Below are 56,800 nucleotides of genomic sequence, written 5' to 3' on the forward strand. Positions count from 1 at the left end.
TATTGGCCGACCAGAACATCGACCAATGGCAGGGCAGTTACCCTGGGACATCGGTTCTTGTTGACGATATTCACCAAGGATTCACGGTTGTCTTAGAAGAAGACAACGAAATCTTAGGAACCGCTGCGGTGATTCCGGGCGAAGACGTGAGTTACAAACAGATCGATGGTCAGTGGTTAACCAAAGATGCCCCTTATCTGGCGATTCATCGGGTGGCCGTGTCTAGTCACCATCACGGTCGTGGCTTAGCCGGCGAATTATTCCAGCGCGTCTTCGAGCAGATTGATCGGACCCAGGATATCGAGGCCATTCGGATCGATACGCATCCGGACAACCAGGCTATGCAACACATTATCAAAAAGAACGGTTTCACCGAGACCGGCATGGTTAAGTTGTTAGGGATGGATTTGGACAACGTCAGGGATTTTGCCTACGAACGTTTGACCGCCAACATTAAGGCCGAACACAAGGTTCAGATCGAAGCTATTCAATAGTAGAAAACGTCATTTCGGGAACGATAACGACGGGTTCAATTAAGCCAAACCAATAGAAATAAAAATTCGACAATACTGCATGGCTCCTAGGGAAGGTTAACCCTTCCAATTTTGAGGAGGCACAACAGTATTGTTTTTTTGTTGTAAAAACGTTAAGATGAAAAAAAGCGAGTGATTTACTAGCTATAAAGGATGGTGTTAGATATGCGGTTACGTAAAGCTACTATGGAAGACTTACCACACATTGAATCATTGATTGCTGATGGTCGTGATCATTTAGCGGCTCAAGGAATCGATCAGTGGCAGAAGACTTATCCTCATCAAGATGACCTGATCAAAGATATCAAGAATGGTTGGACCGTCGTCAACGTTGACGAAGAAACGGGTGAACTGCTGGGGACGTGTGCGGTTATTCCTGGACCTGACGCGACGTATGCAGAAATTGATGGACAATGGTTGACTAAGGATGCGACCTATGTGGCCGTACACCGGGTTTCCGTATCTAGAGCACATCGTGGCAAGGGCTTGACCAGCAAACTCTTCCAAGAAATTTTCGATCGGGTTGACACAATGCCGACGATTGAAAGTATTCGGATCGATACTAATGAGAAGAATACAGCTATGCAGCACATTATCATGAAAAATGGGTTCACCGCTACTGGTAAGGTAACCTTGAAGCGGGCCGATGTTTATGGCGTGAAGAATTTCGCTTACGAAAAGCTCACGGCTAACATCAAGCCAGAACACATTGTTCAAACCGAGGCTGCTCAATAAAACTAACCAGCGACATTTAAACTCATGCGATCGGTTCCCAGTGGGAGCCGATTTTTTTGTCGTTTGCGCCAATGGGGGCCGGGTTACCATAACTGACTAACGAAACTTCTAACCAACCCTAAAACAGTCTTTTCATTCACCCTAAACTCTGCCATAATGAACTTGAATTGATAGGGGGCGTGGACGGTGCAAGATCGTTTAACGGGGAGTCGGTTTTTCTTAGTAACGATTTTGAACGTGGTGATTACGGTATTTGAGTTAGTCGGCGGGTTACTGTCCGGTAGTCTGTCATTACTCTCAGATGCCTTTCATAATTTAGGGGATGCCTGTTCGGTGGTTCTGAGCTTTGTTGCCAATCGGATTGGTTGTCGCCAACAGACGGCTTCTAAGACTTACGGCTATCGACGGATCGAAATCTTAACCGCCTTATTGAACGCGGGCGTGTTGATTGTTATCTCACTGGCCCTGGTCGTTGAAGCCATTTGGCGGCTACTGCATCCGGAGCCCATCAAAGGTGACATCATGTTGGTGGTGGCCGTGGTCAGTTTTGCGGCCAACTTGGTTTCGACTTTGTTGTTGAATCATGGGGCCCAACACAATTTAAATATTCGGGCCACCTATCTCCACCTTATGAGTGATGCTTTGGCCTCGCTAGGGGTTATCCTGGGGGCCGTCTTGATTACGATTTGGCAGATTGGCTGGGTGGACCCGTTGATTACGATTCTGGTGGCGATCTACATCAGTTATGAATCGTTACCGATCGTTCGGCAAACATTTTCTATTCTGATGGAGGCGGCTCCCAAACTTGATTACGATGGGATTGTTCGTGACCTTTGCCAGATTCCTGGGGTTGATGGCGTCCATCACCTACATGCTTGGTTAATCGACGAACATAACCTGGTATTTTCGGTGCATGTGAATATGGACGATCGGCGTTTGAGTGAGATTGAACCAATCTATCGGCAAATTGAACAGGTTTTAAGTGAGAAGTATGGGGTTTGTCACGTGACGATTCAGGCAGAGTGTCATCGTGGTGAAAACGAAGATTTATTTTATCAACAAAACGATTGGCACTAGAACAATTTGGTCGTATCATTGGACCAGTGAATTTATAATGAGGTGAATGCGTCATGACTCCGATGAAGGAGGATTATTTAAAAATTATTTTTGAGCTGGGTGGCAAACAAAAGAAAGTCTCTAACAAACAGATTGCCATCAGTTTGAATATTGCCGCGGGTTCGGTGACCGAAATGGTAAATAAGATGGCCACGGAGGGCTTGGTTGAACACACCCCCTATGCCGGCATTTCGCTAACGAACAAGGGGATTCGTCTCGCCGAGGATCTAGTTCGTAAGCACCGGATCTGGGAGGATTTTCTAGTGGAAAAGTTGGGTTATGATTTACCCGACGTTCACGATGAGGCCGAGGTCCTCGAACATGTGACGAGTCCGCGGTTGATTGATTCCCTGGATGATATGCTGGGCAATCCCACACACTGTCCCCACGGCGGAGTGATTCCGGACCGTTTGGGCCACTATCATGAAGACAGCCATACGGTGTTAAATGAAGCCAAGGATGGCACGGTGGTCACGGTGGACCGGTTCATCGATAATCATGATCTCCTAACTTATCTGGGGGATTTACAATTGGATATTGGCGACCAACTGAAGGTCTTGAAGCACGATCCGTTTGAAGGCCCCGTGACCGTCAAGAACTTAACGGACGATGCCGAGTTAATTGTGAGTTATAAGGCGGCACACTACATCTTTGTTAAATAGTTTCGTTTGCCACGACCGTTGATCGTCGTGGTTACTTTTTGAAAGATTGAGGGATAACGGGATGAATCGAGAGGAACATGATCAACTAATCTTACACACGGCGCTGACGGCTGGTCGGATTATGCTGGAAAATGGCTCGGAAATCGAACGGGTGGAGGATACCATGATTCGAATCGCCAAGAATGCCGGTGTCGAAGGTAGCCAGGTGTTTGTCACGATCACCGGGATTTTAATGGCCCTTAATGGTGAGTTGGGGGCACAGATCGAGCCCATCAAAAAACGTATTTTTGACCTGGAGAAGGTCTCCGTGGTTAACGACCTGTCTCGGCAGTTTGCGGTGAAGAAGATTAGCCTACAGCAGTTTGCCAATCGGTTAGACCATTTGGACAGTGAGACCAAATACTTTCCATTTTGGCTGCAGCTATTTGCCGCTGCGCTGGTCAGTGGGCCGTTGGAAGTCGTTTTTCGTCATAACCTGCCCGACTTCTGGATTACTTGTGTGATTGGGATGCTGGGTTGGTGGGTGTACTATGTTCTGAACAAATTTATTCAGATTCGTTTCTTATCCGAATTCGCTGCGTCCGCCACGATTGGCATTCTAGCGTTGGTCGGGGTGCACTACGGTTTGGGGAATAGTGTCGATGATATTATCATTGGTGGCGTGATGCCGCTGGTTCCCGGGGTGCCATTAACCAACTCGGTTCGCGATGTGTTGGCCGGAAACCTGGTGAGTGGACCGGCCCGGGGAATTGAAGCGTTGGTGAGTGCTGCGGCTATCGGTTTCGGGATCGCCATGGTCCTACAATTCTTGTGAGAGGGGCTTAATAATGACGATTACGGAATTTTTAATTGAGTCCATTGGGACTTATACCGCGACAGTTGCCTTTGGGATCCTGGTCAACATTCCCCGCAAGGCTTTAAATACCGGTGGCCTGATTGGGTTACTGGGTTACTTGATCTATCGCTTTACGGTTCTTGGCGGTGGTGGTTATGTCGTTGGCAATCTGTTGGGAGCCATGGCCATTGGTGTGGCCTCCCTGCAGTTTGCCCGCATGAAACGAATGCCGATGATTCTGTTTAACATTCCAGCACTGGTGCCGTTAGTACCCGGGGGTCAAGCGTATCAAATGATTAAGAACTTTGCCCTGGGTCAAAACACGGTGGCCTTTACCTATCTGATTCAGGTCATTATGATTGCTGGCTCGATTGCTTTTGGCTTTTTGCTGTCTGAATTGGTTAATCGAGTCCAACAACGTTTCTGGCAGCAACGGCGTTAGCGTTTATGAAATTCTTAATACTGCCTGGAATTCTAGAAATATTTAGGCAGGATGGTATACTCGTTTTTAGGGGTTTCCCAGAATCGGGTATGACGAAAGGAAAATAGAAGATAATGATGTTATTTAATCGGGATCGGGACCGGCCTTGGAAGTTTGGTCTGACAACCATTCTTTTCTTGATCGTAGCTTTTTACATAAAGACGTCGAACGCCTTCGCGGAGTTCATTGATTCGTCAATCGTTGATGTGATTCAGAAGAACCAGCCAGGTTGGAAGACCTTGCTTTACCGCGGGGTGACCATCTTAGCGGAGCCTAAGTTAGCCATTATCTGGGTGCTCGTGCTGGGGTTCTTGTTGTGGGGCTTCAAGTTTAAGATTCCCGCGCTGTGGTGCTTAGCAACCTTGGGTGGCGGGGATGTACTGGCCACCTTGGTTAAACACGTGGTCAAGCGTGCGCGACCATCGAGTCATTTGGCAATCGATGACGGCTATAGCTTTCCAAGTGGCCACGTCTTCGGTACCTTCTTACTGGTGGCGATGATCTGGTTAATCTTGGTTCCGATGTTGATGCATACCTGGCAAGCCTGGTTACTCCGGCTTATCCTGTTGTTCTGGATGGCCCTGGTGATGATTTCGCGGGTTTACCTGAACGCTCACTTCCCAACGGATACCTTGGGGGCTGTGATGCTAGGCTACTTGTGGTTGCAGTTTACTGAGGGCCTTTACATCCGATTGGCACCGGCGATGCAACACTGGCCGTTACTCAAACATTCTGAAATTTAACGCAAACACGCCTGACCACGACGATTAGTGGTCAGGCGTGTTTTTATTTTCGTTGGTTATGCTTCGGGCAATTCTTTCAGCCATTCGTGAGCGAGACTGAGCCAATGAGCGACGTGGGGTAAGGCCGTGCCAGTTTTCCAGGCGGTCACGTCATTGGCCAATGCCAGGCCGTGGGGGCCATGATGGAATAAATGCAGGTCCGTATCGACCTGATGGGCCAAAGAGGCTTGTGCGTAAGCTAAGGCATTCTGAACGGGTACCAGCGGATCGGCACTGGTGCCCCAAATGAAGGTTGGGACGTTGTCGTCGGTCACCAACTGATCGGCGGCAATGGTCGCGGGATCATTGGTCCAGTCGGCTAGGACCTGCAGGTCGTTAGGAAACCCGGCGGCCGGGGTGATGACGGGGTAACCTAGAATAACTGCCTGGGGCTTAATCTGATCCGGGGTGGTTCCGGCCGATTGGTTGAATGCCGGTTGGGCCCAACGGTCGTTGAAGAGGGCAGCGATATGGCCGCCCACCGAAAAACCAGCAACGGCAATCTGCCGGTCGTTGAGCTGCCAGTCGGCGGCATTGGCTTTCAGCAACGCCATACTCTTAGCTAATTCAATCATGGGTGTCGGTAGTAACGGGGTCACTTCGCCGACAAAGCTGTAGCGTAGATAGAAGGCTTGGTACCCTTGGGAAAACCAGGCCATGGCGAGGTCCTCGGCCTGTTGTTCGGGAATGTGAGTATAGGAGCCTCCCGGCACAATGATGATGGCCGGGTAGGCCTTATGCGTCTCGTTGGCCCGTAGATAGCCCTTGAGGTAGGCGGACGAGTCTGCGGCTAGTTTTTTTGTGATTATTTCCAATTGCGAAACCTCCCAAAATAAGTCATGATGAACCTATAAAGTATTGTACCGCAGATAAGACTGCGGCGGGAAAGGGATGACTGGGCATGAATGTTGTCATTGAAACTGAACGGTTGGTCTTGCGGCCGTTAACAGTGGGAGACTTGAGCGTATATCAGCGGTTGGTGGCTGATCCAACGGTGGCCGTACCGGCTGGATTACCACTGCAAGCATCCGCGGCTCGGACGACCGATTGGTTTAAGGCCGACCGGGAAAACCGCTTTGCCTTTGGTTTGGTTGCCAAGCAGACCAATCAACTAGTGGGAACTTTAATTTTCTATGAACATTTTGATCCCGAGAATATCGATACCGCCTCGTATGACCTCGGATTTTTATTGGATCCGGCGTATTGGGGTCAAGGACTGATGCCGGAAGCGATTGCGGGCTGTCTGCAACGGGTGGCGAATGATGGTGATCAAGCGACGACGACCTTCTGGGCCACCTGCCGAGTTGACAACGATCGGTCACGCCGAGTATTAGAAAAATTAGCTTTCCAAACGATCAACGAACATTTACTGCCAATGAACGAAGCGAGTTCTGGACTGGTACAACAGGCTTTGTTGCGACTAGACCTGACCAAGCAGCAAAAAAATTAACTCTAATCGCAATTTAATGTTGCAATGTTTCGGGTGGATGGTATACTACTAGGTATCGAATAGAAGAGGTGCGGTCAACATCAGTCGCTTTCCCAAGGTGGGTATCACCGAGGCGGGAAAGTAAAAGGGGCGATCGCCGAAACTTGGAAGTGACTACCTAACTTCCAGGTTGGGCCCTGGTTCAACAGATCAGGGACTGTCGCAGCCAAATAGGTTGCGGGGCGCTTTCAACGATATTGACTTGGAATAATGAATTTTCCAATCTCTTTCGCAAAGCAATTTGTGGAGGAGATTTTTTAGTTCTTCGGGTCGTTTCGAGAAGGTCCTTCTAAATAAGAAGGAGGAAACATTTTATGGAACAAAGCATGTCAAACGCAACAACCAGCGAGGCCTCAGATCAGGTTAAGCGGGGACTCAAGACGCGACACGTATCGATGATTGCGTTAGGTGGCTGTATCGGGACTGGATTATTCGTTGCTAGTGGGTCGGCTATTTCAAGCGCCGGGCCTGGTGGGGCACTCGTTGCTTACATCGGCATGGGGCTCATGGTTTACTTCCTGATGACTAGTCTGGGTGAAATGGCTACCAACATGCCGATTTCAGGTTCTTTCGCTGCATACTCAGCCAAGTACGTTGATCCGGCTTTAGGGTTTGCAATGGGATGGAACTATTGGTTTAACTGGGCCATTACGGTGGCTGTTGATATTTCAACCGCTGCATTGGTTATGAAGTTCTGGTTACCTGGCGTTCCCGGTTGGATTTGGAGCTTGATTGCGCTGGTTGTGGTCTTCACAATTAACGCACTCTCCGTTCAAGCCTTTGGGGAGACCGAGTTCTGGATGTCACTGATCAAGGTTGTCACTATCTTTGTCTTCTTGGCGGTTGGATTGATGACCATTCTGGGGATCATGGGTGGTCATGCCACCGGGTTAGAGAACTTCACGTACAAGAAGGCCCCATTCGTTGGCGGATTCCCCGCGATCTTAAGTGTCTTCGTGGTGGCTGGGTTCTCGTTCCAAGGGACTGAATTAGTCGGGATCACTGCCGGTGAGTCTCAAGACCCACAACACAGTGTGCCCAAGGCCATTAACCAAGTCTTCTGGCGGATTATTTTATTTTACATTTTAGCTATCTTTGTGATTGCCGCCGTATTACCTTACACGAGTCCTGACTTATTAGGTTCTTCTGCCAGCGACGTTGCCATTAGTCCATTTACGTTAGTCTTCAGACGGGCCGGGTTAGCCGCTGCCGCTAGTGTCATGAACGCCGTTATCTTGACGTCGGTTATCTCAGCGGCCAATTCAGGGATGTACGCTTCCACCCGGATGCTGTACTCCTTATCAAAGGAAGGTTATGCACCTAAGTTCTTTGAACGGACAGGGCATAACGGGATTCCATATCCAGCATTGTTTGCAACGACCATCGTGGCGGCCTTGACCTTCGTCAGCAGTATTGCCGGTCCTAAGATTTACATGTGGCTAGTGGCTGCTAGTGGCTTAACGGGGTTCATTGCTTGGTTCGGGATTGCCTTGTCACATTTCCGGTTCCGTCGGGCATTCATCAAGCAAGGACATAAATTATCTGAATTGGCTTATCACGCAAAGTGGTTCCCAATTGGACCAATCTTGGCCTTAGTTCTCTGTATCGCTGTGATCGTTGGGCAAGACCCACAATCATTCTTCACCGGTCAATGGGAGCAGGTCTTGGTTACCTACATCAGTGTGCCATTAGTTTTGGTGCTCTATATCGGGTACAAGATTAAGAAGCATACCAAGTTGATACCCTTAGATGAAGTTGATGTTTCGCCCGTTCATAAAGACGGAACGTTAAAGGAACATGCGTCAAACGATTAAACTAAAATTGTGTGGGCGATTTTAAATAAATAATAGGGCGGCGACTGGTCGAGGAAACTTGGCTGGTCGCCGTTTGTGTGTCGAGCAATGGCCAGAAGCGACAAACTGCTGAGGAGAAATCCCCCACGACATATTGTCTTTTGCTGGTCAGGTTGGTACAATATGTGGTGTTGAAATTTTGACCGAGAAGATCTCGGTGTTTCAGTAAATAAAGGAGAGATTGCATGCTTGTACTATCCGGAACCATTGGCGCTGGCAAAACAAGTCTTACGAACTTGTTGGCCGACCACTTACACAAACCAGCCTTTTATGAATCGGTGGATGATAACAAAATCCTGCCGCTCTTCTACCAAAATCCGCAAAAGTATGCTTTCTTATTGCAGATCTACTTTTTGAACAAACGACTGGACAATATTAAGGCCGCTAACGCGGATGACGAAAGTGTCCTTGACCGTTCAATCTTCGAAGATTCGTTACTCTTCCATTTGAACGCCGACCTTGGTCGGGCAACTTCGACTGAAGTCGATATCTACGACTCTCTCCTGGCTAACATGATGCAAGAACTTCCGGATGCCGTTCATAAGAAGAATCCGGATCTCTTAATCCACATCAACATTTCTTTCGATACAATGTTAGAACGAATCAAGAAGCGCGGGCGTTCATACGAACAGGTCGATCACGACCCAAGTTTGTATGAATACTATCAAAAACTGGATCAACGCTACGTTAAGTGGTACGACGAATATGACAAGTCACCAAAGATGCAGATCGATGGGGACAAGTTAGACTTCGTTGAAGATTCCACAGCGCGTCAAGAGGTCTTACACTTAATTGATGAAAAGATTGCCACGCTTTAGTTAACGGTTGTCACAATTTGTTAACTGCGGTATGATAGGCACAATTAATAAACACGAGTGGTACCTAACTAAGTAGACGGACAGAGAAGCGGGGGAGCTGTGAACCGCGACGTCGAAAATTCCAGTACTGACAAACGTGGGTGGGTAATGCCACACGGTGCAAACCGTTATCATGTTCAAGGGTGTGACTGGGTGGTCCAGGCACGAACTTGGGTGGTACCGCGAAGGTCTTCGTCCCATGTGACGTAGGCCTTTTTTGGATCCATCCGACTAGTTGAAAGGGGAATAAACCATGTTAGATTTAAAGTTGATTCGTCAAGAACCAGATTTCATTAAGGAAAAGTTAGCGACTCGCGGGGTCGACCCACAGGATATCGATGATCTGCTGGGCTTAGATGCCAAGCGACGGGAATTAATTGTTAAGAGTGAAACCATGAAGGCTCAGCGCAACACGGTGTCGGATGAAATTTCTCAGTTGAAACGGCATAAAGAAAATGCTGACGACAAGATTACTGAAATGCGGCAGGTTAGCGCCGACATCAAGGACATTGACGCCCAGCTAGATACCTTGAAGGAGAAGGTTCACGACGCGGCGGCTCACTTGCCTAACATTCCTAATGACAACGTTCCGGTTGGCTTGACGGAAGACGGTAGTGTTGAGATTCGCCAGTGGGGCGAGAAGCCTAATTTGGACTTTACCCCTAAGGCCCACTATGAATTAGGTGAGGACCTGGGCATCTTGGATTTCGAAGCGGGTGCTAAGGTTTCTGGCAGTCGTTATCTGTACTATCTCGGGCTGGGCGCTCGCTTGGAACGGGCCGTCTACAACTTCTTCTTGGATGAAAACACCAAGGCCGGCTTCACGGAAGTCTTGCCACCATACATTGTCAACGACGACTCCATGTATGGAACCGGGCAATTTCCTAAGTTTAAGGAAGACGTTTATCAATTGAAGGATGAACCCATGACCCTGATCCCAACGGCCGAAGTGCCATTGGTGAACTACTACCGTGACGAAGTCATTCCGGAAGAAAAGTTGCCAGTCTGGTTCACCGCTTTGACGCCAGCCTTTCGTTCCGAAGCCGGAAGTGCCGGTCGGGATACTCGTGGACTGATTCGGTTACATCAATTTAACAAGGTTGAAATGGTGAAGTTCTGTAAACCAGAAAATTCATGGGATGAGTTAGAGGCCTTGACTAAGCACGCTGAGAGCTTGTTACAGAAGCTTGGGCTGGCTTACCATGTGATTACGCTGACGACCAGTGACATGAGCTTTACGGCCGCTATGACGCATGACCTCGAGGTTTGGTTCCCAGAACAAAACACGTACCGGGAGATTTCCAGTTGTTCGAACACCACCGACTTCCAAGCACGGCGGGCACATATTCAATATCGTGACGAGAACGGTAAGCTACAATACGTTCACGCGTTGAATGGGTCCGGGTTAGCCGTTGGTCGGGCTGTGGCTGCCATTCTGGAAAATTACCAAAATGCCGATGGTTCAGTCACGATTCCCGATGTCTTAGTGCCATACATGGGCGGCGTCACCAAGATTACCAAATAATTAAATGAATTTTCTAAGGAGTCTGGGCTAACCACCCAGGCTCTATTTGTATGCTCGGTTATATCGTCGAAACGGGTGTTGTCACCCAGCTGGCCCCGCATAAAACTGATCACTCAGCCGTTCCAAACCAGGATTAATCGGCTAATGCCAGCAGGCTCTCCGGTTAAGCGTCGGCCACCCCACACTTTTTTCACTGAACCGGGAATAAGGAGCCTAAAAAACTGATTTAACAAACTTTTTTTTAAAAAGGCCTAGCAATTTTGGAAAAGGTACGCTACAATATTAAATGTTGCTGAAAGAGTAGTTATTCAGTTCACGGATATTTATTCAAGATATTCAAAAAAACTAGTTGACAACTTTTTCTCAGCATGGTAAATTATAATAGTTGTTTCGAGCGGTGTTACGGCAACGCACGGAAGTTTATGGAGGATTAGCTCAGTTGGGAGAGCGTCTGCCTTACAAGCAGAGGGTCACAGGTTCGAGCCCTGTATCCTCCATTGGGACCCAGGTCCCTGGCGTTAGTTCGCCAAGTTGCAGGTGTGGCGGAACTGGCAGACGCGCTAGATTTAGGTTCTAGTGTCTTATGACGTGGGGGTTCGAGTCCCTTCACCTGCATAATCGAATATTGCAAAATATATTCAAAGTATATTTTGCCGACTTAGCTCAGTTGGCAGAGCATCTCACTAGTAATGAGGAGGTCGGAGGTTCGAATCCTCTAGTCGGCATGGTTCCAATAACCAAATAGCCAATTTGCGGAAGTAGTTCAGTGGTAGAACATCACCTTGCCATGGTGGGGGTCGCGGGTTCGAATCCCGTCTTCCGCTTTTGCCCTTTTGCCGGGGTGGCGGAATTGGCAGACGCACAGGACTTAAAATCCTGCGGTCAGTGATGACCGTACCGGTTCGATCCCGGTCCTCGGCATTTAATTTAATAATAATTATGCACCCATAGCGCAACTGGATAGAGTGTCTGACTACGAATCAGAAGGTTGTAGGTTCGACTCCTACTGGGTGCATTTTTGTTGCTTATAGTTTCTATGGGCAATTATTTCGGGAAGTAGCTCAGCTTGGTAGAGCACCTGGTTTGGGACCAGGGGGTCGCAGGTTCGAATCCTGTCTTCCCGATTACTGATCTGTCAGTGATCGGTGATTAGCTATTTCGGGAAGTAGCTCAGCTTGGTAGAGCACCACGTTCGGGACGTGGGGGTCGCAAGTTCAAATCTTGTCTTCCCGATTTTTTAATCCTTATTTGACAGACAAATTCAGATATACCGTTTCTCCTTACTTATCGTTTGGAGGACGGTATTTTTTTTGTTATGATAGTTAACCGGACCTTCTCAAGCGTTCGCAACCTAATCCGTTGCAATTTTTTGGGAAGTTCGTATAATATTAGTCAACATTAGTCAAGAAACTGGACTGAAGGGGGGACGATAATGGAAAATCAAAATATTTCGGATATTATTGAGTCTTACCTGAAGCAGATTTTGGCTGATTCTCAGCAAGTCGAAATTCGCCGGGCAGAAATTGCTAACCAGTTTAACGTCGTACCTTCACAGATTAACTATGTGATTAAGACCCGCTTTACGATTCAAGACGGTTACGTTGTGGAAAGTAAGCGTGGTGGTGGCGGATATATTAGAATCGAAAAAGTTAAACTTCTAGACAATTTAGACTTTATCGATTCACTGGTAACGGCAGTTGGTGACCAAATTACGCGTCACGATGGACTGGCGGTTATTCGAAGCTTGTTTGAAGCCGGGGCTATTAATCGCCGCGAGAGTAATATTATTCTGGCGGCCATTGATAAGACAGCCATTAATACCGGTAATGTAGAAGTTGATGAACGCTTAAGAGCGCAGATCTTGATTTCAATTTTGAATCATCTTCGTTACGAGAGCTAAGAAAGTGAGGAGTTGCAGATGGATAACTTATTTACGCCTAGCGCCAAGAATGTCCTCGAACTGGCACAGGAACAGGCAAAGTATTTCAAGCACCAAGCGGTCGGCACGGAACATTTACTGCTAGCCCTCACCATTGAAGAAAATGGCATCGCCAATAAAGTCTTGCAGCAATTTTCAGTTAGTGATGATGATGTGCGGGAGGAAATCGAACGGTTTACCGGTTACGGAACATTGACTGGAACGACCAAGGATAGTTATCTCCCTTATTCGCCTAAGGCTAAGTCCATGTTAGCCTTAGCTGGTGATGAGGCCAAAAGATTGGGTGCCACTAAGATTGGCACGGAACACCTATTGTTGGCTTTACTAAGTGATGAAACCGTACTGTCTTCACGGATTTTAAAGAACTTAAATGTTGAATTGACCGATGCTCGTAAAGTGGTTCTTCGTAAGCTGGGGATTTCCGATACACCCAAGCGCCGTAACGACCCTCGTTCACGGCGAGCTGCTGCGGGTGGTACCCCAACCCTGGATTCCTTAGCCCGTAATCTGACGGATGCCGCTAAGGAAGGTCGGATGGACCCAACGGTGGGACGTGACAAGGAAGTCAAGCGGGTCATTCAAATTCTGAGTCGGCGGACCAAGAACAATCCTGTGTTAATTGGTGAACCAGGGGTTGGGAAAACGGCCATTGCGGAAGGCTTAGCCCAACGTATTGTGAATGGTGATGTGCCGGAAGATATGCAGAACAAGCGGCTAATGATGCTCGATATGGGTTCCTTGGTTGCTGGGACGAAGTATCGTGGTGAATTCGAAGACCGGTTGAAGAAGGTTATCGAAGAAATTTACAACGATGGTCACGTCATTCTCTTCATCGATGAACTGCACACCTTAATCGGTGCCGGTGGTGCCGAAGGGGCAATTGATGCTTCGAACATCTTGAAGCCAGCCTTGGCGCGGGGAGAACTCCAAACCATTGGGGCAACGACTTTGGATGAATATCAAAAGTATATTGAATCTGACGCAGCGTTAGAACGGCGGTTTGCGACGGTCCAAGTTGATGAACCAACACCAGATGAAGCCTTGGAAATTTTGAAAGGCTTGCGGTCACGGTATGAAGACCATCATCACGTCAACATTACCGATGACGCATTGAACCAGGCCGTTAAGTTGTCCGCTCGCTACATTAGTGAACGGTATCTGCCGGACAAGGCAATTGACCTGATGGATGAAGCGTCTGCGAAGGTGCGGATTGACCAAATGGACAAGCCAACGGCGGCCTCCAAGCAAAGTGATGAGCTCGACCAATTGGCTGCGGCTAAGGAAGCGGCCATTGATTCCCAAGATTTCGAACGTGCGGCGCAATTGCGTACGGAAGAAATGAAGTTACGGGACAAGATTGAAGCACGGAAGGCTCGCCAAGCGGCTGCAGCCGAGAAGGAACCTAACCATCATTACACGATGGACGTCACGGGTGAAGATGTGGCCGAAGTTGTGGCTGAATGGACCGGTGTACCTTTAACGCAATTGAAGCAAACGGATGCGGACCGTCTGGTTAACCTGGAAAAGATTCTGCATCAACGAGTTATTGGCCAAGAAGAGGCCGTTTCCGCGGTTTCCCGAGCTATTCGTCGGGCACGGTCGGGTCTGAAGGATCCGAACCGTCCAATTGGTTCATTCATGTTCCTAGGACCGACTGGGGTTGGGAAGACCGAATTAGCTAAGGCTTTGGCCGAAGCCATGTTTGGGTCTGAAGACAACATGATCCGGGTAGACATGAGTGAATATATGGAAAAATACTCCACTAGTCGTCTGATTGGGTCCGCTCCCGGTTATGTGGGCTACGAAGAAGGGGGCCAATTGACCGAAAAGGTTCGTAACAAGCCTTACTCGGTTGTGCTCTTTGACGAAGTTGAAAAGGCCCATCCAGATGTCTTCAACATTCTGTTACAAGTCTTGGACGATGGCTACCTAACCGACTCCAAGGGTCGCAAGGTGGACTTCAGAAATACCATCCTCATCATGACATCGAACCTGGGGGCCACGAAGCTCAGAGATGAAAAGACGGTTGGGTTTGGTGCCGAAGACCTGGCTAACAGTTACCGGGCAATGGCTGCCACGATCCGAGAGACCTTGAAGCAATCCTTCCGGCCTGAATTCTTGAACCGGATTGATGAAACGGTCATCTTCCATTCCTTGAAGAAGGATGAACTTCATGAAATTGTGAAGTTAATGGCTAAGGACATTGTCACGCGAGTTGCCGACCAAGATATTCACTTGAAGATTACGCCAGCAGCCATCGATGTCGTTGCAAAGGCGGGCTTCGATCCTGAATATGGGGCACGACCAATTCGTCGGGCTTTGCAAACGCAGGTTGAAGATAAGCTGAGTGAAGAAATGCTTGGCGGACATGTTAAGGCCAATGACTTTGTCACGGTTGGGGCTTCTAAGGGTGAAATCACGATTAGTGTGAAGAACGCCAAGGAACCCGAAACGGTTGCGAGTCACTAATAATCAATAATGCAACGAGTCCGGACTAAATCGGACTCGTTTTTTGTGTTTTCAGTAAAGATCTAAGCAGTGGTCTAGCTGGCGATAAACGACTATGGTAAACTTAATTTACAAACAGTTTGAAAGGACGGCAACTATGAAGCGTGAAGAACAACTATCTCAGACTCATGCGGCCATTTTGGACGCGGCCAGTCGGCAATTCTTGGCACAAGGGTATCAAGGAACCTCGACTCGAGATATTGCCAAAGAAGTCGGCATTACTCAACCGGCTTTGTATCACCACTTCAGTGATAAAGAGATCATTTATCTTGAGGTGATTAAGCAGGTCGGGGCCACGGTTCGTGAGGGAATTAACGCGGCGGTCAAGCAAATTAAAGCTTCTGACGTGTCTGACCCGGTAGCGGCCCTGACGACGGTTACTGAGGTCCTGACGACCGCACATCCACGAGATGTTTTCACGGTAATTCATGGGAGTTTCAAGTATTTGAAGCCCGAGAATCAACATGCCTTGGGGCAGGTCTTCATGCAGGACTACTTATTACCGCTTCAAAAGGTCTTCGAGCTTCCGGTTATGTCACTGCGAGAGGGGCTGCCGGCCAAGGACGCAGCTGCCTTTTATCTGACCAGCTTGAGTCCATTGTTCAATACGTTTCACCATGTGGGACCGGCAGATGCCGATCAGCATGAACAGACGCTAGCATTGGTTCGGCTAATTTTGTTTGGCGTAGCCGTAGAAAAGTAGGTCGTCCCTATTGACTTTGGCTTGGTAATTTAGTACTATATTATTCGTATGCAACTGTGAACTGAAATTGGCCGCGACGATCTATTGTCCGCCGCAACCGTTATAAGATGCCAAAAGCAAACAACTTGTTTGTTTTTGGATTTTTTTTGCTAAAAATTCGGAATTTGTGCAATTTGTAATCGAATTGTAACATTGAGTTTTTAGCCAGTCACAGAATAAATAGGAGAGGTGAACAACTTGGCAGGACACTTAGTTAAATACGGGAAACACCGTACACGCCGGAGCTATTCGCGGATCAAGGAAGTTCTTGACTTACCTAACTTGATCGAGATTCAAACCAATTCCTACAACTGGTTCCTCGATGAAGGTTTACGCGACATGTTCGACGACATCATGCCAATCGAAGATTTTCAAGGAAACCTTTCGTTAGAATTCGTTGATTATCAACTACTAGAACCCAAATACACGGTCGATGAAGCCCGTGAGCACGATGCAAACTATTCAGCACCACTGCATGTGACTCTACGCTTGACGAACCATGAAACGGGCGAAATTAAATCGCAAGATGTTTTCTTTGGTGACTTCCCACTGATGACGGCCCAAGGGACCTTTATCATTAACGGGGCAGAACGGGTAATTGTTTCTCAATTAGTCCGGTCACCAGGGGTTTACTTTAATGAAGATACTGATAAAAACGGTCGGACGGTCTTTGGCGCAACGGTTATTCCTAACCGTGGGGCTTGGCTGGAATTCGAAACCGATGCTAAGAACGTTTCTTATGTTCGGATTGACCGGACTCGTAAGATCCCAATGACCGAATTAGTTCGGGCATTAGGGTTTGGTTCCGACGATGAAATCTTAGATATCTTAGGGGATAACGAAAGTCTTTCCCAAACCTTGGAAAAGGATATTCACAAGAATACCGATGACTCCCGGGTCGAAGAATCTTTGAAGGACATCTACGAACGCCTACGTCCAGGTGAACCTAAGACGGCCGACTCTTCACGGAGTCTGTTGACTGCTCGGTTCTTTGATCCCAAGCGCTACGACATGGCCCCAGTTGGTCGTTACAAGACTAACAAGAAGTTGAGCCTGAAGACGCGTCTGTTAGGCCTGACCTTGGCGGAAACCTTAGCTGACCCAGATACTGGTGAAGTTATTGCGCAAAAGGGAACGGTCGTTGACAAGGATGTTATGAAGACCTTGGCACCATACCTGGACCAAGAAGACTTCAAGATGGTGACTTTCCAACCTTCCGATGAAGCCGTTGTAACGGAACCCTTGAAGTTACAAATCATTAAGGTTGAATCACCTGACGATCCTGAACAAGAAGTCCCAGTGATTGGGAACGGTAATATTGATATCAAGCTGAAGCACATTCGCCCAGCCGACATCATCGCTTCCATGAACTACTTCTTTGATTTACAAATTGGCATTGGCAATACCGATGACATTGACCACTTGGGTAACCGGCGGATTCGTTCCGTGGGTGAACTTCTGCAAAACCAATTCCGGATCGGGTTATCTCGGATGGAACGGGTTGTACGTGAACGGATGTCCATTCAGGATGCTGCGACGGTAACGCCACAACAACTGATTAACATTCGACCAGTGGTTGCCTCAATCAAGGAATTCTTTGGTTCTTCACAACTGTCACAATTCATGGATCAAACCAACCCATTGGGTGAATTAACGCATAAGCGTCGGTTATCTGCCCTTGGGCCTGGTGGTTTGACTCGTGACCGGGCCGGTTATGAAGTCCGGGACGTTCACTACACCCACTACGGTCGGATGTGCCCCATTGAAACGCCTGAAGGTCCTAACATTGGTTTGATTAACAGTCTTTCCAGTTACGCCCGGGTTAACAAGTATGGTTTCATTGAAACGCCATACCGTCGTGTTTCATGGGATACCCACAAGGTTACCGACAAGATCGATTACCTGACGGCTGATGAAGAAGATAACTATGTTGTTGCTCAAGCCAACACGCCATTGAACGATGACGGTTCATTTGCAACCGACACCATCATGGCCCGTGCTGAAGCTGATAACATTGAAACCAGCGCTGACCGAATTGACTACATGGACGTTTCGCCTAAGCAAGTTGTTGCCGTGGCCACTGCATGTATTCCTTTCTTGGAAAACGACGACTCCAACCGGGCCTTGATGGGTGCGAACATGCAACGTCAAGCCGTGCCTTTGTTGGACCCACACGCCCCATTAATCGGGACTGGGATTGAATACAAGGCTGCCCATGACTCTGGGGTCGCTTTGATCAGTCAACACGAAGGTTCCGTTGAATACGTCGATGCTCGTGAAATTCGGGTTCGTCGTGAAGACGGTGCTTTAGACACTTACAAGCTGATGAAGTTCCGCCGTTCTAACGGTGGTAAGAACTACAACCAACGTCCAATCGTTAAGGTTGGCGACCACGTCGATAACGATGAGGTCTTGGCTGATGGTCCTTCAATGGAAAATGGTGAATTGGCCTTAGGTCAAAACCCATTGGTTGCCTTCATGACTTGGCAAGGTTATAACTTCGAAGATGCCATCGCCATTAACGAACGTTTGGTTCGTGACGATGTCTACACGTCCATTCATATTGAAGAATATGAATCTGAAGCACGTGACACGAAGTTAGGGCCTGAAGAAATGACGCGTGAAATCCCTAACGTTGGGGAAGACGCCTTGAAGAACTTGGACGAAGACGGAATTATCCGGATTGGTGCCGAAGTTCAAGACGGCGACATCTTAGTGGGTAAGGTAACGCCTAAGGGAGTTACGGAATTATCTGCTGAAGAACGTTTACTCCATGCTATCTTTGGTGAAAAGGCCCGTGAAGTGCGGGATACTTCCCTGAAGGTTCCACACGGTGGTGGCGGGATTATCCAGGACGTTAAGATCTTCACACGTGAAAACGGTGATGAACTTTCTCCTGGTGTTAACATGATGGTTCGAGTTTATATTGCTCAAAAGCGTAAGCTCCAAGTTGGTGACAAGATGTCCGGGCGGCATGGTAACAAGGGGACGGTTTCCGTTGTGATCCCTGAAGAAGATATGCCATACATGCCAGACGGGACGCCAATCGACATCATGCTGAGCCCAATGGGTGTGCCTTCCCGGATGAACATCGGGCAAGTGCTCGAACTCCACTTGGGGATGGCTGCACGTAAGTTAGGTATTCACATGGCAACACCAGTCTTTGATGGTGCCCAAGATACTGACATCTGGGACGCTGTTAAGGAAGCTGGGATGGCTTCAGATGCCAAGACGGTTCTTTACGATGGCCGGACTGGTGAACCATTCGACAAGCGAGTTGCGGTTGGTGTCATGAACTACTTGAAGTTGGCCCACATGGTTGACGACAAGATGCATGCCCGTTCAATTGGACCTTACTCATTGGTTACCCAACAACCCCTCGGTGGGAAAGCACAATTTGGTGGCCAACGGTTTGGTGAAATGGAAGTCTGGGCCTTGGAAGCTTACGGTGCCGCTTATACGCTACAAGAAATCTTAACGTACAAGTCTGATGACGTGGTTGGTCGGGTTAAGACCTACGAAGCCATCGTTAAGGGCGATCCAATTCCAAAGCCTGGTGTTCCAGAATCCTTCCGTGTCTTGGTTAAGGAATTACAATCCTTAGGTCTGGACATGAAGGTCTTAAATGGTAATAAAGAAGAAATCGAACTCCGCGATATGGATGACGATGATGACGATGTTGTTAACGTGGATGCTTTGAGTAAGTATGCTCAACAACAGGAAGAGCAACGTGAAGCGCAAGCTCAGACTGATGATAGCGCCGCAGCAGCAAAGCCAGTTAAAAACGAAAGTCAACCGAACACACAAGACTAATTAATAAGGGAGGTCGCTTCTTTGGTCGATGTCAATAAGTTCGAAAGCATGCAGATCGGGCTTGCTTCACCAGATAAGATCCGTAGTTGGTCTTACGGCGAAGTCAAGAAGCCCGAAACCATCAACTACCGGACGTTGAAGCCTGAAAAAGATGGGCTGTTCGACGAGCGGATCTTTGGTCCTACTAAGGACTGGGAATGTGCTTGTGGTAAGTACAAGCGGATCCGTTACAAGGGTGTCGTTTGTGACCGTTGTGGGGTTGAAGTTACCCGTTCTAAGGTTCGTCGTGAACGGATGGGCCATATCGAATTGGCTGCTCCAGTAACTCACATCTGGTACTTTAAGGGAATCCCAAGCCGGATGGGCTTGGTTCTTGATATGAGCCCACGGGCTTTGGAAGAAATCATTTACTTTGCATCCTACGTCGTCTTAGATCCTGGTAACACGCCACTCGAAAGGAAGCAATTACTTTCCGAACGTGATTACCGTGACAAGCTCGTAGAATACGGTAGTGACGCCTTCAAGGCTGAAATGGGTGCCGAAGCCATCAAGAAATTATTGATGGCCGTAGACTTAGATAAAGAGGTCACGGAATTAAAGGAAGAGTTGAAGGAAGCTACTGGTCAAAAGCGGACGCGTGCTGTTCGTCGTTTGGACATCTTGGAAGCCTTCGTTACATCTGGTAACCGTCCCGAATGGATGGTTATGGATGCTATTCCGGTTATTCCACCTGATTTACGACCAATGGTACAACTCGAAGGTGGGCGTTTTGCAACGTCTGACCTGAACGACTTGTACCGGCGGGTTATCAACCGGAACAGCCGGTTGAAGCGTTTGTTGGACTTAAATGCTCCTGGGATTATCGTTCAAAACGAAAAGCGGATGTTACAAGAAGCCGTTGACGCCTTGATCGATAACGGTCGTCGTGGCCGTCCAGTTGCTGGTCCTGGTAACCGTCCTTTGAAGTCTCTTTCACACATGTTGAAAGGGAAGCAAGGTCGGTTCCGTCAAAACTTGTTAGGAAAGCGGGTTGACTACTCTGGTCGTTCCGTTATTGACGTTGGTCCTTCCCTCAAGTTCAACCAAATGGGCTTGCCAGTTCCAATGGCTTTGGAATTATTCCGGCCATTCATCATGAAGGAATTGGTTGCTCGTGGTTTGGCTTCTAACATCAAGAATGCCAAGCGCCAGATTGACCGTGAAGATGACGATGTCTTTAACGTTTTGGAAGATGTCATCAAGGAACACCCAGTTCTGTTAAACCGGGCCCCTACGCTTCACCGTTTAGGGATTCAAGCGTTTGAACCCGTTCTGGTTAGTGGTAAAGCTATGCGTCTTCACCCATTAGCCTGTGAAGCTTACAACGCCGATTTCGATGGGGACCAAATGGCGATCCACGTTCCGTTATCTGACGAAGCCCAAGCTGAAGCCCGTCTGCTGATGCTAGCCGCTCACCATATCCTGGCGCCTGCCAGTGGTAAGCCCGTGGTTGCACCTTCTCAAGATATGGTTATCGGGAACTACTACTTGACGATGGAAGAAACTGCTCGTGAAGGGGAAGGCATGATCTTTACCGACCTCAACGAAGCGGTTCTGGCCTACCGAAATGGTTTAGTTCACTGGCACTCACGAGTTGGGGTTCAAGTATCCTCAATGCCTGACAAACCTTTCACCGATGAACAACGTGGTAAGATTATGGTCACGGCGGTTGGAAAGTTAATCTTCAACAACATTTTGCCAAAATCATTCCCATACCTGAACGAACCAACGAGTACGAACTTGAACGGTTACGTTCCGGACAAGTACTTCTTGGATGCTGGTGAAGATATCCATGATTACTTGCAAAATGCAACGTTGATTGGCCCATTCAAGAAGGGATTCTTGAGTGATATCATCGCCGCCGTTTACCAACAATACAAGGTTACGGCTACTTCAGAATTGTTGGACCGGATCAAGGACCTAGGTTACAACGAGTCAACGAAGTCTGGTTTGACGGTCGGGATTTCCGATGTGACTGACTTGAAAGAAAAGCCAGAAATCATTGACGAAGCCCACAAGCAAGTTAAGACCGTGACGAAGCAATTCCGTCGTGGACTGATTACCGACCACGAACGTTACGAACGGGTTATTGGTATCTGGAACGATGCCAAGGACGACATTCAAAACGCCTTGATTCATAGCTTCGAGCAACAGAACCCAATCTTTATGATGAGTGATTCTGGTGCCCGGGGGAACATTTCCAACTTTACGCAACTTGCCGGGATGCGTGGCTTGATGGCCGCTCCTAGTGGTGACATCATGGAGCTGCCTATCACGTCTAACTTCCGTGAGGGACTGACGGTTATGGAAATGTTCATTTCGACCCACGGTGCTCGTAAAGGGATGACCGATACGGCGCTGAAGACTGCCAACTCAGGTTACTTGACTCGGCGGTTGGTCGATGTTGCCCAAGACGTTATCATTCGTGAAAAGGATTGTGGGACTGACCGTGGTTTGACGATTCGGGCCATTACCGATGGTAACGAAATGATTGAACCACTCTACGACCGGATCTTGGGCCGTTACACGCAGAAGTCGGTGGTTGACCCACAAACTGGCGATGTGATTGTTTCTAAGAACCAAATGATTGTGGAAGACACTGCTCAACAAATTGTCGATGCTGGTGTTGAAGAAGTCACGATCCGTTCCGCCTTTACTTGCAACACGGAACACGGTGTTTGTGAGCATTGTTACGGCCGGAACATGGCTACTGGTGACGAAGTTGAAGTTGGTGAAGCCGTTGGTACGGTTGCCGCTCAATCTATCGGTGAACCAGGGACCCAATTGACCATGCGGAACTTCCATACCGGTGGTGTTGCCGGGAACGAAGATATTACCCAAGGGCTTCCTCGTGTTCAAGAATTATTTGAATCTCGGAACCCTAAAGGTAAAGCTGAAATTACTGAAGTTACTGGGACGGTTGAATCAATCGAAGAAAACCCAGCTGAACGGACGAAGGAAGTTACCATTAAGGGTGAGGCTGACACTCGGAGTTACACGTTACCAATCACGGCCCGTATGCGGGTCACTGAAGGTGACTTTATCCACCGTGGTGCTGCCTTGAACTATGGGTCTGTCGATCCTAAGGAACTTCTTCGTGTTCGCGATGTCTTGTCTACTGAAACTTACATCTTGGGTGAAGTTCAACGAGTTTACCGGATGCAAGGTGTTGCTATCAGTGATAAGCACGTTGAAATCATGGTTCGGCAAATGTTACGTAAGGTTCGGATCATGGATCCGGGCGATACGGACGTTCTGCCTGGTACCTTGATGGATATTCAAGACTTCCGTCGTGCAAACTACCAGACGTTGATCGATGGTGGCATTGCTGCTACCGCTCGTCCTGTTATCTTGGGGATTACCAAGGCTGCCTTGGAAACAAACAGTTTCTTATCAGCCGCATCCTTCCAAGAAACAACTCGTGTCTTGACCGATGCTGCTATTCGGGGCAAGAACGACCCATTGGTTGGTTTGAAGGAAAACGTTATTATTGGGAAGATCATTCCTGCCGGGACTGGGATGCCAGATTACCGTCAGATCAAGCCCAAAGAAGTTGGCGGTACGTCAACCGAAGGCGTTTACTCCATCAGCGACTTAGAGAAGCAAATGCAAGAAGATTCACAAATTTAATCGCAACCGTGGTTAAAGTTCAAAAGAACCCGCCATTTGGTGGGTTCTTTTTTGTTTGCTCATAGCCACCACATGATGGCGCTCAGGGTTAGCCAGGGAATGAAGGCCTGCCGTCGCTGGTTATTGCCATGTGTGACCAAAGCCATTAAACATGCTGAAGCAAGCCAGGGTCCAAGCATTTCAAGGCCGAAAATTAGTGTATATTGCAGAATCAGGTCGACATCGCCATCACCTAGCAGTGGGTGAGACCAGTGTTGCCAAGCAAAGTGGCCGATGGTGGTGAACAGGACTAGGGTGAGGAATAATGGTGGCCGATCACCGACGCTGAGATACAAGCCCATATAGCTAATCCAGCCAGGGAAGGTGAGGGAGACTCGGTCACACAGTGCCGCGTAACTCCACATGATCAGCCAGGTTACAACCAACAAGCTATGGCTATTCCCGATGGTGGTTGCCAGGATGCCGATGGTGACCTCCACGAACAGACTGATTGGACTTAGACGGGTCTTGCAGTAAAAGCAGCGGCCGCGAAGAGCGATAAAACTGACGATTGGCCAGAGTTGCCAGTGGGGGAGAGCTTGATGACAAATATCACAGTGAGAACGGGGCCACCAGGCAGATTCCCCCTGCGTGTAGCGAATAGCTAGGGCCATGGCGGTCGACCCCAGGCACGTTCCGTAAATAAATAAGAAAAAAGTCATCATTAGGTTCACCTCGAAGGTACCTCCGACAACGGCTCGGAATTCTTTGTGGGTAATTGCCAGAAACGGTTGTTGACAGGGCATTTCTGGCATGGTATTCTATTAAAGGTGCTTTTCGCAGACAGGTCTCGGGTATTCACTACCAGACATGCTGACTGACGGTGAGAAGGACACTTCAATTGAATCCTCTTCTGGGTGGCTTTTTTCTTTCTAGAAAAATGAACCACCTGGATGTGTGGACTTACACTCTAGAATGACTAAAGAAAGGAGGACTATTTAGATGCCTACTATCAACCAATTGGTGCGTAAAGGTCGTAAATCTAAAAGTTCTAAATCAGATGCCCCAGCTTTAAACTTCGGGTATAACAGTTTCAAGAAAGCTCAAGTTAAGAATCCAGCTCCACAAAAGCGCGGGGTTGCTACTCGTGTCGGTACCATGACGCCAAAGAAGCCTAACTCAGCTTTACGGAAATATGCACGTGTACGGTTGTCAAACTTAATTGAAGTGACTGCTTACATTCCTGGTATTGGCCACAACTTGCAAGAACATAGTGTTGTGCTTATCCGGGGCGGCCGGGTAAAGGATTTACCTGGGGTTCGTTACCACGTTATTCGTGGGGCCCTCGATACTGCCGGGGTTACTGACCGTCGTCAAGGTCGTTCCAAGTATGGGACTAAGAAGCCTAAGGGCTAGACCGAGATCGAAATTTAGGGTCGTTTGCACGGTTCCCGTCAAACGATCTGTAACAGCATTTCAAGGAGGATATTAACAATGCCTAGAAAAGGAAACGTACAAAAGCGTGAAGTCCTTCCTGATCCAATTTACAATTCAAAGTTGGTCACTCGTCTGATCAACCACACGATGATGGATGGGAAACGTGGTACTTCAACTAAAATCATTTATGGTGCATTTGACATCATTAAGAACGAAACCGGTAACGATCCAGTGGAAGTCTTCGAAGAAGCAATGAAGAACGTTATGCCAGTCTTGGAAGTTAAGGCTCGGCGTGTTGGTGGGTCAAACTACCAAGTTCCAATCGAAGTTCGTCCAGACCGTCGGACTACTTTAGGCCTTCGGTGGATGGTGCAGTATTCTCGTCTTCGTGGCGAACATACGATGGTTGAACGACTTGCTCGTGAAATCATGGATGCTGCTAACAATACGGGTGCAGCTGTTAAGAAGCGTGAAGACACTCACCGGATGGCTGATGCCAACCGTGCCTTCGCTCACTACCGTTGGTAGGAAGCACCTGTTGCACTGCGTTGCCCACAGTGTGATAAAATGTTGGAGCGGAATGTTGTTAACATTCTCGTCTCTGGCTTAAGGGAGTAATCCTTTAATCGAGAGGTGGCTACTAAATCAATATGATGATGGTAGCCACCTTTTGGCACAATCTACGATCAATTTTGAGAGGAGTTACACATTAATCATGGCTAATACTCGTGAATTTCCGCTTGAGAAGACGCGTAACATCGGTATCATGGCCCACATCGATGCCGGGAAGACGACGACTACTGAGCGTATCCTGTATTATACTGGTAAAATCCATAAGATTGGTGAAACCCACGATGGGGCTTCACAAATGGACTGGATGGCCCAAGAACAAGAACGTGGGATTACCATCACTTCTGCAGCGACTACTGCGGAATGGAAGAAGCACCGGATCAACATCATTGATACCCCAGGACACGTTGACTTTACTGTTGAAGTTGAACGTTCCCTCCGTGTCTTAGATGGTGCCGTTGCCGTATTGGATGCCCAAGCTGGTGTTGAACCTCAAACTGAAACGGTTTGGCGTCAAGCATCTGACTTCGACGTTCCACGTATTGTTTTCGTAAACAAGATGGACAAGCTGGGTGCCGACTTCGACTTCTCAGTTAACTCAATCCACGAACGTTTACAAGCTAATGCACTTGCATTGCAAATGACTATTGGTGCCGAAGACGACTTTACCGGTGTGGTTGACTTAATCGAAATGAAAGCCTACGTCTACGATAAGGATGAATTAGGTTCTTCATGGGATACGGTTGACATTCCTGATGATATGAAGGAAGAAGCCCAAAAGCGTCATGAAGCTATGATCGAAAGCGTTGCTGACGTTGACGATGAAATCATGGAAAAGTACCTCGAAGGTGAAGAAATCACCAAAGCCGAATTGAAGGCCGCTATCCGTCGGGCAACGTTGAAGCTGGAATTATTCCCAGTCTTCGCCGGTTCTGCCTTCAAGGATAAGGGTGTTCAGATGTTAATGGATGCCGTTGTGGACTACTTACCATCCCCATTGGATGTTAAGCCATACAACGCAACTGTTCCTGACACTGAAGAAGCCGTTGAATTACGTGCCGATGATGACGCGCCATTCGCTGCCTTAGCATTTAAGGTGGCAACTGACCCATTCGTTGGTCGTTTGACTTACATCCGGGTTTACTCCGGTACTCTGGAAGCTGGTTCTTACGTATTGAACGCTACGAAGGACAAGCGTGAACGGGTTGGTCGTTTGCTGCAAATGCATTCAAATCACCGTCAAGAAATTCCAGAAGTCTTCTCCGGTGATATTGCTGGGGCCATCGGTTTGAAGAACACCACTACTGGTGATTCTTTGACTGACCCAGATCACCCATTACATTTGGAATCAATGGACTTCCCTGAACCAGTTATCCAGGTTGCCATTGAACCAAAGACGAAGGCTGACCAAGCAAAGATGAACGTTGCTCTTCAGAAACTTTCTGAAGAAGACCCAACTTTGAAGGCTGAAACGAACCCTGAAACTGGTGAAACTTTACTTGCTGGGATGGGTGAACTGGCTTTGGATATCATCATCGACCGGATGAAGCGTGAATTCAAGGTTGAAGCTAACATTGGTGCCCCACAAGTTGCCTACCGTGAAGCCTTCACGAAGTCAACTAAGGTCCAAGGTAAGTTCGTTCGTCAATCTGGTGGTAAAGGTCAATATGGTGACGTTTGGATTGAATTCACCCCTAACGAACGTGGTAAGGGTTACGAATTCGAAGACGCCATCGTCGGTGGGGTTGTTCCTCGTGAATTTATCCCTTCAGTTGACCAAGGTCTGAAGGAAGCCATGGCAAACGGTGTCTTAGCCGGTTACCCATTGGTTGACGTTAAGGCCAAGTTATACGATGGTAGTTACCATGAAGTCGATTCTAGTGAAGCTGCCTTTAAGGTTGCTGCATCATTGGCTTTACGTAAGGCTGTTCAAAGTGCCGGTCCAGTTATTCTTGAACCAATCATGAAGGTTGATATCATGGTTCCTGAAGAATACATGGGTGATATCATGGGCCAAGTTACCGCACGTCGTGGTAAGGTTGATGGTATGGAAGCACGTGGTAACGCACAAATGATTCATTCATTCGTTCCGTTATCCGAAATGTTCGGTTACGCGACGACGTTACGTTCTGCATCTCAAGGTCGTGGTACCTTTACCATGACGTTTGACCACTACGAACCAACGCCTAAGAGCGTTCAAGCTGACATTATCAAGAAGAACGGTGGCACTCCAGTCGAAGACTAGTCCTGTCATTTTTCAAAAAGCATGTCTCTACTTCGGTAGGGACGTGCTTTTTTTGCTGAAAATTTTAACCACGGTCTGTGCCGCTTGTGCGGTATAATAGTGGTCAACATTGAAGTTAGAGCAGACAAAGTTATTGAGGTGGTTTGAGAATCATGGAAGAGTTATTTGAACGAGCACCAATCCCTAAAGCATATTTCAAGTTAGCGTTGCCGGTGGTTCTTGGCATGGTTGCTAGTATGGTCTATAACCTAGCAGACACTTATTTTGTCGCGCAAACGCAAAATACGGACCTCGTTGCCGGAGTGGCGTTGTGCACGCCACTATTTTCACTTCTTTTGGCCTTGGGTGATATCTTTGGCTTGGGCGGGAGCTCACTGATCTCTCGCTTATTAGGAGAGAAAGACTATGCCACAGGACGTCGGGTGAGCAGCTTTTGTTTGTATGGGGCTTTAGTTGCCGGCGTTGTGGTAACCATCTTTCTATTACTGTTTACGAAACCAATTTTAGGTTTGTTTGGTGCGACAACTGCCACGGCCCCGTATGCCAGACAGTTTTATCGAATCATGGTTTTCGGAGCGGTGCCCATCATGGTGTCGTTAGTGCCGGGTAACCTTATTCGAACTGAAGGGTTTGCAACCCAGTCGATGGTTGGCACGATGATTGGTACCGGAGTCACGATTATCCTGGACCCTATCCTAATCTTTCCGATGGGGATGGGAGCAGCTGGGGCAGCATTAGCCACAGTTATTGGGTATAGCGTTTCGGCTATCGTGCTGGTTTGGCAAACGAAACGTTACTGTCGAGTAATTTCGATTGATATCCGTCAGAGTCGAGTTAATTGGCAATTAGTTCGCCAGATTTTATTTATCGGTATTCCCGGGGCTCTCACCAATATCATGCAGGCTTTCGGAACGACCGTTTTGAACCGTTATTTGGCAAATTATGGGCCAACTCGGGTAGCCGCCATGGGGATTGTTCTTAAGGTCTATCTAATTGTGATGTTAGTCATGATCGGCTTTGCGTTTGGTGCTCAGCCCTTGGTAGGCTACACCTATGGGGCCCAGGCAATGGAACGATTTCGTCGGGTTTTACGGTTTGACCTGTTAATTGAAGTCGGCTACGCCTTAGTGGTAGCAGTGATTATGATGGTACTTGCGCCGCAAATCATTGGTCTTTTCTTGAAAGATTCGGCGGTTATTACGGCTGGTACGCTGATGCTACGGGCATTCCTGTCTACGACACCATTTGTCGGGGCAATACTGGTCTATACGACGGTCTTTCAAAGTACTGGTAAAGCTGGTGGGGCATTTATTATGTCGATTGCCCGGCAAGGGATCGTGTTTTATTTCATGATCGTTGTAGCTGCAAGGCTCTTTGGATACAACGGGATTATTTGGGCCCAGCCAGCAGCGGATGTGGTAACCTGTCTACTGGGATTGGGACTGGCTCGCACCATTTTTAAACGCCCGGCCTAATGGCCCTTAGCGCTTACGAGACAGTACTTGTTGGCGTTTGTAGATTATGATAGGGGCATAAAGCTTCTATATTAATAGGTAAAGTTAATTCCCAAGTCAAAAAAATGGACAAGAATCAAAGATGAAATTATTTATATTCGTTCGATAAAGTTATGACTGATGAAGCCGACCCTTATTTCACAAAAAGATTTGGGAAATTCCCCGAAAAGCCTTGTCATGCGGCACTTTATTTAGTATGATAGTCAAGTGCTGAATTTCTGAGGGTATTTTTGTGCCCACGGGGTAAGCTCAAAAGTTTAAGCGATGATGTGGGAGATTGCGACACACCCGGCCGCTTTGCCATGAGGGTGTGGCGGGAATTTCCACGGAGTTAGTCTTATTTTTAAAATAGACGAAGGAGGGAACACAATGGCAAAACAAAAAATTCGGATTCGGTTGAAGGCATACGAACATCGTATCCTTGACCAATCAGCGGACAAGATCGTTGAAACAGCTAAGAGAACTGGTGCCACTATTTCTGGTCCAATTCCATTACCAACTGAACGGACGATTTACACCGTATTACGTTCACCACATAAGTTTAAGGACTCACGTGAACAATTCGAAATGCGGACGCACAAGCGTTTGATTGATATCGTTAACCCAACGCCAAAGACAGTTGACTCATTAATGAAGCTCGACCTGCCTAGCGGTGTTGACATCGAAATCAAGTTATAATTTTCAAAGCAACTAATACAATATAATCGGAGGTGTACTCATGACCACAAAAGGAATCTTAGGGAAAAAGGTCGGGATGACGCAAGTCTTCACAGAAGCAGGTGAATTAATCCCAGTTACTGTCGTCGAAGCAACGCCAAACGTTGTGTTACAAGTTAAGACGATGGAAAACGACGGTTACAATGCTATCCAACTTGGTTACCAAGACAAGCGTGAAGTACTCAGCAATAAGCCCGAACAAGGTCATGTAGCAAAAGCAAACACGACTCCTAAGCGCTTCATTCGTGAATTCAAAGATGTTGAGCTGGGAGATTACAAGGTAGCAGATGAAGTTAAAGTTGATACCTTCCAAGCAGGAGACATCGTTGATGTCACCGGTATCACAAAAGGTCATGGATACCAAGGTAACATTCACAAGGACGGCCAAAGCCGTGGCCCTATGGCCCATGGTTCTCGTTACCACCGTCGTCCAGGTTCACTGGGTGCCATCATTAACCGGGTATTCCCTGGCATGAAGCTTCCAGGTCGGATGGGTAACAAGCGTGTTACTATCCAGAACCTTGTCGTTGTAAAGGCAGATGTTGATAACAACGTTCTGTTGATTAAAGGTAATGTGCCTGGTGCCAACAAGTCACTCGTTACGGTTAAGAGTGCTGTTCGCCCACCACGTCCTAAGCAATCTGAAAAATAATTAGGAAGGGAGGATAATTAAATGACAAGCGTAGCATTATACAAACAAGATGGTAGCCAAAACGGCAATGTTGATTTGAACGCCGATGTATTCGGCATCGAGCCTAACGAAAATGTCGTATTCGACACGATTTTGATGCAACGAGCTTCCATGCGCCAAGGGACTCACGCCGTAAAAAACCGGAGTGCAGTTCGTGGTGGTGGTAAGAAGCCATGGCGTCAAAAAGGTACTGGTCGGGCACGTCAAGGTTCCATTCGTTCACCACAATGGGTCGGTGGTGGTGTGGTCTTTGGACCAACCCCTCGCTCATACAGTTACCGCCTTCCTAAGAAGGTTAGCCGTTTAGCATTGAAGTCAGTTCTTTCACAAAAGGTTCTGGATGAAAGCTTCGTCGTTGTAGACGCATTAGCTTTTGACGCTCCTAAGACGAAAGAATTTGCTGCAGTGCTGGCTGGTTTGAATGTCACGACCAAGACGTTAGTTGTCCTTGAAGACGATAACGTTGTTGCTGCATTAGCAGCCCGGAACTTAGCTAACGTTAAGGTAATTCCTGCCAAAGGCTTGAATGTCCTCGATGTTGCTGATGCCGATAAGTTAGTGATTACCCAACCAGCTCTTTCTCAAGTAGAGGAGGTGCTCGCATAATGGAATCACGCGACATTATTTTACGTCCAGTTGTCACTGAAGCAACGATGGCAACCATGGATGAAAAGCGTTACACCTTTGACGTTGATTTACGAGCAACCAAGACACAAGTCAAGCATGCCATTGAAGACATCTTTGACGTTAAGGTCGTTAAGGTCAACATCATGAACTTAAAAGGTAAGAAGAAGCGTCAAGGTCGTTACGAAGGCTTCACTAAGAAGCGTCGTAAGGCTATTGTCAGCTTATCTGCCGACTCAAAAGAAATCAAGTTCTTCAACGAAGACTAAAATTTCAATTATAGGAGGGAAATAACGTGGCGATTAAGAAATACAAACCAACAAGCAATGGTCGTCGTAATATGACGGGTTTGGTTTACAAAGACGTCATCACTAAGACGACTCCTGAAAAGTCATTGCTTGATTCACAAAGTCATTCTGCCGGCCGTAACAATGCTGGGAAGATGACTGTCCGTCATCGTGGCGGTGGTAACAAGCGTCAATACCGGATCATCGACTTTAAGCGTATTAAGGATGATGTTCCAGCAACTGTTAAGGCAATCGAATACGACCCTAACCGGACCGCTAACATTGCTTTACTTGTTTACGCCGATGGTATCAAATCTTACATCATCGCACCTAAGGGCTTAAAGGTTGGCGACAAAGTTCAATCTGGTCCTGAAGCCGATATCAAGATTGGTAACACTTTGCCATTAGCTAACATTCCTTTTGGGACTGTTATTCACAACATTGAATTGAAGCCTGGCAAGGGTGGCCAATTGGTCCGTTCTGCTGGTACCTCAGCTCAATTGTTAGGTAAGGCTAACGACGACAAGTACGTGTTAGTTCGGTTATCATCTGGTGAAGTTCGGATGGTTCTGAAGGTTAACCGTGCAACTATCGGTGCCGTAGGTAACGAAGAACATGAATTAGTTAACGTTGGTAAAGCTGGCCGTACTCGTTGGGCTGGTCAACGTCCTCACGTTCGTGGGTCAGTTATGAACCCTAACGATCACCCACATGGTGGTGGTGAAGGTAAGGCTCCCGTTGGGTTACCATCTCCTCTTTCTCCATGGGGTAAGAAGACTGTTGGTAAGAAGACGCGTTCTAAGAAGAACAAGACTGAGAAGTTCATTGTTCGTCACCGTAAAGGTTCCAAGATGTAATAATCCGGTTAACCGGATGTCAAGAGACCTGGTGTTCATCGTTATAGACGATGCGCCACAAGTAGAGGAGGTTTCATAATGGGTCGTAGTTTGAAAAAAGGACCTTTCGCCGATGCGCACTTGTTAAACAAGATTAACGCACAGAAAGATTCTGACAAGAAGGCCGTCATCAAGACCTGGTCCCGTCGGTCTACTATTTTCCCTAGCTTCATTGGTTATACCATTGCTGTTTATGATGGACGGAAGCATGTACCAGTTTACGTTCAAGAAGACATGGTAGGCCACAAGCTTGGCGAATTCGTACCAACCCGGACTTTCCGTGGTCATGGTGGCGACGACAAAAAAACTCGTTGATAAGGAGGATTAACTAATGGCTGAACAAGTTACATCAGCGCAAGCGACTGCCAAGACGGTTCGGATTGCTGCTCGCAAAATCCGCCTTGTCATCGATCTTATCCGCGGCAAGAGCGTCGCAGAAGCGCTAGCTATCTTACAGTTCACACCCCGTGGAGCATCACCGGTTGTGACGAAAGTTTTAAACTCTGCAATTGCTAACGCAGAAAACAATTTTGACTTAGATCGTCAAGACTTAGTTGTTAGCGAAGCCTATGTGAACGAAGGACCAACCCTTAAGCGGTTCCGTCCTCGTGCCAAAGGCTCTGCTTCACCAATCAACAAGCGTACGAGTCACATTACGGTTGTTGTATCTGAAAAAGAGGAGGGATAACGCGTGGGTCAAAAAGTAAATCCAACTGGATTACGGGTCGGTATCATTCGCGACTGGGAAGCAAAGTGGTATGCTGAAAAGGATTTCGCTGCTTACCTGAAGGAAGACCTTCAAATCCGTAAATTCATCGAAAAGCGTCTTGAAGATGCTTCAGTATCAACTGTTGAGATTGAACGGGCTGCAAACCGCGTCAACATCTCAATTCACACTGCCAAGCCAGGTATGGTTATTGGTAAGGGTGGTTCCGAAGTTGAAAATCTCCGTAAGGAGTTAAACGACTTAACTGGCAAGCGTGTCCACATCAACATCGTGGAAATCAAGAAGCCAGATTTGGATGCCAAATTGGTCGGCGAAAACATTGCTCGTCAATTGGAAGGCCGTGTTGCTTTCCGTCGCGCTATGCGTGGGACGATGCAACGGACTATGCGTTCTGGTGCCAAGGGTATTAAGACGCAAGTTGCTGGTCGTTTGAACGGTGCTGATATGTCCCGTGTCGAAAGCTATGCTGAAGGTACAGTTCCTCTGCACACGTTACGTGCGGACATCGATTATGCATGGGTAGAAGCTCATACAACTTACGGTTCTCTGGGTGTTAAGACTTGGATCTACCGTGGTGAAATTTTACCTGAAAAGAAACAAACTAACGGACAAGGAGGGAAATAGCATGCTGGTACCTAAGCGAGTAAAGTTCCGTCGTGTCCACCGTGGTAAGCTTCGTGGCGAAGCCAAGGGTGGTAAGAGTGTTGCTTTTGGTGACTTTGGTTTACAAGCTCTTGATTCTCATTGGATCACGAACCGTCAAATCGAAGCAGCCCGTGTTGCAATCACTCGTTATATGAAGCGTGGCGGGAAGGTCTGGATTAAGATTTTCCCTCACAAATCCTACACTGAAAAAGGTGTTGGGGTCCGGATGGGTAATGGTAAAGGTACGCCTGCTGGCTGGGTAGCCCCAGTCAAGCGTGGTAAGGTTATGTTTGAAGTGGGTGGCGTTTCAGAAGAGACCGCTCGCGAAGCCTTACGTTTAGCTGCCATGAAGCTTCCCGTTCGTACCAAGGTATTAACTCGAGAGGAAGTAGGTGGCGAATCTAATGAAGACTAAAGAAATCAACGACTTAACCACTGCTGAAATGCTCGATAAAGAAAAGAGCTACAAGGACGAATTATTTAACCTACGTTTCCAATTAGCAACTGGCCAGTTGGAAAACACCGCACGGTTGAAGCAAGTTCGTAAGAACATTGCGCGGATTAAAACCGCTCTTCGCCAACAAGAACTGAACAAGTAGAATACGATAAAAAGGAGGTCACTAATACATGAGTGATGCACGTAATCACCGTAAGGTATATCGGGGTCGTGTTGTTTCCGATAAAATGGACAAAACGATCACTGTCGTCGTAGAAACGACGAAGACGGATGCAAGATATGGCAAGCGTGTCAAGTACTCCAAGAAGTACAAGGCACATGATGAAAACAATGAAGCTCACACGGGCGATGTTGTTACGATCATGGAAACGCGGCCAATGTCTGCTACCAAGCGGTTCCGCTTAGTCGACATTGTTGAAAAAGCAGTAATCATTTAGGTGTCGTTTTTATCGTATTCTGAACTAGAACTGAAGGGAGGACACTAGCTGTGATCCAACAAGAAAGTCGATTAAAGGTTGCCGACAACTCCGGCGCCCGGGAAATCCTGACGATCAAGGTTCTGGGTGGCTCCAAGCGTCGCTACGCCGGAATTGGTGATATTATCGTTGCTACTGTCAAACAAGCAACACCAGGTGGCGTTGTCAAAAAAGGTGATGTTGTAAAGGCTGTTGTTGTACGTACGAAGTCTCGTGTACGTCGTAACGATGGGACTTACATCAGCTTCGATGAAAATGCTGCAGTGCTGATTAAAGACGACAAGAGCCCACAAGGGACTCGGATCTTTGGGCCAGTTGCACGTGAATTACGTGACAACGACTACATGAAGATTATCTCATTAGCACCCGAAGTACTGTAATCAAGAATTGTTTTAACAAGGAGGTGCCCACAGGAATGCTTATTAAAACTGGTGACAAGGTCCGCGTGATCGCTGGCAAAGATAAAGGCAAAGAAGGAACTGTTTCTAAAGTTCTGAACGCTAAGAACCGCGTGATCGTTAAAGGCGTCAATATGATTAAGAAGCACCAAAAAGCTTCTCAAACTAATCCCCAAGGCGGAATTATTGATATTGAAGCACCAATTCACGCATCTAATGTTATGCTCGTCGATCCTTCGAACAACGAACCAACCCGGCTTGGCGTTCGAGTTGAAGATGGTCACAAAGTCCGGTTCTCTAAAAAGTCCGGCGAAACCATCGACAAATAATCATTGAAAGGAGGAACCTCATTTCATGTCAGCTCGTTTAAAAGATAAATACGTTAGTGAAATTACACCAGCATTGGTGGAAAAATTCAATTACAGTTCTGTTATGCAGACACCTAAGATTGAAAAAATCGTATTGAACATGGGTGTTGGTGATGCTGTTGCCAACGCTAAGAACCTTGACGAAGCCGTTGAAGAGCTTGGTTTGATTTCTGGTCAAAAGCCTTTGGTTACTAAGGCCAAGAAGTCAATCGCAACCTTCCGTCTTCGTGAAGGCATGTCAATCGGTGCTAAGGTCACCCTTCGTGGAGACCGTATGTACGAATTCCTGGACAAATTGGTAAACGTGTCATTACCACGTGTTCGTGACTTCCATGGTGTTAGCTCCCGTGCCTTTGATGGTCGTGGGAACTACACGCTGGGTGTTAAGGAACAACTGATTTTCCCAGAAATTAACTTTGATAACGTTAACCGTGTTCGTGGTTTGGACATCGTTATCGTTACGACGGCTAACACTGATGAAGAGTCACGTGAATTATTGACTCAATTCGGTATGCCGTTCGCACACTAATACAAGGAGGTTCACACAAATTGGCTAAGAAATCTCAAATTGCTAAGAACAAGCGTCCTGCGAAGTTCTCTACTCAGAATTACACTCGTTGCGAACGTTGTGGACGTCCACACTCTGTTTATCAAAAGTTCCATCTTTGCCGTATCTGCATGCGCGATCTTGCCCACAAGGGTCAAATCCCTGGCATGAAGAAGGCTAGCTGGTAACACGAATTTTAAACAAAGGGAGGGTAAACGTTAATGTCCATGACTGATCCTATTGCAGACTTCTTGACGCGTATTCGTAACGCCAACATGGTTCGTCACGAATCACTCGAAGTACCTGCATCTAAAATTAAACGTGACATCGCTGAAATCCTGAAGCGCGAAGGTTTCATCCGTAATGTTGAATACATCGATGATGACAAGCAAGGTATCATCCGTGTTTTCCTTAAGTACGGTAAGGATAACCAACGCGTTATCAGTGGTTTAAAGCGTATTTCAAAGCCCGGCTTACGTTCATACGTTAAGGCCGACTCTGTTCCAAAGGTATTAAACGGTTTGGGTATCGCCATCATCTCAACTTCTGAAGGTGTTGTCACTGATAAAGAAGCTCGAGCAAAGAAAATCGGTGGCGAAGTACTCGCTTACGTTTGGTAATAACTTTTAAAAGATAGGAGGTGCCTTTCAGTGAGTCGTATTGGTTATAAGACTGTTAATGTTCCTGAAGGCGTTGAAGTTAAACGCGACGGCGATCAAGTAACTGTTAAAGGTCCTAAGGGTGAATTAACCCGGACGTTCTCTAACGTTATTTCAATGAAGATTAGTGACGGTGCCGTTGATTTCGACCGTCCTGACAACAACAACAAAACCCGTGCACTTCACGGGACGATGCGTGCCAACTTAAACAACATGGTTGAAGGTGTTGCTAAGGGCTTCGCAAAGACCTTGAAGCTGGTCGGTGTTGGTTACCGTGTTCAAGCTAAGGGTAAGACTTTGGTATTGAGCGTTGGTTATTCTAACCCTGTTGAAATGGCTATTCCTGAAACCTTGGACGTCAAGGTTCCAGATAACACCACTATCAACATTTCCGGTATCAGTAAGCAAGAAGTCGGTGACTTCGCTGCTGAAATTCGTGCCGTTCGTTCACCAGAACCTTACAAAGGTAAGGGTATCCGTTACGAAAACGAATATGTTCGAATTCGTGAAGGTAAAACTGGTAAGTAGTATCGCAGCTTAATGCTGATAATTTTACAAAGAGGTGACTATTTTGATTACTAAACCAGATAAAAACAAAACACGTCAAAAGCGTCATATGCGTGTTCGTAACAAAATTTCTGGGAATGCTGAACGCCCACGCTTAAACGTTTTCCGCTCTAACAAAAACATCTACGCTCAAGTCATTGATGACGTAGCGGGTGTCACGCTTGTTAGTGCCTCGACGTTAGATAGCGAAGTAAGCGAAGCAAACAAGACCGACGAAGCTAAGGCTGTTGGTGCTTTGGTTGCCAAGCGTGCTGTCGAAAAGAAAATTACCAATGTAGTGTTTGATCGTGGCGGGTACTTATACCACGGCCGTGTTCAAGCATTGGCAGAAGCTGCTCGCGAAAACGGGCTTAAATTTTAACAGTAAGGAGGAATAACCACACATGGCAAAATTTATTGATCCCGACAAGTTAGAACTTGAAGACAACGTTGTTGCTATCAACCGGATTACTAAGGTTGTAAAAGGTGGCCGTCGTCTACGGTTTTCTGCGCTTGTAATTGTCGGCGATAAGAACGGTCACGTTGGCTTTGGTACTGGTAAAGCTCAAGAAGTCCCAGAAGCTATTCGTAAGGCTGTTGAAGCCGCACGTAAGAACCTGATCGAAGTTCCAATCGTGGGAACGACCATTCCTCACGAAGTACTTGGTGAATATGGTGGGGGCAAGATTATGTTGAAGCCTGCCGCTGAAGGTTCTGGAGTTACCGCTGGTGGTTCAGTTCGTTCCGTCATGGAATTAGCTGGGGTTGCCGACGTTACTTCAAAGCGTTTAGGTTCTAACACACCGGTCAACGCAGTTCGGGCCACTTTTGCTGGCTTAGCTGAGTTGAAGCGGGCTGAAGAAGTTGCCGCTCTCCGTGGTGTCTCTCTTCAACACTTAGCTGAATAAGGAGGGGTATTAAAATGGCTCAATTAAAAGTTACTTTAATTCATAGTGTTGCTCACCGCCTCCCTAAACAGCGTAAGATTGTGGAAGCAATGGGTTTAAATCGGATTAACAGCACGGTTATCCAACCAGATAACGCGGCTACTCGCGGTGCGCTTTTCCAGATTGCTCACTTGATTAAGGTTGAAGAAGTTAAGTAGTTCTAATATCATTAAATAAGGAGGTGCGCAATAGCATGAAGTTGAATGAATTAAAACCTGCTGAAGGCTCACGGAAGGTTCGTAACCGGGTAGGTCGTGGTGATTCATCTGGTAATGGTAAGACCGCTGGTCGTGGCCAAAAAGGTCAAAAAGCTCGTAGCAAAACTCGTCTGGGTTTTGAAGGGGGCCAAATGCCATTATATCGTCGGATCCCAAAGCGTGGGTTTACCAACATTAACCGTAAGGAATTTGCTGTCGTAAACTTAGTTGCTTTGAACGTCTTTGATGATGGTGCTGAAGTGACTCCAGCTGCCTTGGTTGAAGCCGGTATCGTTAAAAACGAAAAGGCTGGCATCAAGATCTTAGGTAACGGTGAGTTAACGAAGAAGTTGACGGTTAAGGCTGCCAAATTCTCCAAGTCAGCTGCCGAAGCTATCGAAGCTGCTGGTGGTAAGACTGAGGTGATCTAATGCTATCAAGCTTGAAAAACGCCTTTAAGATTAAAGATATCCGTAATAAGATTCTCTTTACTCTAATGGTTTTGATTGTCTTTCGGTTGGGTACCTACATTACTGTCCCCGGCATTAACGCAAAGGCACTTCAAAGCGTTGCGTCTTCTGGATTGGTTAGTATTCTAGATACCTTTAGTGGTGGTGGATTGTCTAACTATTCTATCTTTGCGATGGGGGTTTCGCCCTACATCACCGCACAAATCGTTATTCAATTGCTACAAATGGACATCGTTCCGCGCTTCGTTGAATGGAGCAAGCAGGGTGATGTTGGTCGGCGTAAGCTGAACCAAGCAACACGGTACTTAGCGATTGTTTTGGCTTTTGTTCAATCAATCGGGATTACTGCTGGTTTTAGTGCCTTAAGTTCACTAAAGCTGGTTCAAAATCCAAGTATCCAAACATACTTTGCCATTGGGTTAATCCTCACTGGTGGGACCATGTTGACAACCTGGATGGGTGATATGATTACCGACCGGGGCTTGGGTAACGGCGTTTCGATGATTATCTTTGCCGGGATTATTGCCCGGACACCGCAATCCGTTTACCAACTTTACAAGACTTACTTCGTAGATGCTGCTACGGGAACTATTTGGAAGAGTGTGCTGTTCTTAGTTGCTTTACTGGTTCTAGTGCTGATCGTTGTGACCTTCGTAACGTGGGTCCAACAGGCCGAACGTCGGGTGCCGATTCAATACACGCGTCGAGTTTCCGGTTCAGCTGATAACAGTTACTTACCTCTGAAGGTTAACGTTGCCGGTGTTATTCCAGTTATCTTTGCTAGTTCGTTTATTGCCACGCCTCAAACTATTTTGATGGCGTTCCAAAACACTCACTCCCAAGATGCCTGGTACCAGACGCTGACCAACATCTTTAATATGCAAACGCCAGATGGTGCTACTTTGTACACAGTTCTGATCGTTGTGTTCACGTTCTTCTATGCGTTCGTTCAGGTTAACCCTGAAAAGTTAGCCGAGAACCTCCAAAAGCAGGGGAGTTATATCCCAGGCGTTTGGCCAGGTCACGAAACACAGTCATACGTTTCCAATTTGTTGATGCGCCTCAGCACTGTTGGGGCCCTCTTCCTTGGGTTCGTATCCTTACTTCCGTTAGTTGCCCAGAACCTCTGGGACTTAAACGAATCAATTGGTTTAGGTGGTACCAGCCTCTTAATTGTGGTTGGGGTTGCCATTGAAACTATGCGCCAAGTTGACGGATTAATGATGAAGCGCGAATACGTTGGCTTTATCCAAGATCCAGAACCAGCTTAATGAGTTTCCAGCGGGTGTGTTGATTCTATTAGCACACCTGCTTGTGTTTTTCAGGCGAATAATTTCGAAGTAAGGAGAATGAACATGACAGCAATGAATTTAATTCTCATGGGTCTGCCGGGTGCCGGTAAAGGAACGCAAGCTGAAAAGATTATCAAAGAATTCAATTTGCCACATATTTCAACGGGAGATATTTTCCGTGCGGCAATGAAGGATGAAACTGAGATGGGCTTGGCTGCGAAGAAATTTATCGACAAGGGTGAATTGGTACCGGACGAAGTTACTAATGGCATCGTTCGTGACCGGTTGGCCAAAGACGATACTCAAGATGGGTTCATGTTGGATGGTTTTCCTCGTTCCATCGTTCAAGCCGAGGCGCTCGATACGTTTGGGCCTGAACTTGGACGGACCATCAACGCCGTGATTAATATCCACGTCGAACCAGATGTCTTGGTCGAACGGCTTTCGGTTCGTTACATCTGCCGCACTTGTGGTGCGACGTACCATAAGCTCTACAAGCAGCCTAAGGTCGAAGGTACCTGTGATGTTTGTGGAGGTCATGACTTCTATCAACGTGAGGACGATAAGCCGGAAACGGTTAAGAACCGGTTAGCGGTTAATTTAAAGATGAATACACCGTTGATTGATTACTACACCAAGAAAAACTTACTGTTCACTGTTGATGGTGACCGGGACATCGATGATGTTTACGTCGACATTGAAAAGATCCTGAAAAACCTGTAGGAATCTCTCGTTCTTGCGTCCACGTGAGAAATGTGGTAGACTTATTCAGGTTTAGCCTGCAAATGGCACTTTTATGCTGTCTGCAGGCGCTGGGTGGGAGCAAGATCCTTGTTCCTACCGCTTTTACGTGTATTTTACACGCAATTAAAAGGAGGTACTTTCGTGGCGAAGAGCGATGTCATCGAAGTCGAAGGTAAAGTTACCGAAACATTACCTAACGCAACGTTTCGGGTCGAATTAGAGAACGGTCATGAAATTCTCGCTCACGTTTCTGGTAAGATCCGGATGCACTACATCCGTATTCTGCCTGGTGATCGAGTAACTGTTGAAATGTCACCGTATGACTTGTCCAAAGGCCGGATTACTTATCGCTTTAAGTAACGGTTAGGACTGATGTAGGAGGGATACTCATGAAGGTAAGACCATCAGTTAAGCCAATGTGCGAACACTGCAAGGTTATCAAGCGTAAGGGCCGAGTAATGGTTATTTGCTCAGCTAACCCTAAGCATAAACAACGCCAGGGTAAGTAATTTCAATTTATAGGAGGTGCAATTAAATGCCACGTATTGCTGGAGTGGATTTACCACGTGATAAGCGAATCGCTTATGGTTTGACTTACATTTTTGGAATTGGTATTAACACGGCACACAAGATCATTGCTGATGCCGGAGTTTCTGAAGACGTTCGGGTTCGTGATTTAACGCCTGACCAAGAAGACAAGGTTCGTGCCGAAGTCGACAAGTACAAGGTCGAAGGGGATTTACGGCGTGAAGTTAGTCTGAACATTAAGAACTTACAAGAAATTGGTTCTTATCGTGGGATGCGTCACCGTCGTGGACTGCCTGTTCGCGGTCAACACACCAAAAACAATGCCCGCACTCGGAAGGGTAAAGCCGTTTCGATTGCCGGTAAGAAGAAGTAAGGGAGGTTTATCACTTTATGGCTACTAGAAAAACTAGTCGCAAGCGCCGGGTCAAGAAGAATATTGAAGCCGGTGTTGCACATATCCATGCTACGTTTAACAACACATTGGTCATGATTACTGACGTTCAAGGGAACGCTATCGCCTGGTCATCAGCCGGTGCATTAGGTTTCAAGGGTAGTCGGAAGTCAACGCCATTCGCTGCTCAAATGGCCGCTGAAGCTGCTGCTAAGGCATCACAAGAACACGGTATCAAGTCTGTTGAAGTTGCTGTCAAAGGTCCTGGTTCAGGACGTGAAGCTGCAATCCGGGCAATCCAGGCTGCTGGCATTGAAATCTCAGCTATTCGAGACGTTACGCCAGTTCCTCATAATGGTACTCGTCCTCCAAAGCGCCGTCGGGTTTAGTCGTGAGCGTTTCATTAATGAGGGCAACCTTCATGATGGGATTGACTTATAGAAGCTCAACGCGGTTTGAAAGGGGTAAACGATAAGAATGATTGAATTTGAAAAGCCTAACATTCATAAAATTGATGAGAGTAACAACTACGGTAAGATTGTTGTTGAACCGTTAGAACGTGGTTACGGGACAACGCTTGGCAACTCTTTACGGCGGATCTTACTTTCTTCATTACCTGGTGCAGCTGTTACCAGCATTCAAATCGACGGGGTTCTGCATGAGTTTTCAACTGTAGAAGGAGTCGTTGAAGACGTCACGCAAATCATCTTAAATGTTAAGAAGATTGCGTTGAAGTTAAACGGTTCTGACGATCAGGAAGAAACAATGGAGATTAACGTTAAAGGACCTGCACAAGTCACTGCCGGTGACATTGTAACGGGTGCTGATGTTGATGTTCTGAACCCAGATCTGTACATTGCTACGGTTGCCGATGGGGCAACGTTCCATATGCGGATGACGGCGGACAAGGGTCGGGGCTATGTTTCTGCTGACGAGAATAAAGCTCGTAACACGGACATGCCTATCGGCGTTTTGGCTGTTGATTCCATTTATACCCCAATCGAACGGGTTAACTACCAAGTAGAGAATGCACGGGTTGGCCAGCGGGCTGACTACGATAAATTGACCCTGGATGTTTGGACAAACGGTTCAATTAATCCAAGCGAAGCCATTGCATTGGCTGCTAAGATCTTGACCGAACATCTGGCTATGTTTGTCGATTTGACCGACGAAGCTAAGAATGCGGAAATCATGGTTGAAAAGGAAGAGACTCACAAGGAAAAGATGCTTGAGATGACCATCGAAGAGCTTGACTTGTCCGTCCGTTCTTACAACTGCTTGAAACGTGCTGGTATCAACACGGTTCAAGAATTGAACAACAAGACCGAAGCAGACATGATGAAGGTTCGTAACTTGGGTCGCAAGTCCCTTGAAGAAGTCAAAGCTAAGTTAGCCGACTTAGGTTTATCACTTCGGAAGGAAGACTAATTTTAGACACTCAAAGGAGGGTTTCTGGTTATGAGTTACCGTAAATTACAACGGACTAGTTCTCAACGTCGTGCCTTATTACGCGATTTGACCACTAGTTTAATCTTGAACGGCCGCATCGAAACGACTGAAGCACGCGCTAAGGAAGTTCGGAAAACGGCTGACCAAATGATTACTTTAGGTAAGCAAGGCGACTTACATGCTCGTCGGCAAGCTGCTACTTTCATCCGTAACGTGGTTGCAGATGTTAAAGAAGATGGCGACGATGTTGTTGTTACCAGCGCATTACAAAAGGTATTCAGCGAATTAGCACCTAAGTACGCAGACCGTAAGGGTGGTTACACGCGTATCTTGAAGACGATGCCTCGTCGTGGTGATGGTGCCGCAATGGCTATCTTAGAATTCGTCGACTAACCTTGTTTAGTTTGCAATTCAGGGAGTAATCGCATCCCTAAACGCGATTCACAATTTTCAAATTAATCACTAGGACCATGTGGTATAGAGCGCTATGATGATGGAATTTCCGAGTCTAGCTTGAATGGGGGCTTTGCCTCAGCGCCGCTGGTTTGTTAGTGATTTTTTTTGTACATAAAATTAAGCTCATCCGGTTTAACAAGGCAGGGCTAATGCTAACCAGTCAGTTCGCATTAGAGTGGTCGTGTTGGACACTGGTGGGCTTTATTTGCAGCTTGGGCAGAACTATTCGTGACGGACTGAGGACGGCTTAGAGTGGTTGATATTACCTTTCTAGTACATAAAGTTTTGTGGTCGCCAATTGGCGGGAAAAATTCCAGCCAATTCAGCGCAATGTCGTCCAACCACTACGCCTGATGGTGAACTTTTGGTATAATAACGAGTGACTTTTAAATTAGAGGAGCGTGGACGGCGGATGGATAATATCATTGAAGTTAAGCAGCTTACTTATCGTTACAGTGATCAAGAGCGGCCGGCACTCAGTGACATTAATTTTACCGTTCAGCCAGGTGAGTGGTTAGCGATTGTCGGCCACAATGGTAGCGGTAAATCGACGCTGGCTAAGTGTTTGGATGGCCTATTGCCATTTAGTGAAGGGACCGTTACAGTTGGTGGCACGACATTAACCGAGGAGACTGTCTGGACCGTACGGGAGCAGATCGGCATGATTTTCCAAAACCCCGATAACCAGTTCGTTGGTGCCACTGTTGAAGACGATGTGGCTTTTGGCTTGGAAAATCGTCAGGTTCCTCGTGATGAGATGATCCCGCGGGTGCAAGCGGCGTTGGATGAAGTGGGAATGGCCGATTTTGCTCAACGACAACCGAGCTCGCTTTCTGGCGGGCAGAAACAACGAGTTGCCTTGGCAGGGATCGTAGCCATCACCCCGGACATTTTAATCTTAGATGAGGCAACGAGTATGTTGGATCCACTAGGCCGGACCGCCATGTTGAAATTGGTTCGCCAGTTGCGACATGACCAAGACCTAACCGTGATTTCCATCACCCACGATATTAATGAAGCGGCCGGGGCAGACCGCATCTTAGTGATCGACGATGGCAAGTTGGTTGAAGAGGCCTCACCGCAAGAGATCTTTTCTAAGGGAGACCAACTGATTGCCCTAGGATTGGATATCCCTTTTGTAGCAAAATTGAAAGCGGCCCTGAAGACCAGGGGGATTGTGCCCCCTGCAGATTATCAGACGACGACGGAAATGGAGGACTGGTTGTGGCGATCACTTTCGAACACGTAGATTTCACCTATCAGGCCGGAACACCAATGGCTAATCCGGCGTTAACGGACATTTCATTTTCGGCTCCTGATAACTGTTTTCTAGCCATTATTGGACATACGGGTAGTGGTAAATCCACCTTGATTCAACAGATTAACGCACTGTTGAAGCCCACGGCCGGTCAGATTAAGATTGATGACTTCACCATTACTCCCAAGACGACTAATGCCGATTTGAAGCCATTACGACGCCACGTTGGGATGGTTTTTCAATTTCCAGAAAGCCAGTTATTTGCGGAGACGGTCCGACAGGATATTGCGTTTGGCCCCCAGAACTTCGGCATGAGTGAAGACGATGCGTTAGTATTGGCCGATAAGATGTTGGAAGATGTTGGCCTAAGCACGGTATATGCTGATCGGTCCCCCTTTGAATTATCGGGCGGCCAAATGCGGCGGGTAGCGATTGCTGGCGTGTTGGCTATGCAGCCTAAGGTGCTCATCCTAGATGAACCCACGGCCGGCTTGGACCCACAGGGGCGTCAGGAGATGATGAGTCTCTTTGAACGGCTCCATCGCGAACAGGGCCTGAGTATCATTTTGGTTACGCATCAGATGGAAGATGTTGCGCAGTATGCCGAAGAGGTTGCAGTGATGCGGCAGGGACGATTAGTAAAGTATGGGGCAACGCGGGAGATCTTTGCCGATCCCCAGTGGTTAACCGAAAATCAGCTGGCAGAACCCATCGCCGCACAATTTGCGCAAAATCTGAGTCGCCGTGGAATAACCTGGTCAGCATGGCCCTTAACGGCCGAAGAGTTGGCGGATCAGTTAGCCAGTCAATGGCCAAAGGGGGAACGAACCGATGTCTAGTATCCTATTCGGGCGTTATTTACCCCTTGATTCTGTGGTTCATCGCCTCGACCCGCGGGCCAAGCTCTTGTTAAGCTTCTTTTACATCGTTTTAGTCTTTATGGCTAATAGCTTGTGGAGCTATGTTATTTTGGTCGCGATGACCTTGGGAGCCATTCTGGCCTCTAAGATTAATCTGGGATTCTTTTTGAAGGGCATTCGGCCCTTACTGTGGCTGATTATTTTCACAGTGATTGTCCAGATGCTCTTTAGTCCAGTGGGCGGACATACCTACTTTCACTGGGCATTCTTGCGAATTACGACCCTGGGAATCATTACGGCTGGGATCATTGCGGTGCGGTTCCTATTGATTATTATGACCTCGACGTTATTGACGCTGACCACCCAGCCCTTGGATATTGCGACTGGGCTCGCTTCATTGATGAAACCCCTACGGTGGGTCAAGGTCCCCGTGGACACGCTGGCGATGATGTTATCAATTGCGTTACGGTTTGTGCCGACCTTGATGGATGAGGCGGTCAAGATTATGAATGCCCAGCGTGCTCGGGGCGTGGACTTTGGCGAGGGAAACCTCTTTAAGCAAGCCCATTCCCTGATCCCGTTGATGATTCCGTTATTTATGAGTGCCTTTAATCGGGCAGAAGATTTATCGATTGCGATGGAGGCTCGTGGTTACCAGGACAGTGAGCATCGCAGTCAGTACCGAATTTTAACCTGGCATCGTCGTGATACGATCACCTGGTTAATTTTTGCCATTGGATTTGCGGCGATTCTGGTATTTCGTCGTTGGTAGGAGGAACCCATGCAACGTTACAAGGTTACGTTAATGTATGATGGCACAGACTTCGCTGGATTTCAGCGGCAGCCTAATAAGCGGACGGTCGAAAGTGTTTTGACCAAGGTTATCAATAAGATGGCCAAGAATCCGCAGCCCGCAATTAAGATTTACGGTTCTGGACGAACCGACGCAGGTGTCCATGCCTTGGCCCAGGTCGTTCACTTCGACTTTCCCTTTAATATTCCCGCAGATAACATGCGTAAGGGCTTAAACAGCATGTTATCCATGGATATGGAGGTGTTGAAGGTTGAGGAGGTTCCAGCAACCTTTCATGCTCGGTATGATGTTTCTGGTAAACGTTATCTTTACCGGATGGATATGGGGGAGTTCCGCAACCCCTTTAAGCGGCATTATACGGGGCAGTGGAAGTTTCCCGTGGATCTAGACAAGATTAATCAGGCTTGTGCCGATTTAGTCGGTGAACATGACTTTACCAGCTTCGTGGCTTCTGGCGCGCAGACTCGGACGTTTGTGCGGACGATCTATGAGGCCAGTTGTTGGGTCGACAAGGCCAATAACGAATTGGTATTTGAGTTTTACGGGAATGGCTTCATGTACAATCAGGTACGGATTATGGTTGGTGTGTTAGTCGAAATTGGGTCTGGAACGCGTCCCGTTCATGATATTCTACGGTTATATGAGGTCAAGGACCGTAAGCAGGCGCGGCGGACTGTACCGGCCGCGGGCTTGTATTTGAAACATGTCTATTACCAAGGTGAGGATCCGGAACACCCGACGAAATTGCCCCAACGGCAGCGGTAATTTGGTTCTGGGGACAAACAATCATTGACTTTATGGGTAAAACTTTGTATTATGGTTGTTGGTATTGTTTGCCCCACGATAAGCCCCGGAAAGTTTACTTGGTGTCAGACAAACACAGATTTATGGAGGAATTTAACGTGCGTACAACTTATATTGCAAAACCAAACGATGTTGACCGCAAATGGTACATCGTCGACGCAACTGACGTTAGTTTAGGTCGGCTTGCTTCGGTCGTTGCTTCTGTATTACGTGGTAAGAACAAGCCAACGTTCACCCCTAACGTGGACACTGGTGACAACGTAATCGTCATCAACGCTGAAAAGGTCGCTTTAACTGGCCGTAAGGCAACTAACAAGATTTACTACCACCATACCGGTTTCGCCGGTGGCTTGAAGTCACGGACTGCTGGTAACTTCCGGGATCAAAACCCAGAAAAGTTGATCGAAACTTCTGTACAAGGTATGCTCCCTAAGAACTCCTTAGGTCACCAAATGGCATTGAAGCTTCACGTGTACGCTGGTGAAGACCACAAGCACGAAGCACAAAAGCCAGAAGTATTAGACATTACTAACCTAATCTAAGGAGGAAACCAAATTGGCACAAGTTCAATATCGCGGCACTGGCCGTCGTAAAAACTCCTCTGCACGGGTACGTTTAGTACCAGGCTCAGGTAAGATCGTTATGAACAACAAGGCAATTGAAGATTACATTCCATTCGCAAGTATTCGTGAAGTTGTTTTACAACCATTCAACGTTACGGAAACTCTTGGTAACTATGATGCATTAGTTACTGTGCGTGGTGGCGGTTTCTCCGGTCAAGCCGGTGCAACTCGTCATGGGATTGCTCGGGCATTGCTCGAAGTAGACCCAGACTTCCGTGGTCCGCTTAAGCGTGCAGGTCTGTTGACCCGTGACGCTCGGATGAAGGAACGTAAGAAGCCAGGTCTGAAGAAGGCACGTAAGGCTTCACAATTCTCAAAGCGTTAATATTTCGATATTACATTTTGGGCGAGCTCTCACCGTTATGGTGGGGGCTTTTTTGTTTGTCTGGAGCATGGCTATGGCCGGATGCTGTCACAGATCGGTTGCCTGACATTAGGACGGTCAAGTGAACGTCTTTCTGTTAATGGTCACATATAATATTGATGAATCGATTAGTTTCTGATAATATTATTTAAGTAAAGTATCAACCGTATACATATTTAGTATCAACAAGAGTTGACGTCAGAAAGCGTCGTGCGGGTGATTAAGGTGTTTTAAGTTGTGAGGTCACATTATTATGGGAGACATTTCGTCAATGTAAGGGGACGTGAGGTTACCTATAAATCGGCATAGGGAATGGAGTACGTGAGGTTTATGACATGTTCAAATTGTGGGGCAACATTGGTACCAGGACTGGATCACTGCCAAAATTGTGGTGCGCGGATGGTAAATGGGCCAGCCGGCAATACGGCTGATTTCGGTGACGGGATGGGGTTACCACTCTTAGTGGTGTTTGGTATTGCCCTGTTCTTTCCCGCCATGGTCTACAACCCGTTGGCGGTTCATTTTATTAATCGGCACCAGATGTTTAATATTCGAGATCGCGCTCGGAGGCTCATCTTCTGGACGTCCTGGCTGTACTCGGCGTGGACCATTTACGTTTTGATTATTTGCTGGGGAATGATGGACCAGTTGACCAAACACCGGGCGGATCAATTAGGTACGATTAGTGTTTATTTGGGGTTCGCAATCGGCCTGGTGATGGCGATTGAAGCCATCACTCGTGGTATTAGCGAGCGTAGCGTACGTGTGACTTTGGGCCATCTGGTGGCGATTTACTTTTTCTTTGTCTGGGCCGCCGTTTCCTTGTTCTGGGTTACCCAGATCTTTATGGCGTTTGCCCCCTATGGTGGATTTAACTAACCTTATGAAGCGGTTAGGTAATCAATGAGTCGTATCAATCAACTGGAGGGATTAAGATGAAAGTCAATAAACTGATGCTATCTTTGCTCATGGCCTTGAGTGTTTCTGCATTGACCGTGACAGCATTTGTTTCCGGGAGTACGACTAGTGCGGCTGCCAAGAGCAAGTCGGCTAAGGTCCTTAAGACGACTAATTATAAGTCGAAACATAAGGTTCATGTTCGGGGTGGATGGATGTATTCAAACACCAAATTGACCCATAAGAATCACCATATGACTAAGTATCTGTACACCAAGTTTTATGCCACCAAGAAGGTCACGGTTCGCCAGGCCAATGGTAAGAAAGCAACCTTGAATTACCTGAGGTCCAAGAATGGTAAGGTCAAAGGTTATGTTCATTCAACCTACGTCTGGAATCGATGGGGCTATGGCAAATATAGTGTGGCCGCTTACCGGAAGAGTGCCGTTGCCAGCATTAATCAGGATCGGGCAGACCAAGGCTTGCCGGCACTGAAGGAGACAGCCAAGTTGGACAAAATTGCTCAACGTAACAGTGACCGAATGCTTAAGGATGGTAAAAAGTTCAAGGTAAACGTCGAGGGGACTCCGCATGCTGGCTGGATCATCGATGATTACATTGCACCCAAGTCGAACCCGATTGTCCATTATAAAAACGGCTCACAATGGGGGGAAGGGTCCGATAATTCCTGGATGCGTCGGTCTGATATTAACCGAGATATTGGGGCCATTCCATACTTAATGAGCAAGAAGCACACGCGGATTGGTTTAGGCGGGACACAACATGGTGAAGCAATTTACATGTTTGTTCTTCTTTCCAACGACTAGTTTGTTGAAGAGTTCGCTGCCGGCGAGTGATTAGCGAGACGACATGCCAATGAGTCGCTCTCGTCCTTCTTGCCAGGATTGGTCAGCTTTGAAGTGGATCTTCTGCTAGGGTCCTCACATTATCGTGAGGGCCTTTTTTAATCGAGCGGGTCGGGGCCTCAGGGTGGATGAGAACGGGAATGGTTGATTGTTGACTCAGCGACTGGATTTCGGTTGTGTTCCCCGAGGGGTTGTTTTAAGCTGAAGATATGATGAGACATAAGGACGGGAATACGATGAAAAGACTAGGACAATTAAAGCTTTTTGACACGCTCTCAAAGAAAATGGTGGCGGGCTTCCTGCTGCTGATCACGATTGGGACAATCTTACTAAGCCTGCCGATTGCCACGGCAACGGGGATGCACACGTCGTTTATTAACGTGATCTTTACGGCCACTTCGGCAACCTGTATCACAGGCCTAACCGTGGTTAATACGGCCGCGCATTGGACCATCTTTGGCCAGGTCGTCATCCTGGGTCTGGCAGAGGTCGGTGCGTTGGGCTACATGACCTTTGCGGTGTTGCTCTTTAACATCATGCGGCGCAATCTTGATCTGTCGACACAACTGATGGTTAAGGAGTCATTGAACCTTGAAAACCTGAGTGACACGAAAAGTGTGATGAAGTACGTGATTCGACTATCCGCTATTTTCCAATTTGGTGGTGCCGTTTTACTCGCCTTGGACTTTGTCCCCCGGTTCGGTTGGCAACATGGGCTGTATGTCTCGCTCTATCATGCGGTCATGTCTTTTTGTAACGCCGGTTTTGACGTCTTCGGTAACAGCTTGATGGGGTTTCGTCGGGACAGCTATTTGTTGATTGTGACGATGGTTTTGATTGTTGCCGGGGGGCTCGGTTTCCTGGTCTGGCGCGATCTGCTACTCTATCACAACCGGAAACGGTTAAGCTTGAACTCCCGGTTAACGTTGGTAACGACTGGTTCACTTTTCGTTGTCGGCTTCCTCGTGCTCTTCGTTACCGAACACAATCTGGCTATTTTCCAGGATAGTTCCTGGTTAGAACGGACCATCAACACGTTGTTCCTAAGCGTGACGCCTCGAACAGCGGGACTCATGACCTTTCCAACGACTAGCTTACATGCCGGGACCCTGTTTATTCTTATGATTCTGATGTTTGTTGGGGGGACGCCTGGTTCAACGGCCGGGGGAATTAAAACCACGACGTTTGGCGTTTTAATGCTCCAGAGTATTGCCCAGTTGCGGGGTAAGAAGGACGTCGAGTTCAGTCATCGGCGGTTCAGTCAGGCAAATATCAATCGGGCACTCATGCTGGTATTCCTAGCCAGCGTGGTCATTGCAGCGGCGACGTTGATTCTGACGCAAACGGAAAGCATCCCGCGTGAGTTTGGTCTGGAGTATATTGTCTTTGAGGTCTTGTCGGCATTTGGCACGGTGGGACTTAGTCTCGGGCTAACCCCGCATTTAACGGTGATTGGTAAGCTCGTCATTATGCTCTTAATGTTTATTGGTCGGGTCGGCATCTTCACCTCGCTCTACTCATTATCAAAGCGACAGGCAAAGGTGAACCAGATTCGTTATCCAGAAGAGAATATTTTAATCGGCTAGGAGTGTAGACATGAAGAAAAGTTTTGCAGTACTAGGGTTAGGGCGGTTCGGCCAGAGTGTCGTGCAGACTCTGGCTAAAATGAAGCAGGATGTGTTGGCGGTTGATGTCAGAGAGGAGCCCGTCAACGAAATGATGGAGATCGCCACGCAAACCTTAATCGCGGACACGCGGGATGAAAATGTGCTGAAGGGCCTCAACATTGATACCTTTGACTACGTGATTATCGGGATCGGTAATAATATGGAAGCCAGTATTCTGACTACTATGTTAACGAAGGAACTGGGCGCCAAAAAGGTCATTGCCAAGGCTGAAACCAGTGATCACGGCCGGGTTCTTGAACGGGTAGGGGCCGATCAGGTCATCTTTCCTGAACGGGACATGGGGAAGGGAGTCGTGCGGAAGCTGCTCTCCAACCATATCCTCAAGTTTATTGACCTGAGTGATGACTATACGCTTGCGGAACTAGAAATTACCGATCCCCACTTTGTCGATCAAAGTCTGGTTGATCTAGCGCTACGCCAACGGTTCGATTTGACCGTGATTGCGATTCAACACGGGCATGACATTAATATTTCTCCCGAGCCAACCGTGATTATCCAACAACATGATATCTTAACGGTGGTCGGTCCGGTTAAGGGCGTTGCCGCCTTGGATGAAACGCTGAAGGCTTAGCTCGTTATAAGTATGAAAAGTAGCAGACACACTGGCTTAGTCCGGCGTGTCTGTTTTGCGATCAGGGATTAATTAATGAGAGATAAGTGGCAGATAACACGGCCAAAATCACAAGGCAAGCGCAGGCGATCGCACTGAGATGATTGTCCGGCCAAGATTTATATTGACATCTTCACAAGTGAACATTAAACTATAATAAGTTGTTTTCATCATATTCTCATTATTTGTGGAAGGAGGAGTTGTTATGCGTCAACCGCGACAACTTCTAATTAAAAAGCCCGTTCAACAAGAGTTGAAGCAGCGGACGGGGCTGGAAAAAACGTTAACGGCCTTTAGTCTGACGACCATGGGTATCGGAGCCATCGTTGGGTCAGGGATTTTTATCACCCCTGGGCTAATTGCGGCTAACTATACGGGTCCTGGCGTGATGTTGTCATACTTATTGGCGGTGGTCGTGTGTGCTATGGCGGCACTGTGCTACTCCGAGTTCTCGTCAACGATTCCCTTAGCGGGGAGTGCCTATACCTATGTTTATGCTATTTTTGGCGAACTAATTGCCTGGCTTTTGGGCTGGGCCTTAATCTCTGAATACTTATTTGCGGTATCCTCGGTCGCCGTCAGTTGGTCATCGTATTTTCAAAATCTGTTGCAAGGTTTTGGGATTAAGCTCCCCGCATTTCTCTCGGCCGCGGCCGGGACTGCCGGTGTCAAAGGTGGGGGTGTCGACATTGTAGCCCTGGTGGTAACGATGCTCGTTGCTTGGCTACTTTCCAAGGGAATTCGTGAATCTGCCCGAATCAATAACATCATGGTTATCGTTAAGATCCTGGTTATCTTGCTTTTCATTGGGATTGCCATTTTCTACGTTAAACCGGCCAACTACAAGCCGTTCCTGCCTTTCGGGGCAAAGGGGATCGTTAAGGGGGCTGCCGTGGCGTTCTACGCCTACATTGGGTTTGATGCCGTTTCGACCGCGAGTGAAGAAGTTAAAAACCCCAAGCGAAACATGCCCATCGGAATTATTTCATCCCTGTTGGTGGCGGCTGTGTTATACGTCAGCCTATCTGCGGTTTTAGTGGGGATTGTTCATTACTCCAAGCTAAATGTTGCCGACCCGGTCGCCTTGGCTTTAAGCCTGATTCATCAAAACTGGGCAGCCGGAGTGATTTCTCTGGGGGCCATCGTGGGGATGACCACGGTCCTCATCGTCATGTCATACGGGGGAACTCGCTTACTATTCGCGATTAGTCGGGATGGCTTGTTGCCAGCACCCTTGAAAAAATTGAATCCTAAGACGAAGGTCCCCGTCATCAACACCTGGATCTTTGGAATTGTTGCCAGTGCCTTTGCGGCTTTCATCCCAATTGATAAGATTGCCGAGTTGGTTAATATTGGGACATTATCGGCATTTGCCATGGTTTCTCTGGGAATTGTTTTTCTTCGGCATGATGAACGTTTTCGTGGCCTGGATACGGCCTTTAAGGTGCCCGGTTATCCTTACCTGCCCATCATTTCCTTTTTGGCCTGTGTTTACCTGATGTCGCAGCTTCAAGCGTTCACTTGGGAAGCCTTTGGCATTTGGGTCGTGATTGGACTGATTGTGTATGCTACCTATGGCTATCGTCACAGTCGGGTGCGTAACGCTGCGGTAATCGACGATAGTGAGCCCTCTTAAGCAATCGAATTTAAGCAATGTGTCGGTCTTGAAACGTTGGCGTTACTGTCTTTTGCAGTAACGCTTTGTTTTTTGGTAAAGGTTGCGTAAAAAACAGAAAACGTTAAGTCTCAACCTCTATAATAGACAAGTCGATTAACAATGGATAAATTTAAATAACTCCGCCGCAAATCAGGCGGCTGAAGGGTGGCTAACCAAAATATGGAGAAGCGACAACGACCGAGACGGAAACGACATCCCATTCGGAACACGATTTTGTTTCTAGTCCTCGCACTGCTTGTCGGAGGAACAGCCTACGGCATGCAAAAATATCAAAGTTTAAAAAATTCAGTCAAGAGTTCGTATAAGGCTTCCGGAGTGAAAAAGCTACGGAACGTCGACGAGCAACTGTCCAATAAGAAACCGGTGTCCATTCTCTTGATGGGAACCGACACGGGGGCCCTGGGCCGCAGCTTTACCGGCCGGACCGATAGTATGATGGTGGTGACGATTAATCCTTCGACGAAGAAGACCACTATTACCAGTATTCCGCGGGATACGGCGGTGAATATCCCAGGCTTTGAAGACTATGGTACCTCAAAGATTAACGCGGCTTACGCTTATGGGAAGTCGAAGACAGCGATTACGACCATTCAAAAGATGTTGAACATCCCCATTGATTTTTATGCCATCATCAATATGGGGGGGATGGAAAAGATTATCAACGAAGTTGGCGGGGTTGATGTGACGCCTACCCTGAGTTTCAGCTATGGCGGTTATACCTTTAAGAAGGGCGTTGAAACGCATATGAACGGGAAACGGGCGTTGGCCTACTCCCGGATGCGTGACGATGACCCTAAGGGGGACTATGGTCGGCAGACGCGGCAACGGAAGGTCATCATGGCCTTGTTGAACAAGTCCGGCTCTGTCTCAACGTTGTTGAACGAATCCTTCATCAGCTCGTTATCGAAGACGACGCAGACCGATTTGACCTTCAATGACCTGACGGCCTTGGCACAAAACTACCGGGCGGCGACGAAGCACATCACAACCACTCATTTGCAGGGGACCGGCACGACCATCGATGGTCAAAGTATGGAAGTCGCCTCGCAGACCGAATTACAACGAGTCACGGATTATATCCGCAAGGGTCTAGGCTTGAGTAAGGCCGATACGGGCACCATTGCCCAGATGGATAAGGCGTCCAGTGATGATTCCGGGAGCAATGCGACCGGCGCCGATAACGGCAACGGCGCATCGGGTTCTAATTATTAGATCTGATACTTAATTAACCAAAAAAACCAGGCCTTCTCGAATGAGGAGGCCTGGTTTTTTTGGTTAAGGATAGCCTTAGTAGCCACGACTGACATCAACGAGATTGACAGTCAGTTCATGGTCGGTCGTCCAACTAGTTAAATTATCTTTGAGGTAGCCGAAAATTGGTAAGGTATTTTCGGCAGCGAAGCCGGTTTGATGTGGTGTGATGATGACGTTAGGGTAATCCCACAACCGCGAAGTCTTTGGTAGGGGTTCCGTTTCGAAAACGTCTAGGGCTGCGTGTAAGACGTTTTGATAGAGGAGAGCGTCCATTAACGCAGCCTCGTCTACCGACTTGCCCCGACCAACGTTAACGAAAACCCGTAAGCCATCTAAGTGTTTGAAGTAATCCCGGCCAAAGTAGTGGTCGGTGGCCGAGGTGGCCGGCATGGCATTGATCACAACATCGGCATCTTTCACAAGGCCAGTGTCGTCGGCCAGAGCCACGGCTCCTTGAAAGCCGGTGACGCCGTGACCGGTTCGGTTAACCCCAAATGGATAGTTGCCGAAACCGTTCAGCAGGTTGGCAATGGCTTGACCAATGCTACCGGTACCATAGATGACAATCTTTTGGTTGCTGAGTAGGCCCAGATCACTACGCGCCGGTCGTTGCCAGAAGTGGCCAGCTTGATTCTTCACGGATTCGTTGAAACCGCGAAGGAAGTAAAGGAGATAACCGATGGTCGATTCGGCGATGGCGCCCGAGTAAGCGCCACTGGCATTGGTCACCCGAATCTGGTGTGCCTTAATCCAATCGAGAGGAAGGTAGTCAACCCCCGCACTTGCGGTTTGAATCCAATGAATTGTATTAGCAGGATTCTGTAAGACTTTCGGGCCATGTTCCCGGTGCCAACCAAAAATCACGGTGATCCCGGTGGCCGTTTCCCAGTCGTCAGCTGGAATAACTTCAGCACCAAGGGTCGTGAGTTCCTGAGCTTGGTCTGAGGTTAAAGGTTGAAATGCAAGTATCCGTTCTGTCATGTGAAAGACCTCCTTCGACATTTCTGTCACCTTCATTTTATCACGTCATTCGCTGAAATGGCCGTCAAATTCCGTGGTAGCCGGAAATCCCTGCCAAACGAACTGCACATATTTTAAAATGTGTTACCAAACGAAACGTCAAATCATCGTGGTGGGGCGCAAGTTTATTCAGGAAGTTTACAATTTTGACACCCAATCATTGAATATTGACTTATCAGTCGATATAATGAAGACAAGTTAGCAATTATTTATTTACACTAGTGACGTTCGGGGAGGTTAGAATAATGATAAATCTTGGTCTGGATAT

At 47.5% G+C, this 56,800-nt stretch carries 65 protein-coding genes, 8 tRNA genes and 1 riboswitch (1 of these 74 cut by a window edge); of the genes, 70 read left to right on the forward strand and 3 right to left on the reverse strand.

Annotation, left to right across the window (positions count from 1 at the left end; all coding sequences use genetic code 11):
• The 7 genes from LSE01S_RS02125 to LSE01S_RS02155 all read left to right on the forward strand — a co-directional run.
• A partial coding sequence (locus LSE01S_RS02125; RefSeq protein WP_061775991.1) for a GNAT family N-acetyltransferase occupies nt 1–494 on the forward strand: 494 nt, incomplete at its 5' end.
• Nucleotides 495–698: 204 nt separating this feature from the next.
• Nucleotides 699–1,268: a GNAT family N-acetyltransferase gene (locus tag LSE01S_RS02130; RefSeq protein ID WP_061775992.1), complete on the forward strand. Its 570-nt coding sequence runs from the start codon at nt 699–701 to the stop codon at nt 1,266–1,268.
• Nucleotides 1,269–1,454: 186 nt separating this feature from the next.
• On the forward strand, nt 1,455–2,345 hold the full coding sequence (locus LSE01S_RS02135; RefSeq protein WP_061775993.1) for a cation diffusion facilitator family transporter: 891 nt from the start codon (nt 1,455–1,457) through the stop codon (nt 2,343–2,345).
• Nucleotides 2,346–2,398: 53 nt separating this feature from the next.
• Complete coding sequence (locus tag LSE01S_RS02140) at nt 2,399–3,046, forward strand: metal-dependent transcriptional regulator (RefSeq protein WP_061775994.1); 648 nt, start codon at nt 2,399–2,401, stop codon at nt 3,044–3,046.
• A gap of 61 nt (nt 3,047–3,107) precedes the next feature.
• Nucleotides 3,108–3,860 (forward strand): threonine/serine exporter family protein, encoded by a 753-nt coding sequence (locus LSE01S_RS02145; protein ID WP_061775995.1) that lies wholly within the window; start codon nt 3,108–3,110, stop codon nt 3,858–3,860.
• Nucleotides 3,861–3,873: 13 nt separating this feature from the next.
• A complete protein-coding gene (locus LSE01S_RS02150) occupies nt 3,874–4,323 on the forward strand; it encodes a threonine/serine exporter family protein (protein WP_061775996.1) in 450 nt (149 codons plus the stop codon).
• A 113-nt stretch (nt 4,324–4,436) separates the two neighbouring features.
• Nucleotides 4,437–5,105 carry a phosphatase PAP2 family protein gene (locus tag LSE01S_RS02155; protein WP_061775997.1) on the forward strand — a complete coding sequence of 223 codons (669 nt, stop codon included), beginning with the start codon at nt 4,437–4,439 and terminating at the stop codon, nt 5,103–5,105.
• 56 nt (nt 5,106–5,161) lie between these two features.
• Here the strand turns inward: LSE01S_RS02155 and LSE01S_RS02160 are convergent, their stop codons facing one another.
• Nucleotides 5,162–5,959: a lp_1002 family arylesterase gene (locus LSE01S_RS02160; RefSeq protein WP_061775998.1), complete on the reverse strand. Its 798-nt coding sequence runs from the start codon at nt 5,957–5,959 to the stop codon at nt 5,162–5,164.
• 86 nt (nt 5,960–6,045) lie between these two features.
• Between LSE01S_RS02160 and LSE01S_RS02165 the strand changes: the two genes are divergently transcribed.
• The 17 genes from LSE01S_RS02165 (at nt 6,046) to rpoC (ending at nt 23,539) form a co-directional block, all read left to right on the forward strand.
• On the forward strand, nt 6,046–6,594 hold the full coding sequence (locus tag LSE01S_RS02165) for a GNAT family N-acetyltransferase (RefSeq protein WP_061775999.1): 549 nt from the start codon (nt 6,046–6,048) through the stop codon (nt 6,592–6,594).
• 55 nt (nt 6,595–6,649) lie between these two features.
• Nucleotides 6,650–6,829: riboswitch (Lysine riboswitch) on the forward strand.
• 118 nt (nt 6,830–6,947) lie between these two features.
• A complete protein-coding gene (locus LSE01S_RS02170) occupies nt 6,948–8,447 on the forward strand; it encodes an amino acid permease (RefSeq protein WP_420843285.1) in 1,500 nt (499 codons plus the stop codon).
• 224 nt (nt 8,448–8,671) lie between these two features.
• A complete protein-coding gene (locus tag LSE01S_RS02175) occupies nt 8,672–9,304 on the forward strand; it encodes a deoxynucleoside kinase (protein ID WP_061776000.1) in 633 nt (210 codons plus the stop codon).
• A 292-nt stretch (nt 9,305–9,596) separates the two neighbouring features.
• Nucleotides 9,597–10,868 (forward strand): serine--tRNA ligase, encoded by a 1,272-nt coding sequence (serS, locus tag LSE01S_RS02180; RefSeq protein ID WP_061776001.1) that lies wholly within the window; start codon nt 9,597–9,599, stop codon nt 10,866–10,868.
• 424 nt (nt 10,869–11,292) lie between these two features.
• Nucleotides 11,293–11,365: transfer RNA gene (locus LSE01S_RS02185), tRNA-Val, on the forward strand.
• A gap of 36 nt (nt 11,366–11,401) precedes the next feature.
• Nucleotides 11,402–11,483 (forward strand) — tRNA-Leu (locus LSE01S_RS02190).
• 37 nt (nt 11,484–11,520) lie between these two features.
• A tRNA-Thr gene (locus tag LSE01S_RS02195) sits at nt 11,521–11,593 on the forward strand.
• Between the two features lie 27 nt (nt 11,594–11,620).
• Nucleotides 11,621–11,692: transfer RNA gene (locus tag LSE01S_RS02200), tRNA-Gly, on the forward strand.
• An 11-nt stretch (nt 11,693–11,703) separates the two neighbouring features.
• Nucleotides 11,704–11,789, forward strand: a tRNA-Leu gene (locus LSE01S_RS02205).
• Between the two features lie 20 nt (nt 11,790–11,809).
• Nucleotides 11,810–11,883: transfer RNA gene (locus LSE01S_RS02210), tRNA-Arg, on the forward strand.
• 35 nt (nt 11,884–11,918) lie between these two features.
• Nucleotides 11,919–11,992 (forward strand) — tRNA-Pro (locus LSE01S_RS02215).
• A 35-nt stretch (nt 11,993–12,027) separates the two neighbouring features.
• Nucleotides 12,028–12,101: transfer RNA gene (locus LSE01S_RS02220), tRNA-Pro, on the forward strand.
• 199 nt (nt 12,102–12,300) lie between these two features.
• Nucleotides 12,301–12,768 (forward strand): CtsR family transcriptional regulator, encoded by a 468-nt coding sequence (locus LSE01S_RS02225; protein ID WP_061776002.1) that lies wholly within the window; start codon nt 12,301–12,303, stop codon nt 12,766–12,768.
• An 18-nt stretch (nt 12,769–12,786) separates the two neighbouring features.
• Complete coding sequence (locus tag LSE01S_RS02230; RefSeq protein WP_061776003.1) at nt 12,787–15,276, forward strand: ATP-dependent Clp protease ATP-binding subunit; 2,490 nt, start codon at nt 12,787–12,789, stop codon at nt 15,274–15,276.
• Nucleotides 15,277–15,412: 136 nt separating this feature from the next.
• The gene (locus LSE01S_RS02235) at nt 15,413–16,018 is read left to right on the forward strand and encodes a TetR/AcrR family transcriptional regulator (protein ID WP_061776004.1); all 606 of its coding nucleotides are present in this window, start codon (nt 15,413–15,415) and stop codon (nt 16,016–16,018) included.
• A gap of 228 nt (nt 16,019–16,246) precedes the next feature.
• Nucleotides 16,247–19,870 carry a DNA-directed RNA polymerase subunit beta gene (gene rpoB, locus LSE01S_RS02240; protein ID WP_061776005.1) on the forward strand — a complete coding sequence of 1,208 codons (3,624 nt, stop codon included), beginning with the start codon at nt 16,247–16,249 and terminating at the stop codon, nt 19,868–19,870.
• Nucleotides 19,871–19,891: 21 nt separating this feature from the next.
• Complete coding sequence (rpoC, locus tag LSE01S_RS02245) at nt 19,892–23,539, forward strand: DNA-directed RNA polymerase subunit beta' (protein WP_061776006.1); 3,648 nt, start codon at nt 19,892–19,894, stop codon at nt 23,537–23,539.
• Nucleotides 23,540–23,598: 59 nt separating this feature from the next.
• Here the strand turns inward: rpoC and LSE01S_RS02250 are convergent, their stop codons facing one another.
• A complete protein-coding gene (locus LSE01S_RS02250; RefSeq protein ID WP_082622300.1) occupies nt 23,599–24,333 on the reverse strand; it encodes a prepilin peptidase in 735 nt (244 codons plus the stop codon).
• 187 nt (nt 24,334–24,520) lie between these two features.
• Here LSE01S_RS02250 and rpsL point away from each other — a divergent pair, with 187 nt between their 5' ends.
• The 45 genes from rpsL (at nt 24,521) to LSE01S_RS02475 (ending at nt 55,470) form a co-directional block, all read left to right on the forward strand.
• Nucleotides 24,521–24,934, forward strand: a complete 414-nt coding sequence (gene rpsL / locus LSE01S_RS02255; RefSeq protein WP_061776007.1) for a 30S ribosomal protein S12 — start codon at nt 24,521–24,523, stop codon at nt 24,932–24,934.
• Nucleotides 24,935–25,012: 78 nt separating this feature from the next.
• Nucleotides 25,013–25,483, forward strand: a complete 471-nt coding sequence (gene rpsG / locus LSE01S_RS02260; protein WP_020090150.1) for a 30S ribosomal protein S7 — start codon at nt 25,013–25,015, stop codon at nt 25,481–25,483.
• A gap of 187 nt (nt 25,484–25,670) precedes the next feature.
• Nucleotides 25,671–27,770 carry an elongation factor G gene (gene fusA / locus LSE01S_RS02265; RefSeq protein ID WP_061776008.1) on the forward strand — a complete coding sequence of 700 codons (2,100 nt, stop codon included), beginning with the start codon at nt 25,671–25,673 and terminating at the stop codon, nt 27,768–27,770.
• A 152-nt stretch (nt 27,771–27,922) separates the two neighbouring features.
• On the forward strand, nt 27,923–29,245 hold the full coding sequence (locus tag LSE01S_RS02270; protein WP_061776009.1) for an MATE family efflux transporter: 1,323 nt from the start codon (nt 27,923–27,925) through the stop codon (nt 29,243–29,245).
• Nucleotides 29,246–29,653: 408 nt separating this feature from the next.
• Nucleotides 29,654–29,962, forward strand: a complete 309-nt coding sequence (rpsJ, locus tag LSE01S_RS02275) for a 30S ribosomal protein S10 (RefSeq protein WP_003638059.1) — start codon at nt 29,654–29,656, stop codon at nt 29,960–29,962.
• A gap of 40 nt (nt 29,963–30,002) precedes the next feature.
• On the forward strand, nt 30,003–30,653 hold the full coding sequence (gene rplC / locus LSE01S_RS02280; protein ID WP_061776010.1) for a 50S ribosomal protein L3: 651 nt from the start codon (nt 30,003–30,005) through the stop codon (nt 30,651–30,653).
• A 21-nt stretch (nt 30,654–30,674) separates the two neighbouring features.
• Nucleotides 30,675–31,298: a 50S ribosomal protein L4 gene (gene rplD / locus LSE01S_RS02285; protein ID WP_061776011.1), complete on the forward strand. Its 624-nt coding sequence runs from the start codon at nt 30,675–30,677 to the stop codon at nt 31,296–31,298.
• Nucleotides 31,298–31,585 carry a 50S ribosomal protein L23 gene (rplW, locus tag LSE01S_RS02290; RefSeq protein ID WP_061776012.1) on the forward strand — a complete coding sequence of 96 codons (288 nt, stop codon included), beginning with the start codon at nt 31,298–31,300 and terminating at the stop codon, nt 31,583–31,585. Before rplD ends, rplW begins: the two co-directional genes overlap by 1 nt.
• A gap of 26 nt (nt 31,586–31,611) precedes the next feature.
• Complete coding sequence (gene rplB, locus LSE01S_RS02295) at nt 31,612–32,460, forward strand: 50S ribosomal protein L2 (protein ID WP_061776013.1); 849 nt, start codon at nt 31,612–31,614, stop codon at nt 32,458–32,460.
• Between the two features lie 78 nt (nt 32,461–32,538).
• On the forward strand, nt 32,539–32,814 hold the full coding sequence (gene rpsS, locus LSE01S_RS02300) for a 30S ribosomal protein S19 (RefSeq protein ID WP_061776014.1): 276 nt from the start codon (nt 32,539–32,541) through the stop codon (nt 32,812–32,814).
• Nucleotides 32,815–32,830: 16 nt separating this feature from the next.
• Nucleotides 32,831–33,187, forward strand: coding sequence for a 50S ribosomal protein L22 (gene rplV, locus LSE01S_RS02305; protein ID WP_061776015.1), 357 nt, complete (start codon nt 32,831–32,833; stop codon nt 33,185–33,187).
• A gap of 3 nt (nt 33,188–33,190) precedes the next feature.
• On the forward strand, nt 33,191–33,850 hold the full coding sequence (rpsC, locus tag LSE01S_RS02310; RefSeq protein ID WP_061776016.1) for a 30S ribosomal protein S3: 660 nt from the start codon (nt 33,191–33,193) through the stop codon (nt 33,848–33,850).
• Between the two features lies 1 nt (nt 33,851).
• On the forward strand, nt 33,852–34,286 hold the full coding sequence (rplP, locus tag LSE01S_RS02315) for a 50S ribosomal protein L16 (protein ID WP_061776017.1): 435 nt from the start codon (nt 33,852–33,854) through the stop codon (nt 34,284–34,286).
• The gene (gene rpmC / locus LSE01S_RS02320) at nt 34,276–34,470 is read left to right on the forward strand and encodes a 50S ribosomal protein L29 (protein ID WP_061776018.1); all 195 of its coding nucleotides are present in this window, start codon (nt 34,276–34,278) and stop codon (nt 34,468–34,470) included. The genes rplP and rpmC overlap by 11 nt, the downstream gene beginning before the upstream one ends.
• A gap of 28 nt (nt 34,471–34,498) precedes the next feature.
• Entirely contained in the window at nt 34,499–34,765 is a 267-nt protein-coding gene (gene rpsQ / locus LSE01S_RS02325; RefSeq protein ID WP_061776019.1) for a 30S ribosomal protein S17, read from the forward strand.
• 50 nt (nt 34,766–34,815) lie between these two features.
• Nucleotides 34,816–35,184 carry a 50S ribosomal protein L14 gene (gene rplN / locus LSE01S_RS02330; protein WP_061776020.1) on the forward strand — a complete coding sequence of 123 codons (369 nt, stop codon included), beginning with the start codon at nt 34,816–34,818 and terminating at the stop codon, nt 35,182–35,184.
• Nucleotides 35,185–35,219: 35 nt separating this feature from the next.
• Nucleotides 35,220–35,531 (forward strand): 50S ribosomal protein L24, encoded by a 312-nt coding sequence (rplX, locus tag LSE01S_RS02335; RefSeq protein WP_061776021.1) that lies wholly within the window; start codon nt 35,220–35,222, stop codon nt 35,529–35,531.
• A 25-nt stretch (nt 35,532–35,556) separates the two neighbouring features.
• Entirely contained in the window at nt 35,557–36,099 is a 543-nt protein-coding gene (gene rplE / locus LSE01S_RS02340; protein ID WP_061776022.1) for a 50S ribosomal protein L5, read from the forward strand.
• A 20-nt stretch (nt 36,100–36,119) separates the two neighbouring features.
• The gene (locus LSE01S_RS02345; RefSeq protein WP_061776023.1) at nt 36,120–36,305 is read left to right on the forward strand and encodes a type Z 30S ribosomal protein S14; all 186 of its coding nucleotides are present in this window, start codon (nt 36,120–36,122) and stop codon (nt 36,303–36,305) included.
• Between the two features lie 33 nt (nt 36,306–36,338).
• Nucleotides 36,339–36,737 carry a 30S ribosomal protein S8 gene (gene rpsH, locus LSE01S_RS02350; protein ID WP_061776024.1) on the forward strand — a complete coding sequence of 133 codons (399 nt, stop codon included), beginning with the start codon at nt 36,339–36,341 and terminating at the stop codon, nt 36,735–36,737.
• Between the two features lie 30 nt (nt 36,738–36,767).
• Nucleotides 36,768–37,304, forward strand: a complete 537-nt coding sequence (rplF, locus tag LSE01S_RS02355; protein WP_061776025.1) for a 50S ribosomal protein L6 — start codon at nt 36,768–36,770, stop codon at nt 37,302–37,304.
• Between the two features lie 34 nt (nt 37,305–37,338).
• Nucleotides 37,339–37,704, forward strand: coding sequence for a 50S ribosomal protein L18 (rplR, locus tag LSE01S_RS02360; protein ID WP_061776026.1), 366 nt, complete (start codon nt 37,339–37,341; stop codon nt 37,702–37,704).
• A 22-nt stretch (nt 37,705–37,726) separates the two neighbouring features.
• Nucleotides 37,727–38,230, forward strand: a complete 504-nt coding sequence (gene rpsE / locus LSE01S_RS02365) for a 30S ribosomal protein S5 (protein ID WP_061776027.1) — start codon at nt 37,727–37,729, stop codon at nt 38,228–38,230.
• Nucleotides 38,231–38,244: 14 nt separating this feature from the next.
• A complete protein-coding gene (gene rpmD, locus LSE01S_RS02370; RefSeq protein ID WP_061776028.1) occupies nt 38,245–38,427 on the forward strand; it encodes a 50S ribosomal protein L30 in 183 nt (60 codons plus the stop codon).
• A gap of 35 nt (nt 38,428–38,462) precedes the next feature.
• Nucleotides 38,463–38,897 carry a 50S ribosomal protein L15 gene (rplO, locus tag LSE01S_RS02375; protein ID WP_061776029.1) on the forward strand — a complete coding sequence of 145 codons (435 nt, stop codon included), beginning with the start codon at nt 38,463–38,465 and terminating at the stop codon, nt 38,895–38,897.
• Entirely contained in the window at nt 38,897–40,207 is a 1,311-nt protein-coding gene (secY, locus tag LSE01S_RS02380; protein ID WP_061776030.1) for a preprotein translocase subunit SecY, read from the forward strand. The genes rplO and secY overlap by 1 nt, the downstream gene beginning before the upstream one ends.
• A 93-nt stretch (nt 40,208–40,300) precedes the next feature.
• Entirely contained in the window at nt 40,301–40,951 is a 651-nt protein-coding gene (locus tag LSE01S_RS02385) for an adenylate kinase (protein ID WP_305775254.1), read from the forward strand.
• Nucleotides 40,952–41,113: 162 nt separating this feature from the next.
• The gene (gene infA / locus LSE01S_RS02390; RefSeq protein WP_061776032.1) at nt 41,114–41,332 is read left to right on the forward strand and encodes a translation initiation factor IF-1; all 219 of its coding nucleotides are present in this window, start codon (nt 41,114–41,116) and stop codon (nt 41,330–41,332) included.
• A 29-nt stretch (nt 41,333–41,361) separates the two neighbouring features.
• Nucleotides 41,362–41,481 carry a 50S ribosomal protein L36 gene (gene rpmJ, locus LSE01S_RS02395; protein ID WP_011668476.1) on the forward strand — a complete coding sequence of 40 codons (120 nt, stop codon included), beginning with the start codon at nt 41,362–41,364 and terminating at the stop codon, nt 41,479–41,481.
• Nucleotides 41,482–41,507: 26 nt separating this feature from the next.
• Entirely contained in the window at nt 41,508–41,873 is a 366-nt protein-coding gene (gene rpsM / locus LSE01S_RS02400; RefSeq protein ID WP_061776033.1) for a 30S ribosomal protein S13, read from the forward strand.
• 17 nt (nt 41,874–41,890) lie between these two features.
• Nucleotides 41,891–42,280, forward strand: coding sequence for a 30S ribosomal protein S11 (rpsK, locus tag LSE01S_RS02405; protein ID WP_061776034.1), 390 nt, complete (start codon nt 41,891–41,893; stop codon nt 42,278–42,280).
• 88 nt (nt 42,281–42,368) lie between these two features.
• Nucleotides 42,369–43,319: a DNA-directed RNA polymerase subunit alpha gene (locus tag LSE01S_RS02410; protein ID WP_061776035.1), complete on the forward strand. Its 951-nt coding sequence runs from the start codon at nt 42,369–42,371 to the stop codon at nt 43,317–43,319.
• Between the two features lie 30 nt (nt 43,320–43,349).
• Nucleotides 43,350–43,733 (forward strand): 50S ribosomal protein L17, encoded by a 384-nt coding sequence (gene rplQ, locus LSE01S_RS02415; protein WP_061776036.1) that lies wholly within the window; start codon nt 43,350–43,352, stop codon nt 43,731–43,733.
• Between the two features lie 475 nt (nt 43,734–44,208).
• Nucleotides 44,209–45,045: an energy-coupling factor ABC transporter ATP-binding protein gene (locus LSE01S_RS02420; protein WP_061776037.1), complete on the forward strand. Its 837-nt coding sequence runs from the start codon at nt 44,209–44,211 to the stop codon at nt 45,043–45,045.
• Nucleotides 45,021–45,893 carry an energy-coupling factor ABC transporter ATP-binding protein gene (locus tag LSE01S_RS02425; protein WP_061776038.1) on the forward strand — a complete coding sequence of 291 codons (873 nt, stop codon included), beginning with the start codon at nt 45,021–45,023 and terminating at the stop codon, nt 45,891–45,893. The genes LSE01S_RS02420 and LSE01S_RS02425 overlap by 25 nt, the downstream gene beginning before the upstream one ends.
• A complete protein-coding gene (locus LSE01S_RS02430) occupies nt 45,886–46,686 on the forward strand; it encodes an energy-coupling factor transporter transmembrane component T family protein (RefSeq protein ID WP_061776039.1) in 801 nt (266 codons plus the stop codon). Before LSE01S_RS02425 ends, LSE01S_RS02430 begins: the two co-directional genes overlap by 8 nt.
• A gap of 9 nt (nt 46,687–46,695) precedes the next feature.
• Nucleotides 46,696–47,493 (forward strand): tRNA pseudouridine(38-40) synthase TruA, encoded by a 798-nt coding sequence (truA, locus tag LSE01S_RS02435; protein ID WP_061776040.1) that lies wholly within the window; start codon nt 46,696–46,698, stop codon nt 47,491–47,493.
• A 137-nt stretch (nt 47,494–47,630) separates the two neighbouring features.
• A complete protein-coding gene (rplM, locus tag LSE01S_RS02440) occupies nt 47,631–48,074 on the forward strand; it encodes a 50S ribosomal protein L13 (protein WP_061776041.1) in 444 nt (147 codons plus the stop codon).
• A gap of 13 nt (nt 48,075–48,087) precedes the next feature.
• Nucleotides 48,088–48,480 carry a 30S ribosomal protein S9 gene (rpsI, locus tag LSE01S_RS02445; protein WP_011668466.1) on the forward strand — a complete coding sequence of 131 codons (393 nt, stop codon included), beginning with the start codon at nt 48,088–48,090 and terminating at the stop codon, nt 48,478–48,480.
• 369 nt (nt 48,481–48,849) lie between these two features.
• Nucleotides 48,850–49,398 carry a hypothetical protein gene (locus LSE01S_RS02450; protein WP_156470449.1) on the forward strand — a complete coding sequence of 183 codons (549 nt, stop codon included), beginning with the start codon at nt 48,850–48,852 and terminating at the stop codon, nt 49,396–49,398.
• A gap of 56 nt (nt 49,399–49,454) precedes the next feature.
• Nucleotides 49,455–50,243, forward strand: coding sequence for a CAP domain-containing protein (locus LSE01S_RS02455; protein ID WP_061776043.1), 789 nt, complete (start codon nt 49,455–49,457; stop codon nt 50,241–50,243).
• A gap of 275 nt (nt 50,244–50,518) precedes the next feature.
• Nucleotides 50,519–51,868, forward strand: a complete 1,350-nt coding sequence (locus tag LSE01S_RS02460; protein ID WP_061776044.1) for a TrkH family potassium uptake protein — start codon at nt 50,519–50,521, stop codon at nt 51,866–51,868.
• Between the two features lie 10 nt (nt 51,869–51,878).
• Nucleotides 51,879–52,541 (forward strand): potassium channel family protein, encoded by a 663-nt coding sequence (locus LSE01S_RS02465; RefSeq protein ID WP_061776045.1) that lies wholly within the window; start codon nt 51,879–51,881, stop codon nt 52,539–52,541.
• A 244-nt stretch (nt 52,542–52,785) separates the two neighbouring features.
• Complete coding sequence (locus LSE01S_RS02470) at nt 52,786–54,216, forward strand: APC family permease (RefSeq protein ID WP_061776046.1); 1,431 nt, start codon at nt 52,786–52,788, stop codon at nt 54,214–54,216.
• A 201-nt stretch (nt 54,217–54,417) separates the two neighbouring features.
• On the forward strand, nt 54,418–55,470 hold the full coding sequence (locus LSE01S_RS02475; protein WP_061776100.1) for an LCP family protein: 1,053 nt from the start codon (nt 54,418–54,420) through the stop codon (nt 55,468–55,470).
• A gap of 75 nt (nt 55,471–55,545) precedes the next feature.
• On the opposite strand, the gene LSE01S_RS02480 is transcribed toward LSE01S_RS02475, so the two are convergent.
• Nucleotides 55,546–56,493 (reverse strand): NAD(P)-dependent oxidoreductase, encoded by a 948-nt coding sequence (locus LSE01S_RS02480; protein WP_061776047.1) that lies wholly within the window; start codon nt 56,491–56,493, stop codon nt 55,546–55,548.
• Between the two features lie 284 nt (nt 56,494–56,777).
• Between LSE01S_RS02480 and LSE01S_RS02485 the strand changes: the two genes are divergently transcribed.
• Nucleotides 56,778–56,800, forward strand: the 5' end (the start) of a protein-coding gene (locus LSE01S_RS02485; RefSeq protein ID WP_061776048.1) for a cytochrome ubiquinol oxidase subunit I. It continues 1,429 nt past the right edge of the window; the window shows 23 of its 1,452 coding nt (coding positions 1–23); its start codon is at nt 56,778–56,780; the stop codon falls past the right edge of the window.

It is taken from the genome of Levilactobacillus senmaizukei DSM 21775 = NBRC 103853, assembly GCF_001592085.1.
Lineage (GTDB): Bacteria > Bacillota > Bacilli > Lactobacillales > Lactobacillaceae > Levilactobacillus > Levilactobacillus senmaizukei.

Coding starts and splice junctions, on each gene's coding strand:
- rplE (WP_061776022.1), top strand. CDS start 35,557: ATGTCAGCTCGTTTAAAAGATAAATACGTTAGTGAAATTACACCAGCA.
- rpsM (WP_061776033.1), top strand. CDS start 41,508: ATGCCACGTATTGCTGGAGTGGATTTACCACGTGATAAGCGAATCGCT.
- LSE01S_RS02130 (WP_061775992.1), top strand. CDS start 699: ATGCGGTTACGTAAAGCTACTATGGAAGACTTACCACACATTGAATCA.
- rpsS (WP_061776014.1), top strand. CDS start 32,539: ATGGGTCGTAGTTTGAAAAAAGGACCTTTCGCCGATGCGCACTTGTTA.
- LSE01S_RS02480 (WP_061776047.1), bottom strand. CDS start 56,493: ATGACAGAACGGATACTTGCATTTCAACCTTTAACCTCAGACCAAGCT.
- rpsG (WP_020090150.1), top strand. CDS start 25,013: ATGCCTAGAAAAGGAAACGTACAAAAGCGTGAAGTCCTTCCTGATCCA.
- LSE01S_RS02250 (WP_082622300.1), bottom strand. CDS start 24,333: ATGCCAGAAATGCCCTGTCAACAACCGTTTCTGGCAATTACCCACAAA.
- LSE01S_RS02225 (WP_061776002.1), top strand. CDS start 12,301: ATGGAAAATCAAAATATTTCGGATATTATTGAGTCTTACCTGAAGCAG.
- rpsK (WP_061776034.1), top strand. CDS start 41,891: ATGGCTACTAGAAAAACTAGTCGCAAGCGCCGGGTCAAGAAGAATATT.
- LSE01S_RS02235 (WP_061776004.1), top strand. CDS start 15,413: ATGAAGCGTGAAGAACAACTATCTCAGACTCATGCGGCCATTTTGGAC.
- LSE01S_RS02140 (WP_061775994.1), top strand. CDS start 2,399: ATGACTCCGATGAAGGAGGATTATTTAAAAATTATTTTTGAGCTGGGT.
- rplD (WP_061776011.1), top strand. CDS start 30,675: ATGACAAGCGTAGCATTATACAAACAAGATGGTAGCCAAAACGGCAAT.
- LSE01S_RS02450 (WP_156470449.1), top strand. CDS start 48,850: ATGACATGTTCAAATTGTGGGGCAACATTGGTACCAGGACTGGATCAC.
- rpmC (WP_061776018.1), top strand. CDS start 34,276: ATGAAGACTAAAGAAATCAACGACTTAACCACTGCTGAAATGCTCGAT.
- rplX (WP_061776021.1), top strand. CDS start 35,220: ATGCTTATTAAAACTGGTGACAAGGTCCGCGTGATCGCTGGCAAAGAT.
- LSE01S_RS02465 (WP_061776045.1), top strand. CDS start 51,879: ATGAAGAAAAGTTTTGCAGTACTAGGGTTAGGGCGGTTCGGCCAGAGT.
- LSE01S_RS02230 (WP_061776003.1), top strand. CDS start 12,787: ATGGATAACTTATTTACGCCTAGCGCCAAGAATGTCCTCGAACTGGCA.
- LSE01S_RS02270 (WP_061776009.1), top strand. CDS start 27,923: ATGGAAGAGTTATTTGAACGAGCACCAATCCCTAAAGCATATTTCAAG.
- rplC (WP_061776010.1), top strand. CDS start 30,003: ATGACCACAAAAGGAATCTTAGGGAAAAAGGTCGGGATGACGCAAGTC.
- LSE01S_RS02455 (WP_061776043.1), top strand. CDS start 49,455: ATGAAAGTCAATAAACTGATGCTATCTTTGCTCATGGCCTTGAGTGTT.
- LSE01S_RS02145 (WP_061775995.1), top strand. CDS start 3,108: ATGAATCGAGAGGAACATGATCAACTAATCTTACACACGGCGCTGACG.
- secY (WP_061776030.1), top strand. CDS start 38,897: ATGCTATCAAGCTTGAAAAACGCCTTTAAGATTAAAGATATCCGTAAT.
- rpsJ (WP_003638059.1), top strand. CDS start 29,654: ATGGCAAAACAAAAAATTCGGATTCGGTTGAAGGCATACGAACATCGT.
- rplO (WP_061776029.1), top strand. CDS start 38,463: ATGAAGTTGAATGAATTAAAACCTGCTGAAGGCTCACGGAAGGTTCGT.
- LSE01S_RS02175 (WP_061776000.1), top strand. CDS start 8,672: ATGCTTGTACTATCCGGAACCATTGGCGCTGGCAAAACAAGTCTTACG.
- rpsH (WP_061776024.1), top strand. CDS start 36,339: ATGTCCATGACTGATCCTATTGCAGACTTCTTGACGCGTATTCGTAAC.
- rplQ (WP_061776036.1), top strand. CDS start 43,350: ATGAGTTACCGTAAATTACAACGGACTAGTTCTCAACGTCGTGCCTTA.
- serS (WP_061776001.1), top strand. CDS start 9,597: ATGTTAGATTTAAAGTTGATTCGTCAAGAACCAGATTTCATTAAGGAA.
- LSE01S_RS02150 (WP_061775996.1), top strand. CDS start 3,874: ATGACGATTACGGAATTTTTAATTGAGTCCATTGGGACTTATACCGCG.
- LSE01S_RS02385 (WP_305775254.1), top strand. CDS start 40,301: ATGAATTTAATTCTCATGGGTCTGCCGGGTGCCGGTAAAGGAACGCAA.
- LSE01S_RS02475 (WP_061776100.1), top strand. CDS start 54,418: ATGGAGAAGCGACAACGACCGAGACGGAAACGACATCCCATTCGGAAC.
- fusA (WP_061776008.1), top strand. CDS start 25,671: ATGGCTAATACTCGTGAATTTCCGCTTGAGAAGACGCGTAACATCGGT.
- LSE01S_RS02165 (WP_061775999.1), top strand. CDS start 6,046: ATGAATGTTGTCATTGAAACTGAACGGTTGGTCTTGCGGCCGTTAACA.
- LSE01S_RS02460 (WP_061776044.1), top strand. CDS start 50,519: ATGAAAAGACTAGGACAATTAAAGCTTTTTGACACGCTCTCAAAGAAA.
- rpsQ (WP_061776019.1), top strand. CDS start 34,499: ATGAGTGATGCACGTAATCACCGTAAGGTATATCGGGGTCGTGTTGTT.
- rpmD (WP_061776028.1), top strand. CDS start 38,245: ATGGCTCAATTAAAAGTTACTTTAATTCATAGTGTTGCTCACCGCCTC.
- rpsL (WP_061776007.1), top strand. CDS start 24,521: ATGCCTACTATCAACCAATTGGTGCGTAAAGGTCGTAAATCTAAAAGT.
- LSE01S_RS02410 (WP_061776035.1), top strand. CDS start 42,369: ATGATTGAATTTGAAAAGCCTAACATTCATAAAATTGATGAGAGTAAC.
- rplP (WP_061776017.1), top strand. CDS start 33,852: ATGCTGGTACCTAAGCGAGTAAAGTTCCGTCGTGTCCACCGTGGTAAG.
- LSE01S_RS02420 (WP_061776037.1), top strand. CDS start 44,209: ATGGATAATATCATTGAAGTTAAGCAGCTTACTTATCGTTACAGTGAT.
- rpsE (WP_061776027.1), top strand. CDS start 37,727: ATGGCAAAATTTATTGATCCCGACAAGTTAGAACTTGAAGACAACGTT.
- LSE01S_RS02430 (WP_061776039.1), top strand. CDS start 45,886: ATGTCTAGTATCCTATTCGGGCGTTATTTACCCCTTGATTCTGTGGTT.
- truA (WP_061776040.1), top strand. CDS start 46,696: ATGCAACGTTACAAGGTTACGTTAATGTATGATGGCACAGACTTCGCT.
- rpmJ (WP_011668476.1), top strand. CDS start 41,362: ATGAAGGTAAGACCATCAGTTAAGCCAATGTGCGAACACTGCAAGGTT.
- LSE01S_RS02170 (WP_420843285.1), top strand. CDS start 6,948: ATGGAACAAAGCATGTCAAACGCAACAACCAGCGAGGCCTCAGATCAG.
- rplV (WP_061776015.1), top strand. CDS start 32,831: ATGGCTGAACAAGTTACATCAGCGCAAGCGACTGCCAAGACGGTTCGG.
- LSE01S_RS02470 (WP_061776046.1), top strand. CDS start 52,786: ATGCGTCAACCGCGACAACTTCTAATTAAAAAGCCCGTTCAACAAGAG.
- LSE01S_RS02155 (WP_061775997.1), top strand. CDS start 4,437: ATGATGTTATTTAATCGGGATCGGGACCGGCCTTGGAAGTTTGGTCTG.
- rplW (WP_061776012.1), top strand. CDS start 31,298: ATGGAATCACGCGACATTATTTTACGTCCAGTTGTCACTGAAGCAACG.